General features: G+C 46.2%; 39 protein-coding genes and 1 pseudogene (1 of these 40 running past the window's edge). 29 read left to right on the forward strand and 11 right to left on the reverse strand.

Annotated elements, in window-relative coordinates; translation table 11 throughout:
* The 4 genes from QUA07_RS16060 to QUA07_RS16075 all read left to right on the forward strand — a co-directional run.
* Positions 1-1270: the 3' portion of a serine/threonine-protein kinase gene (locus tag QUA07_RS16060; RefSeq protein WP_333326730.1), read on the forward strand. Its footprint begins 305 nt before the window's first position; only the last 1270 of its 1575 coding nucleotides appear in the window; its start codon lies off the left edge, out of view; the stop codon is at positions 1268-1270.
* A gap of 245 nt (positions 1271-1515) precedes the next feature.
* Positions 1516-2028 (forward strand): inorganic diphosphatase, encoded by a 513-nt coding sequence (locus QUA07_RS16065; protein ID WP_006634582.1) that lies wholly within the window; start codon positions 1516-1518, stop codon positions 2026-2028.
* Between the two features lie 514 nt (positions 2029-2542).
* A complete protein-coding gene (locus tag QUA07_RS16070) occupies positions 2543-3451 on the forward strand; it encodes an MBL fold metallo-hydrolase (protein WP_333082256.1) in 909 nt (302 codons plus the stop codon).
* 20 nt (positions 3452-3471) lie between these two features.
* The gene (locus QUA07_RS16075) at positions 3472-4038 is read left to right on the forward strand and encodes a diheme cytochrome C (protein ID WP_333326732.1); all 567 of its coding nucleotides are present in this window, start codon (positions 3472-3474) and stop codon (positions 4036-4038) included.
* On the opposite strand, the gene QUA07_RS16080 is transcribed toward QUA07_RS16075, so the two are convergent.
* Positions 4010-4171: a hypothetical protein gene (locus QUA07_RS16080; protein ID WP_333326734.1), complete on the reverse strand. Its 162-nt coding sequence runs from the start codon at positions 4169-4171 to the stop codon at positions 4010-4012. The two genes, QUA07_RS16075 and QUA07_RS16080, sit on opposite strands and share 29 nt — an antisense overlap.
* A 396-nt stretch (positions 4172-4567) precedes the next feature.
* On the opposite strand from QUA07_RS16080, the gene QUA07_RS16085 reads away from it, so the two are divergent.
* The gene (locus QUA07_RS16085; protein ID WP_445305895.1) at positions 4568-5125 is read left to right on the forward strand and encodes an HPP family protein; all 558 of its coding nucleotides are present in this window, start codon (positions 4568-4570) and stop codon (positions 5123-5125) included.
* Between the two features lie 144 nt (positions 5126-5269).
* On the opposite strand, the gene QUA07_RS16090 is transcribed toward QUA07_RS16085, so the two are convergent.
* From QUA07_RS16090 to QUA07_RS16100, 3 genes are all read right to left on the reverse strand, one after another.
* Positions 5270-6406 (reverse strand): phosphodiester glycosidase family protein, encoded by a 1137-nt coding sequence (locus tag QUA07_RS16090; RefSeq protein ID WP_333326738.1) that lies wholly within the window; start codon positions 6404-6406, stop codon positions 5270-5272.
* Positions 6407-6543: 137 nt separating this feature from the next.
* A complete protein-coding gene (gene ppc, locus QUA07_RS16095; protein WP_333326740.1) occupies positions 6544-9669 on the reverse strand; it encodes a phosphoenolpyruvate carboxylase in 3126 nt (1041 codons plus the stop codon).
* 420 nt (positions 9670-10089) lie between these two features.
* The gene (locus QUA07_RS16100; RefSeq protein ID WP_333082250.1) at positions 10090-10332 is read right to left on the reverse strand and encodes a hypothetical protein; all 243 of its coding nucleotides are present in this window, start codon (positions 10330-10332) and stop codon (positions 10090-10092) included.
* 620 nt (positions 10333-10952) lie between these two features.
* On the opposite strand from QUA07_RS16100, the gene QUA07_RS16105 reads away from it, so the two are divergent.
* From QUA07_RS16105 to QUA07_RS16120, 4 genes are all read left to right on the forward strand, one after another.
* Positions 10953-14477 carry a hypothetical protein gene (locus QUA07_RS16105; protein WP_333326742.1) on the forward strand — a complete coding sequence of 1175 codons (3525 nt, stop codon included), beginning with the start codon at positions 10953-10955 and terminating at the stop codon, positions 14475-14477.
* A gap of 109 nt (positions 14478-14586) precedes the next feature.
* Positions 14587-17460, forward strand: coding sequence for a zinc-dependent metalloprotease (locus QUA07_RS16110; protein WP_445305896.1), 2874 nt, complete (start codon positions 14587-14589; stop codon positions 17458-17460).
* 167 nt (positions 17461-17627) lie between these two features.
* Positions 17628-18398: a CPBP family intramembrane glutamic endopeptidase gene (locus QUA07_RS16115; protein ID WP_333326747.1), complete on the forward strand. Its 771-nt coding sequence runs from the start codon at positions 17628-17630 to the stop codon at positions 18396-18398.
* A gap of 6 nt (positions 18399-18404) precedes the next feature.
* On the forward strand, positions 18405-18953 hold the full coding sequence (locus QUA07_RS16120) for a DUF1349 domain-containing protein (protein WP_333326749.1): 549 nt from the start codon (positions 18405-18407) through the stop codon (positions 18951-18953).
* A 151-nt stretch (positions 18954-19104) separates the two neighbouring features.
* On the opposite strand, the gene psaK is transcribed toward QUA07_RS16120, so the two are convergent.
* The 3 genes from psaK to QUA07_RS16135 all read right to left on the reverse strand — a co-directional run bounded on the left by psaK (position 19105) and on the right by QUA07_RS16135 (position 20422).
* Complete coding sequence (gene psaK, locus QUA07_RS16125) at positions 19105-19383, reverse strand: photosystem I reaction center subunit PsaK (protein ID WP_333326751.1); 279 nt, start codon at positions 19381-19383, stop codon at positions 19105-19107.
* Positions 19384-19681: 298 nt separating this feature from the next.
* Positions 19682-19894, reverse strand: coding sequence for a chlorophyll a/b-binding protein (locus tag QUA07_RS16130; RefSeq protein ID WP_333041855.1), 213 nt, complete (start codon positions 19892-19894; stop codon positions 19682-19684).
* A 402-nt stretch (positions 19895-20296) separates the two neighbouring features.
* Positions 20297-20422 carry a hypothetical protein gene (locus QUA07_RS16135; RefSeq protein ID WP_333326754.1) on the reverse strand — a complete coding sequence of 42 codons (126 nt, stop codon included), beginning with the start codon at positions 20420-20422 and terminating at the stop codon, positions 20297-20299.
* A gap of 49 nt (positions 20423-20471) precedes the next feature.
* On the opposite strand from QUA07_RS16135, the gene hflX reads away from it, so the two are divergent.
* From hflX to QUA07_RS16175, 8 genes are all read left to right on the forward strand, one after another.
* On the forward strand, positions 20472-22067 hold the full coding sequence (hflX, locus tag QUA07_RS16140) for a GTPase HflX (RefSeq protein ID WP_333326756.1): 1596 nt from the start codon (positions 20472-20474) through the stop codon (positions 22065-22067).
* Between the two features lie 464 nt (positions 22068-22531).
* Complete coding sequence (locus QUA07_RS16145) at positions 22532-22864, forward strand: PEP-CTERM sorting domain-containing protein (protein ID WP_333212379.1); 333 nt, start codon at positions 22532-22534, stop codon at positions 22862-22864.
* Between the two features lie 493 nt (positions 22865-23357).
* Positions 23358-23621, forward strand: a complete 264-nt coding sequence (gene grxC, locus QUA07_RS16150) for a glutaredoxin 3 (RefSeq protein WP_333326758.1) — start codon at positions 23358-23360, stop codon at positions 23619-23621.
* A gap of 67 nt (positions 23622-23688) precedes the next feature.
* The gene (gene gshB / locus QUA07_RS16155; RefSeq protein WP_333326760.1) at positions 23689-24648 is read left to right on the forward strand and encodes a glutathione synthase; all 960 of its coding nucleotides are present in this window, start codon (positions 23689-23691) and stop codon (positions 24646-24648) included.
* A 166-nt stretch (positions 24649-24814) separates the two neighbouring features.
* Positions 24815-25954: a Gfo/Idh/MocA family oxidoreductase gene (locus QUA07_RS16160; protein ID WP_333326762.1), complete on the forward strand. Its 1140-nt coding sequence runs from the start codon at positions 24815-24817 to the stop codon at positions 25952-25954.
* A gap of 108 nt (positions 25955-26062) precedes the next feature.
* Positions 26063-27877 (forward strand): CHAT domain-containing protein, encoded by a 1815-nt coding sequence (locus QUA07_RS16165; RefSeq protein WP_333326764.1) that lies wholly within the window; start codon positions 26063-26065, stop codon positions 27875-27877.
* A gap of 166 nt (positions 27878-28043) precedes the next feature.
* On the forward strand, positions 28044-28625 hold the full coding sequence (locus tag QUA07_RS16170; RefSeq protein WP_333082234.1) for a hypothetical protein: 582 nt from the start codon (positions 28044-28046) through the stop codon (positions 28623-28625).
* 789 nt (positions 28626-29414) lie between these two features.
* The gene (locus QUA07_RS16175) at positions 29415-31916 is read left to right on the forward strand and encodes a glycosyltransferase family 2 protein (RefSeq protein ID WP_333326767.1); all 2502 of its coding nucleotides are present in this window, start codon (positions 29415-29417) and stop codon (positions 31914-31916) included.
* A gap of 44 nt (positions 31917-31960) precedes the next feature.
* On the opposite strand, the pseudogene QUA07_RS16180 reads toward QUA07_RS16175, so the two are convergent.
* A pseudogene (locus QUA07_RS16180) lies at positions 31961-33084 on the reverse strand (IS630 family transposase).
* A 133-nt stretch (positions 33085-33217) separates the two neighbouring features.
* Between QUA07_RS16180 and QUA07_RS16185 the strand changes: the two are divergent.
* On the forward strand, positions 33218-33490 hold the full coding sequence (locus QUA07_RS16185; RefSeq protein ID WP_333326769.1) for a hypothetical protein: 273 nt from the start codon (positions 33218-33220) through the stop codon (positions 33488-33490).
* Positions 33491-33531: 41 nt separating this feature from the next.
* On the opposite strand, the gene QUA07_RS16190 is transcribed toward QUA07_RS16185, so the two are convergent.
* Positions 33532-33885: an IS630 transposase-related protein gene (locus tag QUA07_RS16190; protein ID WP_333326771.1), complete on the reverse strand. Its 354-nt coding sequence runs from the start codon at positions 33883-33885 to the stop codon at positions 33532-33534.
* 283 nt (positions 33886-34168) lie between these two features.
* On the opposite strand from QUA07_RS16190, the gene QUA07_RS16195 reads away from it, so the two are divergent.
* The 7 genes from QUA07_RS16195 (at position 34169) to QUA07_RS16225 (ending at position 48140) form a co-directional block, all read left to right on the forward strand.
* Positions 34169-38017: a glycosyltransferase gene (locus tag QUA07_RS16195; protein WP_333326773.1), complete on the forward strand. Its 3849-nt coding sequence runs from the start codon at positions 34169-34171 to the stop codon at positions 38015-38017.
* 295 nt (positions 38018-38312) lie between these two features.
* Entirely contained in the window at positions 38313-39062 is a 750-nt protein-coding gene (locus QUA07_RS16200; protein WP_333034840.1) for a peptidylprolyl isomerase, read from the forward strand.
* 132 nt (positions 39063-39194) lie between these two features.
* Entirely contained in the window at positions 39195-42212 is a 3018-nt protein-coding gene (locus QUA07_RS16205) for a peptidase domain-containing ABC transporter (protein WP_333326775.1), read from the forward strand.
* 52 nt (positions 42213-42264) lie between these two features.
* Entirely contained in the window at positions 42265-44271 is a 2007-nt protein-coding gene (locus tag QUA07_RS16210) for a chromosome partitioning protein ParA (RefSeq protein WP_333326777.1), read from the forward strand.
* A gap of 229 nt (positions 44272-44500) precedes the next feature.
* The gene (locus tag QUA07_RS16215) at positions 44501-46318 is read left to right on the forward strand and encodes a hypothetical protein (RefSeq protein ID WP_333326779.1); all 1818 of its coding nucleotides are present in this window, start codon (positions 44501-44503) and stop codon (positions 46316-46318) included.
* A 3-nt stretch (positions 46319-46321) separates the two neighbouring features.
* On the forward strand, positions 46322-47083 hold the full coding sequence (locus QUA07_RS16220; RefSeq protein ID WP_333326780.1) for a glycosyltransferase family 2 protein: 762 nt from the start codon (positions 46322-46324) through the stop codon (positions 47081-47083).
* Entirely contained in the window at positions 47076-48140 is a 1065-nt protein-coding gene (locus tag QUA07_RS16225) for an NAD-dependent epimerase/dehydratase family protein (protein ID WP_333326782.1), read from the forward strand. Before QUA07_RS16220 ends, QUA07_RS16225 begins: the two co-directional genes overlap by 8 nt.
* A 240-nt stretch (positions 48141-48380) precedes the next feature.
* Here the strand turns inward: QUA07_RS16225 and QUA07_RS16230 are convergent, their stop codons facing one another.
* Positions 48381-48980: a Uma2 family endonuclease gene (locus QUA07_RS16230; RefSeq protein ID WP_333326784.1), complete on the reverse strand. Its 600-nt coding sequence runs from the start codon at positions 48978-48980 to the stop codon at positions 48381-48383.
* A gap of 130 nt (positions 48981-49110) precedes the next feature.
* Positions 49111-49785 (reverse strand): methyltransferase domain-containing protein, encoded by a 675-nt coding sequence (locus QUA07_RS16235; protein WP_333326786.1) that lies wholly within the window; start codon positions 49783-49785, stop codon positions 49111-49113.
* Positions 49786-49834: 49 nt separating this feature from the next.
* Between QUA07_RS16235 and rfbC the strand changes: the two genes are divergently transcribed.
* The 4 genes from rfbC to QUA07_RS16255 all read left to right on the forward strand — a co-directional run bounded on the left by rfbC (position 49835) and on the right by QUA07_RS16255 (position 54276).
* Positions 49835-50380 carry a dTDP-4-dehydrorhamnose 3,5-epimerase gene (gene rfbC, locus QUA07_RS16240; protein ID WP_333326798.1) on the forward strand — a complete coding sequence of 182 codons (546 nt, stop codon included), beginning with the start codon at positions 49835-49837 and terminating at the stop codon, positions 50378-50380.
* A gap of 2 nt (positions 50381-50382) precedes the next feature.
* On the forward strand, positions 50383-51255 hold the full coding sequence (gene rfbD / locus QUA07_RS16245) for a dTDP-4-dehydrorhamnose reductase (protein ID WP_333326788.1): 873 nt from the start codon (positions 50383-50385) through the stop codon (positions 51253-51255).
* A gap of 153 nt (positions 51256-51408) precedes the next feature.
* Positions 51409-53217: a hypothetical protein gene (locus tag QUA07_RS16250; RefSeq protein WP_333326790.1), complete on the forward strand. Its 1809-nt coding sequence runs from the start codon at positions 51409-51411 to the stop codon at positions 53215-53217.
* 84 nt (positions 53218-53301) lie between these two features.
* Positions 53302-54276: a glycosyltransferase family 2 protein gene (locus tag QUA07_RS16255; RefSeq protein ID WP_333326792.1), complete on the forward strand. Its 975-nt coding sequence runs from the start codon at positions 53302-53304 to the stop codon at positions 54274-54276.
* Positions 54277-54487: the final 211 nt, after the last annotated feature.

The following is a 54487-nucleotide window of genomic DNA, read 5'->3' on the forward strand; positions in this document are numbered from 1 at the left end:
TTTGCGATCGGGGCGTACTTTTAGCGAAAGCGAAGTGAAAGAATTAGCTAAATCGCTGTTAGCAATTTTGAATTATTTGCACGAGCAAAATCCGCCTGTTATTCACCGCGATATTAAACCTAGCAATATTTTACTGCACAGCAGATCAGGTAACTCGGTTGGACAAGTTTATTTAGTTGATTTCGGTTCGGTGCAAAACCAAGCTGCAAAATTTGGCGGCACAATTACAGTAGTGGGAACTTACGGATATATGGCACCGGAACAATTTGGCGGGCGCTCGGTTCCGGCTTCTGACCTCTACGGTTTAGGTGCAACTTTAATTTATGTGGTAACGGGTTTGCATCCCACCGAACTGTCGCAGCAGGATTTGAAAATTCAATTTGCCGATCGGGTACCGCAGGTCAATCCTAATTTAATAGATTGGCTGGAGTGGATGACAGAACCGAGTTTGTCAAAACGGTTATCTTCGGCTGAGGAAGCATGGCGAACGCTCAAAAATCCCCCATCGAGCGAGAAAATTCACAAAGATTATATAACATTGCAGCCACCTGGTAGCGAGATTAAACTCACAAAAACTTCGGAGTTTGTAGAAATTGTAATTCCGTCGCAGGAAGTGAGTTTGGGTTTAAGTGCCCTGCTTGTGACCGCGGTAGCTGCGAATATTGTCCCCTTCGGCTGTCTTTTAGTTTATATTTTAAATGCAATCAACGACGGCAGTAAAATTACTAATTTACCGATAGATAGTCAAGTTATTATTATGATAGCCGGCGGTTACTTAGCTCTGGTAGTAATAATGTTAGCTAGGGTAGGAGTAAAGTTTCTGTTGGCACTGTTTCGCAGAGAACTTCGCCTCAGAATCGATCGCCAGCAAATCTCCTGTAGCAGCCATCTGCTGGGGTTGAGATGGAATCATGCCAAGCCATCTCCCAGGAAGGAGATTTGCCAGTTGGAAATTCAACAACGTGAATATAGAAACAGCGGTATTGGTGTAAAAGTTATAAAAGTTATAAAAGTTATGATTTTTGCTTTTTCAATCCCTAGAGAGTTATATCAAATGGCATCATTACTTATGCAGGATGGCCACTCGGAAGTGAAATTAGGGAAAGTCTATCAGATGATAGTTCAAGCAGGCAAGCAGAAATATCAGTTAGGAGAGAAGGAGGGACTAAGTGAATCAGAAATCAAGTGGTTAGCAACAGAACTAAGCCAGTGGTTGAGATTGAAAATTCAAAGAACTTTGACAGACGGTCAAAAGAAGAGATCGATGTGAAAATATCTCCCTCGCCCAAACAAAGCATTCCCCTCTCAAATTGTGGGATGGGCGTCCCGCCCGTCCCCTCTCTCTTGTGTGGGATGGGCGGGACGCCCGTCCAGTTTATTCTCCCAGCCGGCGACACACTCCCCCGCTTTCGGTCAATCTCATGCAGCATCGATCCCGATCGCCCGTAAAATGCTATCAAAGGGATTTGGCAAGTAGCACTCATCCCAATCATCTGTTAACTTGGAGATATTGTTGTGGACTTATCGCTAATTCCGGCACAGCCGAAACCAGGACTGCTCAACGTCCTCATCGAAATTACCGCCGGTAGCAAAAACAAGTACGAATTTGATAAAGACTTGCAAGCCTTTGCTCTCGATCGGGTGCTTTCTTCCTCAGTCCAATATCCGTGCGACTACGGCTTCATACCCAACACCTTAGCCGATGATGGCGACCCCCTCGACGGCATGGTGATGATGGATGAGCCCACATTTCCAGGGTGCATAATCGCAGCTCGTCCGATCGGAATGCTGGAAATGATCGACGGAGGCGACAGGGACGAAAAACTTTTGTGCGTTCCCGACAAAGACCCCCGCTACGCTCACTATAAGTCCCTCAAAGACGTAGCCCCCCACCGCTTGGACGAAATAGCCGAATTTTTTAGAACCTACAAAAATTTGGAGAAAAAAGTCACGGAAATTCTGGGTTGGCAAGATGTCGATCAAGTCATGCCCTTAGTGGAAAAGTGCATCGCAGCCGATCGCAAATAAGCCCCTAGCCCGCACTCCTCGACTGCAACCCGACTAAAAACTCAGGGGGCCGAACTTAAGGCGCTGCTGCACGTCTAGGGATGTAGTCGAGGAACGGGTAGCTAGAAGGTCAAATCCGTCGTCAATGCTGAGTCACCGGAACAGCATTCCTAAAAACCCCGCCCCGGCCCCAATCTTGAAAAAAATACTACTCCTAGAGTAAGATTAAGCGCAAATTATACCCCTGGGGAATGCGTTCTACGTTTGAGGAAGTTTTACCCGAACAACTCTGGTTCGGCGCTATCTTAATCTCAGAACAAAGAACACGACGGGCAGCCCGCATTATGCAAAAAATAATCTCTCAAGCGTGACATCTCCTACACGAATCGGTAAGGTTGAGAATTCTAACAGCCCAAGTATTAGGTACTCGAATGGTTTCCCGATCAAGGGCTTTATTATAGTACAGATTGCTAAAAAGTAAAAACTAAAAACTAAGATTTCAACTCCCAAGTTCCAGCCCCCAAAGCTAAAAAAAATGCCAGATTCCGCACCCTCTCTACCCAATCCACAGCCTTCCGATCACAAAGCCACTATGGAAAATAGTCCTTTGACCGAGTTTGTCGTTCAGTTTTGGGGCGTGCGGGGCAGCATCGCCACCCCCGGCACCAAAACACTGCGCTACGGAGGCAACACCTCCTGTGTAGAAATGCGCTTGGGCAAAAAACGTTTGATTTTTGACGGTGGTACGGGCCTGCGAGTTCTGGGCCTCAATCTGCTGCGGCAAATGCCGGTGGAAGCCCATATGTTTTTCAGCCACACTCACTGGGATCACATTCAAGGGTTTCCGTTCTTTACTCCCGCCTTTATCCCAGGAAACTGCTTTCACATTTACGGTGCGATCGCCCCCAACGGCACTACAATCAAACACCGTCTTGCCGACCAAATGGTGCACCCCAATTTTCCCGTCCCCATCCAGGTGATGCAGTCAGACCTCAAATTCAACGATTTGACCCCTGGGGATATTCTCGAACTCGACGATGTGAAAATCGAAACGGCACTGCTGAACCATCCCAATACCGCGATCGGATATCGAGTCACCTGGGAGGGACACACAGCCGTCTACTGCACCGATACAGAACACTTTCCCGATCGCCTTGACGACAACGTGTTACACCTAGCTCGCAACGCCGACGTGCTGATTTACGACGCCAACTACACCAACGAAGAGTATTACGACTTCAAAACCCCAAAAGTCGGCTGGGGACACTCGACTTGGCAAGCAGGAGTAGAAATAGCCAAAGCTGCTGGAGTCAAAAAAATCGTGATGTTTCACCATGATCCGGGTCACGACGACAATTTTCTCGATCGTACAGAAGCAGAGGTGCAGGCAGTTTTCGCCAATAGCTGCTTAGCCCGCGAAGGCATGAGCATACCAGTGATTTAACCAAAAATAAATTCAGAATTATGAAACACGAAAAACCCCGCAAACGTCGCAGAGTAGGCTTGCGGGGGCTTTACTCAACGTTGCTAGTATTGATAATTATCTGTTGTACCTGCGGCGGATGGGTTGCAGCTCAGACTGCCTATTCTGGCACTCCCGCGCGACTTGCTCAGGTGTCTTCGATCGAGGATACTGGTACGGTTGATCGCATCCCCGAACGCTACCAACTCGGACAGCAACTGTACCTAGAAAACTGCGCCACCTGTCACATCGCTTTACCGCCGCAAGTATTACCTACAGAAACTTGGCGCAGATTGCTGCAAGATCCCCAACATTACGGACAAACCATCAAACTGCTAGTAGACCCGCCCCGCATCCTAGTTTGGAACTACCTGCAAACTTTTTCTCGTCCCCAAGCAAAAGACGAAGAACTCGCCTACCGAGTCGCCAGTTCTCGCTATTTCAAAGCACTGCACCCCAAAGTAAAACTGCCACAACCCGCAAATATCAGCAGTTGCGTTACTTGTCACCCCGGCGCGTCTCAATACAATTTCCGCAAGCTTACCGCCGAGTGGGAAAACTCTCCGTAACGAAGATTAAGTTCGTAATTATATCCGAGTGCGAGCGAGACGATCGCACTAACAACAAAACGGCGATCGCATTCTCCACTAGAGACTTATCCAAAGTGTGGGTGCGATCTTTCAATTCATGCTTACTGGGCATCGCACCTTACCAATAACCTCTCGCTTTAGCCTCCTCAATAACTCTGACGGCTAACGGTGAAGTTGTGCGACTGCCCATAACGTCTGTTGCAAAACCGACCAAACTTGCTAGTCCGTTCCAACTGAGATGTTGCACCATTCTCAATAAGCTTTATATGAACAGGCTTTTCGGCCTGTTCCACAAGAAAATTCACTCTTTGTGGAACAGGCATCTTCCCTGTTCCTGAGAATGGTGCAAGATGTGGGTTCCAACCGAGTGGTTCGCTGCGGCTTGGGTGGCATAGAAGTAAAAAATCTGTGCCTTTAACTACTTTTTGAGCAATTGTTATGATATCTTAACTTTAGCAGAGGCTAGTTCAGACAATTTAAGAAGCCTGGTTATCAAGTAACCTGATTTATGATTGACCCTAAAAAAATTCAACTGAAATGGGAAAGTTATTGGTTTAAAACCCTTGGGAGATGGCAATCGTGTCCATTGGCCTGCCCAATAGACAGACCTCATCCTCGGCATATTTTTTGGAGTTGGATTGGCAGTTTTTTGGCAATCACTGCAACGTCCTATCTTGCTGTAAAAACTAATTCTCCTTTACTAATGGCTCCGTTTGGCGCTACAAGCGTTCTGATCTTTGGCGTCCCTGACAGCCCTTTGGCTCAACCCCGGAATGTCATTGGGGGCAATTTCTTCGCTGCTCTCACCAGTTTAATGATTCTGCATTTTCTCGGTTCTTCTCCCTGGGCGATGGGAATGGCTGTTTCTAGTGCGATCGGAATTATGCAGATTACCAGAACTCTACATCCGCCTTCGGGAGCAGTTGCCTTAGTCGTCATGATGACCCAACCAGACTGGAAATTTTTGCTAACACCTGCTTTTGAGGGCTCAATAATCTTGGTCTTGTGCGCCGTCATCTTTAATAATTTAGCGGCAGAAAGGACGTATCCCAACCACTGGTTATAGCATTGTCTCTAATTTTCTCATCTGCTCCCGAGGGAGCACTACCCAAAATCTGGATCCTCCCTCGATTCCGACTTCCTTCTTCCTTCTTTCTTCCATCCGTTACATCCCGATTCACTGCGAGTTGCCGAACTTCCTGCTGCTAGATCAATCAAAAAACACTGATTTGTCCGGCGTTGGTCGAGATCCCTTTTGAAAGCGTTCCCAGGACTCCTTTAACTGAGTCGGCGCTGGATATTCTTTATCGTAAACCACCAGGACATTCGTCAAATTCCGTCCCGGCGGCAATAAAATCTGCCCTTGATGAGCCAAACCTACCGAAGCACCACCGTCCAAATTCATCGCTTCAAAACAGCCGATCGCCTGCATAACTTTAGCTTCTGCTTCCAAAGACAAACTGTCAAGAAAAGTCACCAAAAATAACTTATCTCTCGAAGCCGGAAAGCCGATCGCCGTTCTCGAACCCACGCCCAAAACACCAGCATCTTTAAAACCTTCCGACAAAGGAGACAGCCAAACTTTCCCCGCTTTAACCAATCTCGGCCCGCAAGTCAGAGAAAACCAATGTTGACTCCAATCCGGCTTACCTTCAGTTCTAGCCGTCACCATTTCCAATTGATTTCCCGCTTTAATTCCCAAAGTCGTGCCGTAATTTTCCCATCGACTATATTTCAGATACTTACCGGCCGCCACCATATTTCCCAGCACAGATTTCTGCTCATCTTTACCAAAAAAAGTCCCGTTAGCAACAACAGCAGCCCGGTAACGCGACACCATATTTTCAAAAGGTTCGTCGCCCCGCGTTACTTTAGAAGTATTTGCAAAATCTGCATTATTAGCTAACCCAATTGTGATATAAATTTCTGGGTCTGCGAGGTCAATAGTTGTGAGATAAAAACTTGCGCCAGCTATATTTTGGCTGCTGACTTGTACAGGTTTTGCTTGCTTAGCAGAACGTTTGATAATTTGAGGTTGAGACGGTTGCGTAGGCGGAGAATTTTCGGGCGATTTTACAATAGGATTACTCGGCAGAGGTTGATGGGTTTTTGCCGATTTTACAATGGGATTGTTAGGGAGAGGTTGAGGAGTTTGATTTGATTGTATACTTGATAGAAAAGCGAGTGACTTTTGCCACAGTTGACCCACGAGAGTCAAGAAACTATCTCGGTTTTGGGCGATCGCAAAATAGTCAGCCGCAACCCGCGCCAAAGCGATGCCCGTTAAAAATAAAAAAGTGCGCCGCAGCATCGGGCGACAACCTTCAGACTGTTTGGGTTTAGACATAAAAAATCTCAGCTAGGATAGCGAACAGTTTCCTATGGCTGTGACTACAATGGGCGATCGCCTGAATTCTGAAACTACCAGTAGCAAGGTGCGCGCTTACGCACCTTGCTACTAATTCAAAACTCACAACTATTTGCCTAGCCGGTATTCCGCATCCCCGCAGCAATTCCATTAATCGTCAGCAAAGCTCCCCGCAACAATTCACCCTTGCTGTAACGCGAGTGAATCACCCCCGGAACCCCGCCACTACCATGCTGCCGCAAGCGTTTCAGCAACGAAACCTGCAACAAACCCAAAGGCACAATCGTCGCATTTCGCAACTGCACCGATCGCTGCAGGGATGGATCTTCGTCCAACAAACGTTGGTGTCCGGTAATCGTTAAAACCAAATCGCGAATCAAGTGAAATTCGGCAGCAATTTGATCAAATAAAGCCTTAAAACGCTCCTTATCAGCAGGCAAACCTAACTCCTGCACGTAGTGTTCTGCAATCTGCAAATCCACCTTAGATAAAGTCATTTCCACCTTAGAAATTACCATTCTAAAAAATGGCCATTTTAAGTAGAAATACTGCAAAAGTTTCATGTGTTCTTCCGGTTCCTCCAGCAAAAACTCTTGCAAAGCTGTGCCGACACCGTACCAAGAAGGCAGCAAAAAGCGGCTTTGAGTCCAGCTAAACACCCACGGAATTGCTCGCAAACCGCTGATGTCTTTTTTGCCACCCCGCCGGGCCGGACGAGAACTAATTTGCAACTGGCTGATTTCTTGAATCGGGGTAACTTGGTGGAAGAAATCAACTAAATCCGGCTGTTCGTAGATTAAATTGCGGTAGTGCGATCGCGATTTCGCCGACAACTCCTCCATAATCTCATTCCAAGGGTCGATGCCATCAAAACCAGTGTGCAGCAAACTAGCTTGAATTACCGCCGCCGCCACAGTTTCCAAATTGTAAAGCGCCAACTCCGGCAAAGAATATTTAGAAGCCAAAACCTCGCCTTGTTCGGTAATCTTAATTCGCCCGCTAATACTCTTTCCAGGCTGAGCCAAAATTGCCTTGTAAGCAGGCCCGCCGCCTCGCCCTACAGAACCGCCTCGGCCGTGAAAAATTCGCAACTCTACATTGTATTTTTCCGCAACCATTTGCAAAGCCTTTTGAGCTTTGTGGATTTCCCAATTGCTGCTGAGGAAACCCGAATCTTTATTGCTGTCGGAATATCCCAGCATCACCTCTTGCAATTTAAGAATTTCGATTGGGCATTTGAGATTTTCTGCGTTTTTTACCGCTAGTTCCTGCGCGTATCCTCCTGCTAGCAAAGCTCGATAAAGTGGCAAATCAAATATTTGCTGCATAACTTCCGGCGCTTTTTTCAAATCTTCCACAGTTTCAAACAGGGGAACTACTTGAATGCTGCTAATTCCTGTCGCCGGATCGTAAATTCCGGCTTCTTTTGCTAACAACAAAACCGCCAGTAAATCGCTGACATCGTGGCTCATGCTAATGACGTAAGTTTCGCAAATTTCAGGACCAAACTCCTGCTGCATTTGCCGCAATATTCGGAAGGTATTGATGGTCTCGCAAGTTTTGGGAGAAAAGGGCAATTCTGCTGGAATTAAAGGGCGGCGAGTTTGCAGTTCCGTTGCCAGCCAAATAATTCGATCGCATTCCGACATTTGATTGTAAGGCTTAGGCAAAATTTGCAAGTATTCAGCAATTTCGCTCAAAGCGTCGGAGTGTACGGTTGACTCTTGGCGGATATCTAGGTAAGCCAAATTAAATCCGTAAATTTCTACTTGGCACAGCAGATTTTCCAAGTCCCGACAGCTCAAACCTGTTTCCACTAAATTGCGCTCGATGAGCTGCAACTCGGTCAAAAACTCAGTACCAGATCTATAAAGCCCCGACATTCCGGGATGTTCTGACAAAGCTTCGCGTTCCCGCTGCAACTCGTCTCCTTTGTAGAGCCGCCAATTACGATCGCGCGTATTTTCCAGTCGCTGCTGCACGTAGGCCAGCTTCAACCGATAAGGTTCTTGCCGATAGCGGATTGCCCACTGCTCGTAAACATCCGGAAATTCCGATTTGTCGCGATCGAGAGATTCGAGCAATTCCGGCAGCACGTCGCTCCAGTGCAGCGACAAACTCAAAAGTTCGTTCAGCCGCTTCACGGCGTTGATGTACTTACACAGCACCAAATGGCGCTGATAGCAAGCGGTTTGCCAAGTAACTTTCGGAGTCACAGAAGGATTGCCGTCTCTGTCGGAACCTACCCAAGAACCGAATTTGCAAAAATTGTAACTCGGCGGTTTCAGGTAAGGATAAGAAGCGTGCAGCGCTTGCTTGAGTCGGTGGTAGAGTTCTGGAATTGCATCAAACAACACTTCATCAAAGTAGTGCAGAGTGTACTCCACCTCGTCAAGCACAGTTGGCTTGAACTGGTGCAGTTCGTCAGTGCGCCACCATAGGCGAATTTCTTCCATCAGTTGCTCTTGGAGAGCGGCTGCTTCCCAGCAAGACACCGGGTAGGGGCTGGGAGAGTCTGCCCCGATCACCTGAAATTTCTCGTCAACTTGGTCTAGCTGTTGGAGAATCTTCGCCATTCGTCGCTGTTTGGTGCGGATCGTGTGGCGGACAATTTCCGTCGGGTGAGCGGTGAATACTAAGCGGATGTCCAACTGATCGATCAAGCGCTGAATTTGCTGGCTGGGCACGTTCAAGCGCAGCAGCATCGGGAACAGTTGGTGAAAAGTGCCGGCATCTCGGGCGATCGTCTCGTTGCTGTCTGCCTTGCTCAAAGCCATTTGGGCTGGGACTGGGCCTTCCCGGTGGCGCGGGCGATCGGGGGCATCAGTTGCTTGTCCTGGCAGCTTAGAAAACATCCGCCCACCAGCATCGTTGCTGCTAGCGTAAGCTAGCTGTTGGTCTCGCTGTTCGTAGTGCTGTTCGACAATGTTGATCAACTGAAAATACAGTGCAAAAGCCCTAGCGGCGCGGATGGCGGCGTTGAGGTCGAGCTTTTCGATTAGCTGTACGACATTCGACTCGCGAAAGTGAGTGGCCTGTCCCTCGGCGGAATTGACCGATCGCATTTGTTGGAGCAAATCCACCAATTCCTGCCCGCACTCCTGTCGCAGCACCGATTCCCACAAGTCCTCTACAACTTTGAGGCGATTTCGCAGAAACAGGTCTGATTTTGAGTAAGCGGGAGAATGGGAAATAGATGTTGTATCAATAGCCTGTTCTGAAGACTGGAGGACTGAACTCATCGGGCTGTTCCTCAATAGCTGCGGGTGTCAAGAAAATTGTATGGTTTAGTTTCGCCTAAAACACTTTTGTTTGCAGTCAAATTTGAGACAACTTATTGCAACGTAGAAAGTAGAAGGCACTTATGTACAAAGTATAAGGAAAGATTAATTCTTAAACCACAGATTGTACCTATTGTCAAGCTTTTATATCAGTTGACTTGCGATTTTAGATTTTAGACGCTCGGCCTGAGACGTTCGGCGAGCGGTCAGTTAAGTCGCGCTAAGTCGAACAATTTGAGATTTACTCCCAAGATGAATCTGGGAAGTTGAAATCGGGTCGAAAATTTTTCTCTCTCCCCGACAAAAGTCGGGGACTGGTATCCGTTTTTGGGCGGGGTCAAAAAAATTAACTTCTAGCTGCAGCATCCTTCCTTGGGCTTTCTAATCCTGTGATTGAGGAAAGTTGAGTACGGGAAGGCGCGAACCCCGAAAGACTTCTTCGCTTTCAACGCCGATCGACGCAACAAACTCAGCAGCAGCTTTAGCCGCCACCAACCCGCCCAGCATGGGTAAAGCGACCAAGCTCAACAAAATATCTGAGGGAACTGGCAACTTTGGACTCTCAGGTGTTTGATTTTTGAGCAAGTCTTGGTTTTCCGACGGCATAAATTCCTCCTGTGTCAATCCATAATCCTCAGTTTACAAGCCAAATAATGATCTTGACCGCTGCTTTCTGACTAATAACTTCTGAGATCAAATCCGGTGACATCCGACGAAAGATATCCTGCAAGCGATCGTCCCCGCGTAGCCAAGTCTATAAATATCTTGTCGCGAGATATTAAGCTCGCACTCGGAAAAAACGCTTTGTATAAAATCGGGATACTCCCCGAATGGGATCGATCGTGCGACTCTCTCCGCGGAGCATGACGAAACCACAGCACTACAGTCGGAAAATAATAGACATTTCCAGAAAAGCCAGTCTTGAACAGGCATCCTGCCTGTTCCACAAGAATTATGAGAGAGGTCTAATTATTATTCGGATGCAAACGGAAACGATATGACTAATGACGAATAACTTGTTGATTGGCTTAATTTGGACCTATCTGTGCCAAAATGTCGAGGTATTATCAAAAAAATATTCCCCAACGGCTCGAAGCCGAGGGAATACAAGGCAAGACACTAAGTCCAGCATGGCTTAAACCAGACAAAACGGTTAGGCTCGGCAAATCAAATAATTGTCTGTAAAATCTGTAACTGTGCTATTTCTAGAAAACAAAACCAGCTTTGGCAAAATTTAGAGTTTCATGTTGAATGCGAACGGGAGCATATTGGCAGACAATCGATCGAGCGCGTCGCAGTGGGCCGGGGAAGCTTTAGGGCTTCCCGAAGTTCAAGTACAAGCGCGTTTGCGGGGAAATCACCTGCACATTTTGTGCGAAGCAGCGCAGTGCCCGTCTCAAGAATTGGTGACGGCGAGATTTACCAACGCCCTCGAACACACTGATTTAACGCAACTGCTGCCCGATCGACCTAAAATTTACCAGTTGTTTCTGTGCGGCCGCAAAATCGGTTCCCGACAAAATGACTGGACAGTCCGGCTCGATTGCAGCAGTCCCAAGCGACAGCAACAGCAACAGCCACAGCAACCGGAACCAAAAGTTGCCGAAGTGCCGCCGCCAGCGAGTTCCCCCGACGAATCGCCAGCAAGCCCTAAAAGAGGCGGATTTTTCGGCAAATTTAAGAATGACAACCAGAAACTCAAACAGACACCAAAACCGGTAGAAACAGCAGCCCACCCGCCGCAAGTACGGGAAGAACTAGATTTTGACGCCGAAAGTCTGCCCATCGCCTCCCGCATTCAATACCCAGAAGCTTTTGAAACTTCCCCCGTGACGATCGACACTTCCGCTGCTGCGAGGAGGGAAGTTGTCGGTTCCGCCGTTCCCCCGCAGCAGAAAACGAACCGTGGCGCGGTGGCTTTGATTCAATCCCCCCAAGCTGACTCAGGCGAGGGCGATCCTGATGGAACATTAACGGTTTCGCCGGAAACGTTGGCGCGCCGGGGCTATCCAGATGCGATCGCCAGCTATCTCAGCGAAATCCTCGGCCCGATGGGAGTTTCGGTGAAAGTCAGCATTCGCGAAAAAGAACTCAAAACCAGCCGAGAAACCCTGCCGGTGAATGGGCCGGAAAATATCCAGCCCAAAGAACGCCGACTGCTGGTGCTGTGCGAGTCAGCCTACAGCCCCGACCCCTCATTGCTGGCCGAACCCATCGCCGGCCGGCTGCGGAAACTGCAACTAGAGGATTTCCGGGAAGCAGTGATAGCCAGCCAAGTCAGCGGCGAAGCGAAGCCGGACTGGCTGCTGCGAGTGGATTTGACTTCGCCGGACAAAATTCTCAAGGAATGGGCCAGGTGGGGAGACGTACAGTCGATCGCCAAACTGCTAAATCAACACTTGGCTGCATCAAGAGTCGAAGTGCGGGCAACCCTCAAAGAAGCAACCCTCCACCTGTTTTGCAGCAAAACTACCAAAAAAGGACAAAAGCCTAAACGGCAAGAATACCCCGACAAGCAGCAAACCACCGACGCGATCGCCCCTTTGTTAGCCTCCTTTGCGCCCCAAGGCATCCGCGCAGCTACTATCTACGGCGTAGAACCAGCCCAGGACTCTCAGACCGCGCCGGAGTCCCCCGTGTGGATAGACTGGGTGGACTTGCCTGCCGCCCACCACCCCGACTTGGCTGCAAACGCTAGAACGCTGGCAGTCGAGGGCGACCAATTGGCTTTGACTTTTTTATTGAACAGGTTGCTCAACCCCAATCTCAGACGCAAGCTGGAAACAGGAGGGATTCGGGCTGTCGTGCTGCAAAAAGCCAACGTGCTCCACGTCATGACTGAAGCTCTGACTTGCCCTTCTCAGTCGAAGGTCGGCCCGCCGGTGGTCAAATTTTTGCGGCACTTACAAATTCCGGGAGTGGCAGGGGTGCGAGTCTACGGACGCCGCGCCGGCCAGAAACTGCCCCTGTGGCGCTACGCAATCGACCTCAGAACGGTTGTTGACGAGGAATCAGCGGCACCTGCACCGGTTCCCTCGCAAGTGGCTGTGTTGGAAAAGGAACCGGTGCCGGAGTTTGCGCCGGCGGAGGATGGGAGTTTTTCGGGTTTGGGCGACAATTTGGTGTTCGATGCTCCCACGCCCAACTCCTGGCGGCCCCGCTTCAAAATCAGACTCCCCGGATACAATCTGGGCGAGCAATTAGTTCAAGCTGCGGTGCAACCGCTTGTCGCTTCGGGTTTGTTTGTTCCCAACGATGGTTTGTCAACGAATGCTGCTGCGCCCGGTGGCGTGAGAGCCGATCGCGCGGCGCGAATGGCTTTGATTTGGGCGATCGCCGGCTGTCTGCTGGCTTTCAATACCGATTGGCTCCTCGGTCAATTTCTGCAATCTGCGACGGTCAGTCAAGCTCCTAGCGCTTCCGAAGTTTGCAGCGGCCCAAATTGTCAAAATTCATCCCCCAAGGCTGTGGAAGACGTTACAGCCCAACTTCCGAAGGCAACCCCGAAACCAGTTCCCGCTGCTGAGGAGGTGAATTTGCCTCAAACTCCGTTGCAGCCGTCGCCAGAAGCCAACCGGGAAGAAGCTTTTAATGGCTCTGGGTTTACGAAACCGGGCAATACTAGCGTTCCTGTAGCTGATGTTTCTGCTCCTCCGGTGTTCCCCACTTTGAGGAGCGAGCAGCTTGACGACCAAATAGCGCGCTATCAAGAGTATATCCACCTGCACAAAAAACCGCCGGATATTTTAATTGTCGGTAGTTCGAGGGCGCTGCGCGGTATCGACCCGGCGGTTTTGGAAACCGCTTTGGCAGCTTCGGGCTATCCGGGGCTGAGGGCTTACAATTTTGGGGTTAATGGAGCTACTCTCCAAGTTGTAGATTCGCTCATCCGCCGGATTTTGCCGCCGCAACAACTGCCGAAATTGCTGGTGTTGGCTGACGGGGCGAGGGCTCTCAACAGCGGGCGACCGGATTTGACTTTTAGTGCGATCGCTTCTTCGGAAGGTTACAGGCAATTGAGCCGGGGTAGTTTTCTGATCCGCACCAATCAATTAGAATCCGAAACATCGAAGGAAAGCGCCAACAATCCGGTGGCGACTGCGACTGAATTGGTGAACAATTTGGGAGAAGCTCAAGCTAATGTTCAGCAATTGGTGAGTCAAAAGTTGGTTGAGGGTTCTGCAACTTACAAAAAGCGCGATCGACTTAAAGGGTTTTTGCGATCGATCGTTAATCCCTCAGCCCCTGTTGCAACCGACAGCCCCCAAACCGCAGCCCTAGGTGAACAAACAAGGGAAAATAATGCCCAGCCAACTGCTGTGAGTAAACCAGTCAGCGAGTATCAACCAAATGGCTTTTTGCCGATCGATATACGCTTCAATCCCGAAACTTACTTTCAGAAGCACCCGAAAGTATCTGGTTATTACGACTCCGACTATCAAAATTTTAAATTGGTAGGCGAACAAGCTCTAGCACTCAAAAATCTGATCGAATTTACCAAAGTTCGCAACATCAATCTCGTGTTTGTGAATATGCCTCTGACTGAAGATTATTTAGACCCTGTGCGGACAGGTTACGAACAAGAATTCCGGCAATATATGCAAGAATTAGCAGCTCAAAGCGGACTAATTTTTCTAGATAAGAGTTTATTGTGGCCCCAGGCGCGGGAATCTTTTTCCGACCCCAGCCACCTCAACCGTTACGGTGCTGTTGCAGTTTCTAAACGGTTGGCTCAAGATCCCATGATTCCCTGGCCGGCGAAACAGTAGTTTTGACTTTAGAGTTGTGAGTTATTTTAGAAGTTAAATGAACCCAGCGTGTCGAGTGCTGCGCGACTATCTCAAAACTATTCTTTCCGGCGGCTAAATAGTAGTGAAAATGAAAAGATTGATATTTCCAGAAAATAGCAAAAATCAACAGATCAAAAGTCCAAGAAAAAATTGGCCTTTGATATTTTTTATATTATCTTTAGCATTTTTCTGTTTCAGTTTGTATAAAGGTTTCTTTTTACCTTTAGCTTTATCATCTGGGCCGCCCAGCAACGAACAAAGTAGCGAACAGCCAACTCTGGCCCCCTTTGAAGAGGTTGTCAAAGACGCGCAAAAGTTAGAGGGATTATTTACTCTTTACCGCAATCAAGCAACTGATAAAGTATATCTGGAAATTAAACCGCAACAACTAAACAAAAAGTTCCTGTGCTTTGTGACATTGGCTTCGGGTTTGGGGGAGTCGGGCATTTTGAGCGGAATGCCGATCGGCGATTTCTTGTTTCAACTGCGGCGCGTCCAAAATAACGTGCAGTTTGTGATCCCAAATATAAATTTTCGCACAAGTCCGGGCGACCCGCAAGCAGGTTCCGTAGCGCGGGGATTTAGCGACTCGATTCTCTATTCTTTGCCTCTCAAAAGCATTCATCCGCAAAGACAAACTCTGCTGATCGATTTAGGCGATTTGCTGATGAGCGAAAAACGCGATTTACCAGGGGTAAAAGCGATTTTGCCGATGCTTTTGGGTTCTTCTTACTCGATCGATGCAGACAAGTCTTCTTTTAAAGATGTTAAAGCGTTTCCGCTGAATGTGGAGATTGCTTCTGTCTATGGTTTTTCTAGCGATAATGACAGTGAAGTTAACTATTTACCTTCGGTTCCTGACAGTCGGGCTTTTAACCTCCGCATTCACTACAGCTTCTCGGAAGTGCCGCTAAATAACGGCTATCGGCCCCGACTTGCGGACGAGCGAGTAGGCTATTTTCTCACAGCATATAAGGACTTTTCTGACAAGAGCAGCCGGGAGCCTTTTGTGCGCTATATCAATCGCTGGCATTTGCAAAAGCAAATCCCGACGGCGCCGATGTCGCCTCCGGTACAGCCGATCGTCTTTTGGATTGAAAATAATGTGCCTCCCGAATACCGAAACGCAATTCGCGAGGGGGTTTTGGAGTGGAACAAAGCTTTTGAAAAGGCAGGTTTTACGGAGGCAATTCAGGTCAAACAAATGCCGGACAATGCTAAATGGGACCCGGCTGACGTTCGCTACAATACTATCCGCTGGTCGAGTTCTTTTGAGCCTCAGTTTGCCGGCATCGGGCCGTCTCGCACTAACCCGCTGACGGGGGAAATTTTGGATGCTGACATTCTGTTGGATGCTAATGTTGTCCGGGAAATCAAACAGGGTTATCGGGCTTTGGTGGAACAAAATAGATCGCTATCTAAGAGTTTTCAAGGCCGAAACGGTTCTAATACCAATCCCTGTCAGTTTGGGATGTATTCTCGCTATTTAAATGTGCTAGAAAATGGGGATTTAGGAAAAAGTGGCGGGGAAAATGATCGAGGTGGAATGGCTGATGATTTGCCGACTTTGGTAGAAAGATACCAAGAGCAAAAGCGCTCGCCTTTATCGCGGTTGATGTCGAGTTCGGATATGTGTTTTGGGTTGGAATCGAGCCGCCAATTTGCGATGGGGGCAATGTCGATGGATCTGTTGGACAATGCAACGCCTAGCACTGGGACGATTGACAATTATGTTAATGAATATATCCGGTTTTTGACTGCCCACGAAGTAGGTCACACTCTTGGTTTGAGGCACAATTTTCACGGGAGTACGATGCTGCAACCGGAGGATTTGAACAATACTCAGGTAACTCGCACGCAAGGTTTGGTGGCGTCGGTGATGGATTATGTGCCGATTAATTTGGCACCGCAGGGAACTGTGCAGGGCGACTATTTTTCAACGATTGTAGGGCCTTACGACGATTGGGCGATCGAGTACGGTTACAAGGTGATTGGCGGCCCAAACCCGAACAGCGACTTACCAGCGCTGCAACAAATTGCCAGCCGCGCTGCGGAACAGCAATTAGCTTACGCGCCGGATGAAGATTCTTTTGATACTCTCGATCCCGCTGCAAATACTTTCGATCTCAGCGCTAATATGCTGAGGTATTCGCAATGGCAATTGGATAATGCTAGGGCGATGTGGAAGCGTTTAGAAAAGCGCACTCCGGCTGGGGAAGACGGTTATAACGAACTGCGGGTGATGTTTGATTCGGTGTTCGGGTATTATGTTCAGCAGGTGATGAATGCTACTTTGTACGTCGGCGGGCAGTCGTTTAACCGGATTCGCCCCGGTGATGCTAATGCGAAGTTGCCGTTTGTGCCGATCGAGCTTTCTCAGCAGCGAGAAGCATTAGCAACATTAGAAAAGTACGTTTTTGCCCCGGATGCGTTTAGTTTTGCGCCGGAATTGCTGAATAAATTGGCGCCTTCCCGCTGGGAACACTGGGGAAGTCCGGCTTTGGTGTTTCCTCTAGATTACCCGATCGGCGATCGAATTACTTTTTTGCAGCGGTTTGTGTTGCGGGTTTTGCTATCTCCGATGCGTTTGGCGAGACTGCGGGATGCGGAGTTGAAATCATCACCGGAAACTGCTTTGAGGTTGCCGGAAGTGTTGGATACTGTGCAAAAGGATATCTGGCAAGAGGTTTTGCAGTCGGAAAAGAAGATACAAATTTCCACTTTTCGGCGTTCTTTGCAGCGGGAACATTTAGCAATTTTGATCGGAATGGTGCTGCGAAAAACCAGTGTTCCAGAGGATGCGCGGAGTCTGGCTTGGTACGAGTTGCGGCAGTTGCGGGAGGGTTTGAGCAAGAGTATTCGGAATTTGGATCGGAATGCTGATGCTTATACGCGGGCTCATTTGGAGGAAACGCGCGATCGAATTTCTAAGGTTTTGAATTCGCAAATTCAGTCGAATTAAGTCAATAAAGCTTTCATGGCGGGTTCTTCCGCCCACCCCACAAAAAACTTTATGTGTTGTGGGGTGGGCCGGAGAACCCCTTCTTGTGATAAAAAACCCGGTTTCTGTGGTGGGAGTGCATAATTTCTGATTTATTAATTAGATGATTATTGATAAAATCAAAAATTATGACTACAGATAGTTCCAAAAAACATCACCTGCGATTGGCGCTATTTTGGGCCTTACTGGGCACTCTGGCAGCGTTGGCATTATTTCCTTATGCGCTGTCTCTGAATCCAGCAGTCGCGCAACTGCCTACACCGTTACCTGTTATGGCTATTGCGTCCGCCCTTCAAACTGGACTTCTTTTGATTCTCCTGAATTGGATTGGACTACGCCTAGGCAACTCAATGGGACTCGATACCCCCCTCATTCGTGCCCTGGTGTATCGACAGCCTGTTCCAACTCTTTCTAAATCTGCCCTTAACACGGCGCTAATTGTAGGCTGCATCGGTGGCATTGTCCTGATAGGATTGAGTTTAGCTTTCCAACCTTGGATGCCACCAACGGCAACTCCAACAACGCTCGAAATTGACCTCTGGAAACGCCTCTTAGCTTCTTTTTACGGAGGCATTACCGAAGAACTGTTGCTGAGGCTATTCGCTATGACATTGATGGCGTGGCTACTTTGGAAGATTTTTGAGCGAGACAAACTCCAACCCTCTACATGGATTTTTTGGCTGGCAATTGTGGCGGCAGCGATTCTGTTTGGTGTGGGTCATTTGCCGGCCGCTGCCAATCTCTGGGGGCTAACCCCGATCGTCATTCTCCGCACCATTACACTCAATGCCCTCTTAGGGATTCCCTTTGGTTTTCTTTACTGGCGTTGGGGATTAGAATACGCTATGTTATCTCATTTTTTGGCTGATTTGGTACTGCACGGAATTGGAGGAAGTTAGCAGGAGATGGAAACAATGCAATGGTACAACGAACCTTTACAATGGCATGAGGATAACGATGTTATCCACATTACCGCCGGCGCAAAGACTGACTTTTGGCGGCACACTCATTACGGATTCATTCGCGATAACGGCAACTTTTACTACAGTCAAGTGTCAGGCGACTTTACAGCCGAAGTCAAAATTACTGGTTGCTATAGATCGCTCTACGATCAAGCAGGATTGATGATTCGAGAGAGCGAAAATATCTGGCTCAAGTGCGGCATTGAGTTTGTTGAGGGAGTGCAAAACGTGAGTGCGGTTGTGACACGAGACTATTCCGATTGGTCTGTTATGCCGCTTGAAGTGCCGCCTGTTTCCCTGTGGCTGCGGGTAAAGCGCCGAGCTGAAACGGTGGAAGTGCAATACTCGTTGAATGGGTCAGACTATTCAATGATGCGACTGGCCTATTTAACTGAGTCACCAATCGTTCAAGTTGGGTTAATGTGTGCGGCTCCCCAAGGTGAAGGCTTTGCAGTCGAATTTGAAGGCTTTAAGCATAGTAAGCTGATCTAATGTGGATGGTAAAAAAAACGATTTCTGCGCCACTCCATATATAAAATTAAAATTAGGGGTGAGTGCTTTTCACTTACCCCTGCCATTTTTTGTCCGCTTTTTAACAAACCAATTGTAGCAAGAATTCGCCACAAAAGGAGTTCAATTGCTACTAGATAGCCTTGCCGATACTCAGCCCCAAAATCGCGAATACTCCCAGCAAATGACCGGCGCTCATGCAAGCCAGAAATGCCGGTACGCTAACATTGTTGAACAAAGACGGGAATGGCAAAGGCATTTTCGGCCCGACGTGGGGGTACCAAATTCGGCGGCTGAGAACTAGCAATGCTAAGATATTGCAAACAAACATCACCAGAGGCTTTTGCCAATTTCCGGATGCTGTGTCAGTCACAGTCGATGCTACTACTGCCAGTAAATTTGAGTTAATCATCGTTGATGCTCCTATTTTTCATAAATTATCAGAAATGCTTGATGAGATTTCTTGCCAAAAATACAGCAGGAGCGATCGCCTTTACGCAATAAATATCTGTTGCTATTAATATTCACCGCGCCAGCGACAGCGCCCCCACCCGTAATTATCTAATCACAGCAAGAAGTCTTTTAATGCCATTCAAAAGTAACGAAAGATACAAAGGGACAAAACCATACTCGCTGCCATTTGTAACTTTTAGCCTGTCTGGCAGTGGCGGCATTTCCTCACGCTGCCAGACAGGAAATACCGCTACTCATTACTGAGCAATGTAGGTAGGCAGAAAGTGGAGAATGTCGCGCAGAACGCTATATCCAGCAGCATCCCAGAGCAAATAAGCTAAGAAACCGATCATCGCTAAGCGACCGTTCCAAAGTTCTGCTTGCGGGTTGAAGCCAAACAAAAAGGCATTCCGATCTTTGCCGTTGTAAGCATTCGCTGTAGGAGGCAAGTTGGTAGGACGAGTTTCCATGTTTTTACATTCCTTAACAATGTTCGCTTCTCATGGTAGCGACCTAATTTCTGCTTTGCTATCTGTCTCTAGGCCCAAGATACAGACAAGTCTAAAGGAGGATTTAGAAACAAAAAATAAAGTGTTAAGTTTTGTTACGCGAGGTTTTTAAGCGATCGCCTGTATCTGTAGATACTAAATACAACTGCAAGTTGATATGCCCGCTGTGAAAGGCTCGATCGCCCCGTAGCGACAAACAACGGCGCTGGTGACTCGACAATACTGAATCCGCGAGCTCCTAGACGCAAGAAAATTTAGTAAATTTCAACTCAAAAGCCGAACACATCGCGCGGGAGTTAATTAAAATAGGAGATAAACAGAGCGATCGGGAGAAACAGTTATCGAAACCATCTACGGCAATCTTCAAGGTTTAAAGTCCAGCCAGCTCAAGCAACTCGAAAAGCTGTACCACCAGCGACTACCGGGCGATCGAATCACCACGGCAGAATTCGCCCAGCGCGTCGCCGCCATCAGCACGGAAATAGACAAACCAATCTGCACCTACATCAACCGCCGCGGACAAGTCATTCGCGTCGGCGTGGGTTCACCCCGGCAAACGCAGATTGCGCCCCTAGAATTGCCCCGCTACGGGGGAGGTCGCCTCAGCGGCATTCGCTGCATCGCCACCCACCTAAAGCCAGAAACCCCAAGCGAAGCAGCCCTCACAGCAATGGCAATTCAGCGCCTGGACGCCCTGGTTTGGCTGACACTGACTGGCGGAGGATTTCAGCGTCGCGGCGGCGGTGCGACTGGTTACATCCAAGAAACTTATCTCGCTCACCTGATACCCCAGGGAGATCAGCCAAATTTTGAGTTCTCTGTTTTGAGTGCTCAGTTAGAACCAGATGCAACTGATGAAATAGAAGAGCCTTCAATTCAAAAGTCGCTAATCAAAACTCCACACTTTCCCTGGAAAATATCAGAACCGCTGAATTTGGATGAGCTCGCCGACCAAGACTTTCTGGATTTGGTGGAAGGACTCGAAGCAGAGTTTGAAGCAGAGTTTGTCGCTAAGCAGGTCGATGCAGACCAAGACAAAGTGCTGTTGGTAGGTGTCATGACTCAGCACATGACTCAGTTGGAGTTTGAGGACGGCCTGGCAGAAATCACGCGGTTGGTTGAAAGCGCTGGGGGTCAGGTGCTGCAAACAGTGCGCCAAAAACGATCGCGCCCCCATCCGCAAACAGTCGTCGGCGAAGGCAAAGTTCAGGAAATTTCCCTCACCGCTCAGACGATTAGCGCTAACCTCGTGGTATTCGATCGCGACCTGGCACCCGCACAAATACGGAACTTGGAAACTCAGATAGGTCTCCGTGTAGTCGATCGAACAGAGGTAATTCTCGACATCTTTGCCCAAAGAGCTCGATCGAGCGAGGGTAAATTGCAAGTCGAACTCGCTCAGCTAGAGTACGCCCTGCCCCGGCTCAGAGGTCGCGGTCAGGCAATGTCGAGACAGGGTGGCGGCATCGGTACTAGAGGCCCTGGGGAAACCAAGCTAGAAACCGAACGGCGGACGATCGCCAAACGCATTTCTCGATTGCAGCAAGAAGTAAATCAACTGCTGGCGCACCGCTTCCGGCTGCGGCAGAACCGCCATCATCACGATGTACCCTCAGTGGCGATCGTCGGCTACACCAACGCAGGTAAATCGACTCTGCTCAACCTGCTCACAAATTCCGAGGTCTATGCCGCCGACCAGTTATTTGCCACCCTCGACCCCACAACTCGACGGTTGACCATTCCCGGCACTGTCACCAGAGAACCGCTGTCGATCGTCCTTACAGATACAGTGGGCTTTATTCGCGAACTGCCCCCCGCCTTGATCGACGCTTTCCGGGCTACCCTCGAAGAAGTCACTGATGCCGATGCTTTGCTGCATCTCGTCGATCTCTCCCATCCCGCGTGGCAGAGCCAAATTCGATCTGTCATGAATATTTTGACCGATATGCCCGTAACGCCAGGGCCAGCCCTTGTAGTTTTTAACAAAATCGATGCCGTAGATGGAGATACTCTCGCTCTCGCCCGAGAAGAATTTCCTCAAGCAGTATTTATTTCGGCCGCCAAAGGTCTTGGGATGGAAACTCTCCGCGACAGACTTGCTCAGCTCATTCAATACGTCCTCTACCCTCGGTAAATACTTAAATATTCCTTTTGAATAGTTGACATCGGGGAATATACGTACATATACTGAGGACAGATCTAGTCGAACTATGAGATTATAAAAGAGTAGTCAGATTGTGCATTGCAAAGTACAATACAGCATCTCTATTTTGCGCTCGGTTAAATAAATAATTGCCCGAGACCGCGGTCAAGGTAAAAAGACTCTTTGTTAATGGCTGTAAGGGCTGTTGCTTCAGAGGTTGCAAAAAGAGGTTGCTTCACTCTGGCCCAACCACGGTACGGAATGTCAAGGTGAAAGAGAATAATATTATTAAAGTGTTTGGGCACTCATCTCAAGCGCTATACTATCTTTTACAGGCGTCCGCGAGAGAATACATCCATTTATTGTAAGAACTCTAAAATCCTTGCCCGTCGTACAGCGCTAATCTCTAGGACTATTTCTATTTTTCGATTTTACCACTGTTTAACTAAATAGTTATGTGTACGCCACTGGCAAAACTAGCAATTGGACTCTCTGCCACAATGGCAACAGCGTTTTACTATCTAGCTGCCGCCCCTCCGGCAGCAGCAGTAGATGTCTGCGGTCCGGGAAATTATTCTACTGCCTGTGCCTCCAGCCAGACATCAACAGCAACGACATCCGACCCGCAATTGGCGACCGAGGGGAGTTTGTCCCAAATATACATCACACCTTCGAGAAGCTCAACTTCTATTCCTGAACCGGGTACTGCGATCGCAGTCCTACTGACAGGTGCAGGAATGATCTGTTCGTGCAGAAAGCGAAACAAGCAGGTTGGTCCGCAGCGCTAGGCAGGCTGATGACCAACCTGTTTGCCTTTACCATGTCTCCGTTTTTTTAAGCATGGGTATTTGTTTACTTAAATTTATATAAAAAATAAAAAATTGTATAAAAAATAACTTGACACCTCGCTTCGGTTGTGCGCTGCAAATAGAGCCGGATGTTGAAGGAAGAAAGCGATAGCGACTTCAGTCAGGGTAAAAAAAAGGAAGAAGGCAAATGCAATTGCTGGCAAGGGTTTCAGCAATGAATAACCTCCGGTACAAAAGATAAGGTTGCTATATGTTGCTATATATAAAAATTAAAATATAAAAATTAAAATAAGATTGGTTAAGATCAATCCTTCGGACAGTTTTTTATAGGCAACCGTAGAATAAGGGTTTCAAGGTTCCAAGGCAAGTTGGCTACCAAGGAAAAATCGAGGGTTTCAGCCGAGGAACTAAAAACAGTCCGCACTATGGTTAAGATTACAATTAAAAAATATTGTTATTGTTTGAGCGTCCCATGACCCCTAAAGTAGAAATTTACACTTGGAGAACCTGCCCGTTTTGCATTCGTGCCAAAGCACTGCTGAAACGAAAAGGGGTTGATTTTACAGAGTACGCGATCGACGGAGATGAAGCAGCACGGGATCAAATGAGCGATCGAGCCAACGGAGGCCGCACCCTGCCCCAGATATTCATTAACGACCAACACATAGGCGGCTGCGACGACATCCACAAACTGGATGCTCTAGGCCAGCTAGACCCGCTGCTAGCGGCAAAATGAGGCATTCCCTGTCGAATTTTGCGTTAGCCCAAATTTGCCTGCGACCAATTCTTAATTTTAATTGACAATGAAATTTGCATTCATCATCGATCCCCTCGCGCGACTAATTCCAGGACACGATACCAGCGTAGCGCTGATGGAGGCAGCTCAAGAGTTGGGTCACGAAGTCTGGGCGGCTCAAGCCAACGAACTAAGCGTCATCGGCGGCAAAACCTGGGCAATGCTCAGTCGGGTAGCCCTCACCCCAGTAAAAGTGGTAGATGGACGCTGGGAGGCTGCTGAGGCTTGGTACCAGGTAGAACATCCTACTTTGCAGCCTCTGGAAGCAATGGATGCAGTATTTATGCGGACAGATCCCCCAGTCAACATTCCTTACCTCTACGCTACTTACCTTCTAGATGGCATCGATCCCGCTAAAACTTTGGTAGTTAACAGTCCCAAAGGATTGCGGGCGGCGAATGAAAAGATGTATGCTTTGCAATTTGAGGGAGCGATCCCCGAAACAATTGTTTCTCAAAACAAACAGGTAATTCGGCAATTTGTTGAGAAAAAAGGAGCAGCAGTTCTTAAACCCTTGGGCGGTAAAGCGGGCGAGGGGATTTTGTTCTTGGAAGCGGACGATCGCAATCTTAACTCCCTGGTCGAAATTAGCACTCAACAAGGGCAAATTCCAGTGATGGTTCAGACTTATCTGCCGGAAGCAAAAGAGGGAGATAAACGGATTATATTGTTGAACGGCAAGCCCATCGGTGCTATCAACCGCATTCCCACCGGCAATGAATTTCGCGGCAACATGGCCGTCGGCGGCCGAGTCGCAAAAACAGAAATTACCGATCGCGAACTGCAAATTTGCGCTCAGTTAGAACCCGTGCTGCAACGAGACGGACTGTACTTTGTCGGCATTGATATTATTGGCGGTTATCTCACAGAAGTTAATGTCACCAGCCCTACAGGGATCAGAGAAATTGACTTGTTTGATGGCGTTAGTTTGGGCAAACAAGTAATTGAATGGGTGGTTAGTCAGTAGTCATTAGTCATTAGTCAGTAGTCATTAGTTATTAGTTATTGGTCATTAGTTATTGGTTGCAGCTAACAACTAACAACTAACAACTAACAACTGCCAACTGCCAACTGCCAACTAACAACTGCCAACAGTGAACAGTCAACAGTTAACAATTCCCAATTATTAAATTATGTCAAAAATAGGCGTAGCAGTAGTCGGTACAGGTTTCGGTCAAAAAGTTCACCTTCCCGGATTCCAGGCCCATCACCGGACAGAGGTTGTGGCTGTTTATCACCGGAATTTAGACAAAGCAAAGGATCTCGCCTCTACCCACAATATCCCCTACGCTTGCGACTCGATCGCCGATATAGTAGCCATCCCAGAAGTGGCGGGCGTCAGCATTTCCACGCCGCCATTTTTGCATTTTGAAATGGCAAAAACCGTTTTGGAAGCAGGCAAGCATTTATTATTAGAAAAACCCACAGCCCTGACAGCAAATGAAGCCAGGGAACTTTACCGATTGGCAAACAACGAATCTCCAACCGATTTTAAAAATGGTGGTTCGAGAGCAATTGCCACAATGGACTTTGAGTTTCGCTTCATCCCCGCATGGCAAATGCTAGCAGAATTATTGGCTGCAGAATATGTGGGAGAAAAGCGTTTAATTAAGATTGATTGGCTGGTGTCGAGCCGCGCTGATGCGAGTCGCCCCTGGAATTGGTACGCGCAAAAAGAGCTAGGCGGCGGAGTTTTGGGCGCGACGGGTTCTCACGTTTTTGATTATATTAGCTGGCTGTTCGGCCCGCCCCAGAGGCTTTCTGGGCAATTGATTACAGGAATTTCGGCGCGGCCAGATCCGAATGATTCAGGAAAATTAAAATTAGTTGATGCCGATGATTCTTGCACGTTGATGTTGGAATTAGCCGGGGGAACTCCTTGTCAAGTTTGTTTGAGTTCTGTTACTTATCAAGGGCGGGGACACTGGGTGGAAATATACGGAAGTAAGGGTACGTTGGTGTTAGGAAGCGACAACCAGCAAGATTACGTCCACGGATTTCGCTTGTGGGGTTCCCAAGGTGGAGAACCTTTAGCTGAAATCAAAATTCCTCAAAGATTGGAGTTTCCTCAAGTATATCCAGACGGGAGAATTGCACCGTTTATTCGAGTAGTAGATAGGTGGGTAGAAGCAATAGATGCCGGTAAATCTTTGATACCGTCCCTCAGAGAAGGGGTTTACTCACAGTTGTTGATGGATTTGACCCAGGAGTCGAATGCTACGGGAACTTGGGTAGATTTACCTAATATAGATAAATTTTTGGGCACTAAGTAAAAGTAAAAACTGCCAAAGCAATCTCACGCACTCGATCGCACCCCAAACCCGATAAACTACAAATAGAGAAACTCAATCCAACCCTATATCCAGAGTCGGTAGTTGTGAATGGCGCGCCCTGAAAGTCCTTGCCTCAGTATAGCGATCGCTCGCCTGAGAACCGCTGGGGCAAACCATTTTGCCACTTGGGTTCTACAAGCTCCCTATCCCAGCGGGTACGTTCACCACGACTGTATGTGGCCCGATACCCTATCCCAATCATGGAAAGCTTGGCAGGAAATGTTTTCGCCCTCCGGGACAATTCACGAATTGCCCCTAAATCCTGATGGCAGTTTCGTCTCGGCGGAAAACAACCAGAATATACTGGCAGAAACTGAACAACGAACACCGACGCCCTCTGTACCGCTTCACCTCGGTCAACAGGGGTGGGGCGACAAGGGGGATCAGCATCCGCCTCGGCCACCGGCAAGTTACAGCAGCCGCCTGATGCAGCATTTGGGGATTAATCTTTGGCAGTGGCTGTTTGAAGGGCCGATGCAGGGTAGCCTCCAGGAAAGTAAAGGTATCGCGATCGGGCAAAATCTACCTCTGCGAGTGCGCGTAGACTTGCGCGAACCGTATTTAATTGCTTTACCTTGGGAAATTATGCAGCCTCAAGCCGGTCAACCGGCAATTTCTCTGTCGCAGCAACTGCTGTTCAGCCGAACTACCAGCAATGTTGAACCTTTGCCACCCCTGCAGCCTGCGGAGTCGCTCAACATTTTGCTAGTTTTGGGACAAGCAGAACCCGGCGGCGGTGCTAATTCTCAATTTTCCAAGAGTAATAACGGTCATTTGCAGTTGGGAGAAGAAGCACTCGCCCTAGCTGGCGTTCTGGAAAGTGCTTTTCAAACCGACGACAGCGACAAATATTTTGACATCAGCGTTCCGACTCGCGTCGATACTCTGATCGAACCTACTCCGGCGGAACTCATTTCTCGGCTGGAAACGCAAGCTTACAACATTCTGTTTTACGCAGGCCACGGGATACCGGGCCCCGACGGCGGTTTGCTGTTTTTGGGGCCGGAAACGGCGATTAATGGCACTGAACTGGCTCAGGTTTTAGTTCGGTGCCGCGTGACTCTGGCGGTGTTTAATGCCTGCTGGGGAGCTCAGCCGGCGGTGGAGAGGCTGCACTCAACTAACGGTCAGCAACAGGCGATCGCCCGCAGCAGTTTGGCTGAGGTACTGATTCATCACGGGGTGCCTGCGGTGTTGGGGATGCGGGACTCGATCGCCGATCGCGAGGCCCTGAGTTTTATTCAAACTTTTGCTCAAGCTTTGGCCGGGCGGATGTCGATCGATCGGGCAGTCGCCGTCGCCAGACAGCAGTTATTGACCCTCTACAAGTTCAATCAACCGGCTTGGACGCTGCCTGTGCTTTATATGCACCCTGAGTTTGACGGTCAGCTAACTGAGCCGGTAGATGACCTCAAAACAGAATTGCCTTTAAATTCTTCTACTTGGTTGGGACGGTTGCCGTCTTGTGCTTATTTGCGGGGGCGCGATCGACCAAATGCCAAATCCACCGAATCGATTAATCAGGTTTGGCCGATTCGCGCAGGTATGGTTCGAGTCGGACGCTGGGAAGAAAATGACGTAGTGATTCGAGAACAGTGGGTTTCTCAAAAACACGCCGAGATTTTCTGCCGGAACACTATCGGAGATAGCCGGGAAGAACCTAGCTACTTCCTGCGCGATTTTTCTCGCTACGGGACTCTAGTTTTGGGATCTGAGGGATGGCAGAGAGTTCACCACCAAGAATTTCTGCTACGCAGCGGGAATCAGCTAAAATTTGGCAGTTCTCAAGGTCAGATTTTTGAGTTCACTATTGAGGTTCCTAAAACTTCGGGGTACAGTGAGACTGATTGCGGAACGAATTAAGGTGCGGGTGTAGCTAATGAAGGCAAGCGGCTACTGGCACAGCAAAGTTCTGGGCGTTGAGTGTCCAGTCTGAATTTAAAAGAGTTACTCACCACTGATGGCTCGCAACTAGCTCTTGGCACAGTCCCCCTTCTGTCTTTTCCTTTTCCCACCTAGGTATTACATCATGGCTACCCAATCTACTGATTCTGAATATTTTCGCGACTCACAAACTCAAGCCCAGATGGAACTTCTCGCCACAATTGTTCAGACTGATGTTGCTTATCCCTGGAATCCTGCACAGCTTGAATCCGAATCTTATTTAGCTGCCCTAGAGCAGGAATTTGCGCTATCTGATTCCTTCAGCGACAGCGATATTGCCCTGAAGTCGCAAGTTTTATTCTCGCAATTAGAACAAGTTTGGCTGACGACTGCTCTGCAAAAGTCTTTGCGCGAGAAATTTGCTCGCGTTCCTCAAGATTTTCTGGCCAGCATCGCTCAAAGCGTGCAAAACGCCACTGTTAAGTATCAATCTTTAGCTGACCAAATGGTAGAGTGCGTCTTAGATATTTTGCCTCAGTGGGCTGAGGAAGATTTGCAGGTGTTGGCACGTCCTTTGGCTTATGCCATGCGAGATGTCGATTCGGAAGGGGGGGAATTAGTCATGGCTACTACAAGACCCTGGGCTCAATTGTCGGAAATAGAACAAGCCAGAGTTAGTTTGGCTGTCGCCCGCTATGCAATCTCGCAATTAGAAATGGCTGATTAGTTTTTGGATGGCTAAATTTTTGTGCTGCGATCGCGGTAATTTTTTTAAATTAATATAAAATTAATCTACCTTTAGTTAGATGTCACATTCATCTAATTGCTAAATTTTATGGATTGCTATAGTTTGATATAGCAATCCTATTTGATTTGTAGACAAGATATAGCCTTGCTCAGTAACATGAGATCCACGCTTGATAAGCGGGCATAGGCCTCCGTGGGCATAGGCCTCCGTGGGCATAGGGCATACCTCACCAAGATTGAGAACTTCTGTAATTTTTTTTGAACTATAGCAAGCGTGCCCGACGTTTATGACCCAGATGTGGCAGTATTTTCAATCAGCTTTTTATGGGCGGCGTCGCAGAAACGGCCCACAAGAATTATTTTTTATTATGGAATAGGCCCGAAAGCCTGTTGCCGACATTGCTGAAATCCTTGCCGAAGATTGCTTCTGATATCTTTTCCGGTTGAGTGGGAATGATAAAGTCAAGGTCAATAATTCCACATTCCCCCACTCCCCACTCCCCATCATTCCAGTGTTACCGGAATTCATATGACTTCTCTCCTGGGTAACTCAAACCTTCTTCCTTCTTCCTTCTGCTATATTTTGCCAGGTTTGGACTCGCTAAGCAGTTTGGCAACAGCAAGCAAGATGAATTATCATACAATGGTCAGAATGTTAAAAAATGTAAATATACTAATGGGGGTGTGTCGGAATTTTCCACAGAATTAAAAAGTGGACAGCAGCAAACCCTTACTGTTGCATGCACGATCGGGACTTTAAAATTATTTTATGACAACTTCAAGATTTGATCTTCAAGACTTGAAACGCCGCTTTGGGCGGATTTCGCGGGTGCCGATGGCAACGCTAGTCGTGTTGGGGGTGGTTGCTTTCGCAGGTGCGATCGCCGCAGCCTGGTTTGGCCGTGAAGGTACAGTCAGCGGTATTTTTGCCACAATCAACACTTGGCAGCAAAACCCGCCTGTGTGGCTGCAAGTGCCTGCTACGAGCAAGATGTATTTGTTAGTGCCGACTATCGTGCTTGTCTCCGTTGCTTTAGCTGCAATTAAAATTTCGCCTCAACCGCAGAAATGGTCGCGCGCTGTGGTAGTTGCAATTGTTCTGGCTTTAACCATTCGCTACGTTTTATGGCGATCGCTCGCTACTCTAAATTTAACCGATCCCCTCAACGGTATCTTTAGTTTGGGGCTGTTTTTCCTAGAAATGTTACTGGTTTTCAACACCAGTATTCAACTGTATTTAATGCTGAGAATGAAAGACCGGCGTCGAGAAGCCGATCGCATGGCAGTTGCAGTTGAAGCTGGAAACTTCACCCCGCCAGTAGATATTTTCATCCCAACCTACAATGAACCGGCTTTCATTTTACGGCGCAGTGTAATCGGCTGTCAAGCATTAGATTATCCCAACAAAAAAGTATATTTGCTTGACGATACTAAGCGGCATGAAATCAAGTTGCTGGCAAAAGAACTGGGATGCGAGTATATAACCAGACCAGATAATATTCACGCCAAAGCTGGAAACATTAATCATGCCACAGCCCTTACAAATGGAGAACTAATTGTAGTTTTCGATGCGGATTTTATTCCCACTAAAAACTTTTTAACTCGCACAGTTGGATTTTTTCAAAATCCCGAAATCGCCCTCGTTCAAACACCGCAAAGCTTTTACAATCACGACCCCATCTCTCGTAATTTAGGTTTAGAAAATGTGCTGGCGCCGGAAGAAGAAATCTTTTATCGGCAAATTGAAATCATCAAAGACAGCGCCGACAGCGTGGTTTGTTGCGGTACATCTTTTGTTGTGAGGCGGACTGCTTTAGAAGCAGCGGGAGGATTGGTCACAGATTCAATCTGCGAAGATTATTTTACCGGAATTCGGCTGTCAGCAACCGGATATCAATTAGTTTATTTAGATGAAAAATTGAGTGCTGGTTTGGCGGCTGAAAATATAGAAGCTCATCTAAATCAAAGGCTACGCTGGGCGCGAGGCACTCTTCAGGCATTTTTTATTGATTCCAATCCTTTAACAATTCGCGGTCTCAGATTCGTACAAAGGCTGTCTCATTTAGAAGGATTGCTGCACTGGTTTACCAGTTTAACCAAGGTTTTATATCTGTTGATACCTGTAGCTTATTCATTTTTCGGCATAATTCCTTTGCGGGCAAGTGCGCGGGAATTACTGTACTTTTTCCTGCCTTACTATTTGGTGCAACTTACTGTGTTTTCTTGGCTGAACCGCAGATCTGGATCGGCTTTGCTTTCCGATGTTTATTCGTTCGTCCAGTGTATTCCTTTAGCGGTGACGGTGGTGAGTTCCATGCTGAATCCCTTTGGGAAAGGGTTTCAGGTGACGCCAAAAGGAATGGCGAGCGATCGCTTTCGTTTTAACTGGAATTTGGGATGGCCTTTGATTGTATTGTTCGCAGCTACAGCAGTCAGTTTGTGGCACAATTTAAACATTAATTTAGTTAAAAATCTTGACACCGTACAGTCAATATCCGAAAGTGCACAGTTGTCAAAAGGAATGAGTTTGGGGTGGATTTGGAGCGGTTACAACCTGCTGATGATCGGGATTGCATTGCTGATTTTGGTGGATATTCCTAAGCCGGACATTTACGAATGGTTCAATTTACGCAGGGTTGTACAATTGAATATTGGCGGTAAAAGTTTTTGGGGTATAACCACTGTAATTTCGGAAAGTGGCGCGGAAGTTGCTTTGACGCAGTGGCCAAGTTTTGCGGTGAAAAATAAAGGCAGTAAAGAAAGTTTTACAGCACCAGAGATTTCGCAAAAATATGCCTTTGAGACAAGTTTATCCCAGGGGAAAATGAAACCACTCTCTCCCAGTGCGGCAGTCAAACCAAGGAGCTCGGTAGCGCCGTCTGTTGTTGAGTTGGGCACAGAGCGTCGTTTAGCCAAAGGTTTAATTGATTGTGATTCTGCGACTCTGGAAATCATGGAAGAGAACTGTTTTATTCCTGTGGCTAAGATTGAGTTGGTGAGCGATAAATCTCAGTTGGAGTCAAGTTTTCGGGATGGAAAAGAGTGCAGTTTTGTGGAATTTCCAACTGTGCGAATTGCGTTCGATCGCCTGAACATTAGCCAGCACCGCTGTTTGATCGAAATGCTGTACTGTCGGCCGGGCCAGTGGCAGCGCCAGGAAACTCCCGGAGAATGGCGAGCGCTGTGGCTATTGTTGAGAATTGCTTTGAAACCGAGAGCTGTTTTTGAGAGGAATAGGTCAGTTAGACCGATCGCAGTTTCGCAACTTTAGCCATATCTCGCTGTTATAGCGATCGCAAATCATTCGTAAATTAATTAAGGGTTCGATCGAGCAGCAGTTCCATTGAGTGTTGGTTCAAAAATACCAAATTTGTGTAACTTGAGAAAGTCAAAGCTTTGTGACTGTATGGTAAAATTGAAAAACCATTTAACCAAGGCATTCATAACTGAGCCGATTCCCAAATTTTCTCACCCAAGTCTTGGCATGAAGCCAAATATCTTCGACTGGATTCTGCTGCCTTGCATTAGGAGCAAACAGGACACAAGTTAAAGGCCATTCATCCCGCTCTTTACCTTGATTAATTTCTTCTAGGTAAGCTTTCATTTCTTTATATTTGTGATAGCTGGCTCCATCCCCAATAATCAAATGTCTGGCTTCGGGATTTAAAGATTGTAAGTCTTTTAAGTAAGCCACTGTATTCTCAGAATTTGCCGTTGCATATTCTCGCAGAACAAACTGTTTTGTTAAATAATTTACTGCGTCATAATAAGTTTGTTTTTCTATCTGATTCACGCCTTGGTATTTCTATTCTCTCGTTGCGCCTTCCCCAAAGATAACCACAGACATCTTCCCACAATAGATGACACTCATCAATCAAATACACCACAAGCTTTCTCGCTTCTATAGCTGAGCGGTGTTCTTCCAGAATTTCACAGATTTCTTGGTGCTTTTTTTTGACGAGGTATTCATCACGTTTTGGATTCTTTTTTTGAAATTTTTTCCAGCTAATTCCCGCTGAATTAAAAAGTTGGTAGTAGCTAGTTTTTGATTGAAATTCAATCTGATATCGCTCGGCTATATAATTTGACAATTCGGATAAATCCCACTGGTTTTTATTGGTTAACCATTGGATGACTTCCGCTCGTTATTCAGGCTTAAGTTGTCCCCGCGAACCCTGATGATTTAAGCGCAACCCTTCAATTCCCTGCAACGCATAATTGATTTTCCACTTACTGATAAATGGAGATGATACTCCCAATATCTTTTGAAGAGTTTCGCGGGGAACCCCTTCAATTAACATGCGGATAGAAGCAGCTTTTTTAAGTTCTCTTGGGTCGGGATTGCTGGCAATAAAATTTTCGAGTTACAATAAAGCTTGGACTTCATGCTCCACTTTTTGTGCCGATTTCTTTTGAGACCTCTCAACTCCTACTGAGATTTACGTCCTCATTATTATACATGATTTGTGATTTACAATTCATTTGCGATCGCTATATATCCTGATTAAAACATCACAGTATGAATATTGGGGTAACATAAAGTTAGTTATTTTTCTCTAAATTACCCAATCCATGAAACTCAACTCATCTTTGTTTTATAAAGCGGTTTTGGTGGCAAATTTGCTCCTAGCATCTGTCACCAGTGTGAGTGTCGGTGTTCAAGCCGAAACCAAAAACCATCCTGAGAATTATCGCTCTAAATGCAGTTTTTACGGACAGAATCAACGACAAGCACAAACAATAGGCTGTTCAGTCAAGCAGAATCCCAACAAAATTACAATAGTATCATCTAAAAACACGCTCATTGTGTGGGTCGATATGCTTGACTTTTTCCCAATACTCTAACCTTAACTTCATGACTCTTTCTATTCCGGCTTGGCTACTTCTCACTGTTTTTTTTTACGATTTAATCCCAACTTTTGTAAGGCGTTACACATGGCTGTTCTACCCACCCAATTTCCCGTCTTCTGGGCAAATAACTCACACAATTCTAGTAAGGTTGCATCGGGATGTGCTGCCACTATTTCTCTCAAAGAAGCTGTGGAATTATTCAAATGACTGTATCTCGGTTTCCCCCTGGGTTTCGGCTGTAAATTCCCCTCTATTTTTTGTTGCTTGACCAGTTTTTGAACTAAACTTTTACTGACGGAAAATATCGCTGCTGTTTTTCTGATCGACAGCTTCTGCTCGATATGGGCTGCTACTATTTTTGTTCGCAAATCTACTGAATATGCTTTCATTGGTGTATTTTTTTAATCTATTCTTATTGTACCTCATAACACCCGGAAGTGCTGTATATGGATTTCCTTTGGGAAAGAATGTTCGTGCCACAGTTGCTGTCATTTCTGGAATTGACGAGCAGTCGCGGGGGTGAAGAGTCATAATAAATTATTTAATAGGCTGCGTGATTACACAATCATTCTGCCTATTCAGGACGGCGATGCCTGAGGGGTTTCACCCCTCAGACATTCGCCAACAGTCTCAAAAAATCAACACTACACTGTGCTAAATTCATTAGAAACTATGAACCCTAGTCTAGGAATAAACATCGCCGGCTACATTAACGGCGAATTTGGTATAGGAGAAGGTGTCAGAGCTAATATCAGAGCTGCAGAAGCCGCGGGGATTCCCTTCGCCATAAACAATTTTACCCGCAGTCCTCACCGCAAACAAGACACCACATATCAAAACTTTAGCCAAGACAATCCCCATCCCCTAAACTTAATTCAAGTCAACGCCGATCAAGTTGCAGCCTTTATCAAACATACAGGTTCCACCTATTTTGAAAACAAATACAATATCGGCTTTTGGGCCTGGGAACTTCCCGCATTTCCCCCAGAATGGCAGCCAGCATTTAATCACTTTCACGAAATATGGACTTACAGCAACTATTGCGCCGAGGCAATTTCTGCACTTGCGCCAATTCCTGTCATCAAAATCATGCCAAGTATTGATCTTCCCGCACCTTCCCTGAACAGAGAAGCACTGAATTTACCGAAAAATAAATTTATTTTCTTGTTTGTATTCGACTTTTCCAGCCGCATTGAGCGCAAAAATACTTTAGCGACAATTCAAGCATTTAAACAAGCTTTTGGCGAAGATGACCGCCTCTTGTTGATTATCAAATCTTCTAATTCAAACAAACATTTAGAGGAGCAAAATTTATTAAAATCTGCCATAGCTAATTCTTCAAATATCAAACATCTAGACGGGTATTTGTCCAAAAATAAACTTAACGGTTTGCTGTATAATTGCGACTGTTATGTATCCCTGCACCGCTGCGAAGGATTTGGATTAACAATGGCTGAAGCCATGTTTTACGGGAAACCCGTAATTGCCACCGGCTATTCATCAAATACAGAATTTATGAATGTCGGCAATAGCTATTTAGTCAAGTATAAGTTAATCCCAATTGAGCAAGATTGCGGGCCTTACAAAAAAGGCAATGTTTGGGCCGAAGCAGATGTCGAACACGCTGCAGATTTAATGCGGTACGTCTTTAACAATTACCGGGAAGCTCAACAAATGGGAGCGGTGGCGGCAGAAGAAATTAAGACTTTACTCAACCCGCAAGTTACAGGTAATAAAATTAGCAAACGTCTCGAATATATTGCCGAGATTACCGATAACTTTCAAAGCATACCTCTGTCAGGAACAGCCAAAGCGAAGTCGGCAAAAATTAGGGCTAACTTGCCACCATCACAGCAACAAAGTCAATTAAAAGGAGAACTGCCAAAGGAGCAGCCGAAGGTTAGCATTTGCATTCCGACATACAACGGAGAAGCATTTATTGGGGAAGCAATTCAAAGTGCTTTGGCCCAAACATACCCTAACATAGAACTGATTATATCCGATGACGGCTCCACAGACCGCACAATTGCGATCGCCCAATCATTCCAATTACAAACTTCAGTCGATTTCCGCATCGTACTGCACCGCAACTACGGTTTATCACAAAACTGGAACTTTTGCATATCTCAAGCAAAAGGTCAATACATTAAGTTTTTGTTTCAAGACGACTTGCTCGCGCCAGAATGTATTGAAAAAATGGTCGCAATCGCCCAACAAAACCCAGAAATAGGTATGGTTTTTTCCCCGCGCGGCATCACCATAGCTGACGATGAATCTAACCCGATTTTGCGCCTAGCTTCCCAATCAATTAAAGATTTGCATAAAAGTTGGTCGAATTTAAAATCTATTCAGCCCGGAAAAGAATTACTGGCTGATACTAACTGCTTGAGCAACCCCATAAATAAAATTGGCGAACCGAGTACCGTCTTAATTGCCGCGCGAGTTTTTGCAGAAATAGGATTATTTGATTCGGGATTATCTCAGTATGTAGACTTAGATATGTGGTGGCGAATCATGGGAAACTATCACATCGGATTTGTAGACGTAAAACTGTCGTCGCTGCGGATTCATCCCGAACAACAAACTTGGAAAAACTTCGCTGCTGGGGAAAATCATAAGGATGTAGTCAGATTTTACAAAAAACTACTAAATAGTCCTGATTACAGTTTCCTGGAGCAACAAATCAAACAGACAATCCGCCAAAAGTTGGCATTGAGAACCCAGCCGAGTTTATCGGAATTGTCACCACTGCTTGATCAATACAATAAATTTCCCTCAAAACAGCCTCTTCTCGCGCTGCGCCCATACCGCCAACAGCTAGCTGAATATTGGCTGAATTTGCCAGCGGAAAAATTAGAAACTGCTTACTCGAAAGATATGGGTAAAGCTCATAAATTGCTACTAGATAGCGCCCTCAAAAATGAAAGTTTAACTGAGTCAGAACAAAGTTTTGTTCAGCAGTTATCCTCGAAACTTGCTGAAGGAGGAGAAATTGCCGAGAAGATGCAATATCTCCTCGCAGCGATGCTGTACCGCGACGCTTATCAGTTGCCACTTGAATATAACAATGCAGCGATTCCCCAGTGGTTTTTTGACGATTTTCTGAAATTTATATTTCAGTCTCCCGGTTATTTTAAACAAAACTGGGAAGTAGAAAGGTACTCTGAATATTTCCAGCAGTTAATCAAGTACGTCGCTGCTAATATCGCTAGTTTTCCCGATTCAGAAGTTTGGCGTTATTTGGGGGATTTTATTGCGAAAAATGTTAGATTCCAACCTTTGTATTTTAGCGAGGTCAATCTACTCCATATATTGAGTCAGCGAGCTGATATTCTGGAATTTCATTTGAAAAATATCGGCTGTCAAATAGAATGGAATTTTCCTCATAGAGAACCTGAAAGAACTAAAATACGAGTTGGCTTTTTGCTTGATAAAATTAGTGATGAATCCGAGACTCGTGCTGCCATTTCGAGTTTTGAATATTTAGACAGAAGCAAATTTGAAATAATCGTGTACTATTTCCAGGTACAAGACGAGCGACTGGGGAAATATTGCGAAAATTGCGCCGACAAACTGGTGCAACTGTCAGAAGATTTGCCCAATCAAGTTCGAGAAATGCGATCGCACGATTTAGATATTCTGCTAATCTGCACCAATACTAGCGACACTTCTCAACCAAGTGCCCTCCTGTGCCTGCACCGACTAGCGCGGGTGCAAATAGCTACCGGTGCATCAACCCCCGCAACCACCGGCACCCGAAATATCGATTATTTCATTGCTGGAGATTTGACATTGCGCGCAGGTGCAGCAGCAGAGTATCGCGAAAAATTAATTAGTTTAGAAGGGTCGGGAGTTTGTTTAAGCTATACTGTAGGATCAGCACCTGGCAGAGTTGAACCGACTCGCAGGAGTTGGGGAGCTACAGACGAATCTGTAGTGTTCATGTCCGGCGCTCCAGCTTTGACAATTATCCCAGAATTGAGAGAAACTTGGGCAAAAATTATTGCTGCCGTACCGAATTCTATTTTAGTTTTGTATCCCTTTAGTTCCCGCAATGGAAACTATCCGACGGTGCCTTTTTACAACCAAATTCGATCGCTCTTTGCCGAATTTGGGATTGACAAAAAGCGCTTAGTTGTGATTAAGGCGCTGCCATCTCGCGCCGATTGCATAAAATGTCTGGAATTGGCTGATATATATTTAGACTCATATCCATACAGCAGTGCCCGCTCCTTAGCAGAACCTCTGTTGGTGGGGTTGCCTGTAGTGGTAAGAAAAGGGCAAACAACTCGATCGCGACAATCAGCCGCCGTGCTCGAAGAACTGCTACTTCCGGAACTGGTAGCAAACAGCGAGAACTCTTATTTAGAGCTGAGCACAGCACTGGGTACAAACCCAGAACTGCGTCGGCACTACCGCGAGCGAATCCAGCAAAAAATGGCGGCAAACCCCAAATATCTCGACAGTCGCGCTTGCTCGACCCAACTCGAAACACTCTTTGAAAGACTATTCCGAGAGTGAAGGAAGAAGGAAGTTCAGCAACTAAGCAGTGTACGGGATTTAACGGATGGATGTTGAGGGAAGAAGGAAGATGGCAGAAGTAAAGATTTTCCCACTCTCCCACTCTCGCATCCCGCTACCATTGTGAGACCCGCGGGGAACCCCTCGCTAGGCAGAGCGTCAAGAAATAGACAGCAATAGCGCTAGCCCACTGACGGTCTGCTATCATCGGGGAATCGAGGGGTTAGTGGTTGTCGCTCTTTTCCTGCCACAGCTAAATTAAAAGGGGAAGCGCAAGTCAGTTGGAGATAAAAAAATGACAGGACTTTTTCAAATAGGCGATAAATTATTGCAAGCTCAGGATATGCCATCGCTCCTGAAGCGGTATCAGTTGATGCCGCAATTCTTGCGCGGTGTAATAGTAGACCAAGCGATCGCATCCTTTAGTTGCAGCGACGAAGAACGCCAATCCGCCGTCGAGAACTTTCTGGCACAACACCAACTGACAGCCCCCGAAGCCAAAGAAGCTTGGCTGCGCGGCCAAAATATGACGGAAGAAGAACTTCAAGAGATGGCCGTTAGGCCCTTGCTGATCGAAAAATTTAAGCAAGCCACTTGGAGACCTAAAGTAGATAATTATTTTTTAACCCGCAAAGCCAGCCTAGACCACGTAGTCTATTCCCTGGTACGCACCAAAAATCCAGCATTAGCAAACGAACTTTACTTTCGCATCCTCGAAGGGGAACAAACCTTTGCTGAAGTGGCCCGCGACTATTCCGAAGGGCCGGAATCCAAGTCAGGCGGCTTGTTGGGCCCAGTACCCCTGAGCCAGCCCCACCCGGCAATCAGCAAACTTTTGTCCGTCAGCCAGCCAAATCAACTCTGGACGCCGCGTCCTCTGGCAGAATGGATGGTAATTATTCGACTAGAAAAGTTCATGCCGGCCCAGCTCGATGAATCGATGCGGCTGCACTTGATTAACGAACTCTTTGAAAGCTGGCTCGCCGAACAGATATCGCAAATAGGCCCGCTACAGCCCCTCTCCTCCGTGTCTTCAATATCATGACAATCCAGCAATTGGGTCAGGGGCCCCCGGATTTATCCGTGGAGACTTGAAAAAGCGTAGCATCCTGACAAAAACCCCCTGGATTCATCTGTGGATTCAATCTAAAATCTAAAATCTAAAATCTAAAATTGGATGACTTCTTCCGCTGTTTCCCTCTCCCAAATTCAGGATTTCCTAGCTCAAACACCTCCCTTTGACCGACTGTCAGAGACGGCTCTGACAGCCTTGGTGGCTAAATGCCAACTCCTTGGCTACCGGACGGGGCAACCCCTGTTTGAACGGGAAAAAATGCCGACTCAGGTGGCAATTATCTATCAAGGCCAGGCGCGGCTGCTGGGCTTTGACCAGCGCTCGCAGCGCCACGTAAGTTTGCGCTTGGTGCAGTCGAAGGAAATTCTCGGCTGGGCTGGGTTGCTCAGGGGGGTTCCCTGCGAAACAGCGATCGCCTCTACAGATGTGATCGCGATCGTCCTACCTGCCGAAGATTTCCTGAGCGTACTGGAAAAACAGCCGACTTTTGGAGAAGCCTTTCGCGAACACTGTTCGTTGAGCGAAGTATTTGAACTGTTGAGCCTGGAGTTGCAGCGCCAAGCCGACGGCACTTCTAATCTCAAGGAACTCACCCTGCAAGCTTGGCAAGATGCGACAGTTGTCAACGTACCAAACGGCAACAAAAAAACTCAAGACATCGCCAAAGAGCTAGATGCCGATCGAATTTGGCTCGTCAGCAGTGGCGTCTTGGGCGACTTTCCCACCGGCAGCCGCTTCTCTGTGGAGGAAAACGCAGCCAAATCCTTAAAAGTAGAAGGTCGCCTCGGCGCCCGCTTGGTCGGCTTCCGGGAACCCTCAGCATCACCACCAGAGCTAGAAGATCCCCCTATTGGCGGGACAGACACAGGAACAGGAGGCTCAGGGAAAAAGCCACCCATCATTTTTGAGGATGTACCCCCCGCCCCACCTACTCCCCCAGAACCCGCAAGGGACCAACCAAAGGATGCGGGGAGATATCCAGTTTTCCGCGCCAAAGGGCAGATTGACGCTCCGCTAGCTTGCTTCCAGATGTTGAGCAAGTATTTCGGCCTGAAATTTCGTCGAGATATCATCCGCAAAGTTCTAGAAAATCAGTTAAAAACCGCTGGTTCTATCAGTATGCAAGCCTGCGGGGCGATCGCCCAAAGCATCGGCCTCACGCCCCAATTGGCGCAAGTGCCAGCAGAAGCCATCAACCGCATCAAAGCCCCCGTAATGATTAAATGGCAAGATAGCTTTGCCATTATTTACAGCATCACCGAGCAAGAATTGGTGATGGCCACGCCCGAACAGGGGCTGATGCGGAAGCGGATACCTCAGTTTAAAGAAATCTGGGGCGAACAGGGAGAAGTCCTGCTCCTGCAAGCTCCGCAAGTCGAACAAAAAGAGCAGTTCAGCTTCTGGTGGTTTGTGCCGGCGCTGATGGAACACAAGACAGTGTTTTTTGAGGTGTTGCTCGCTTCGTTTTTTGTACAGTTATTTGGTCTTGCCAACCCATTAATCAGCCAAATAATTATTGATAAGGTCTTAGGTCAGCGTAGCATTGACACCTTGGATATTTTGGGTGCATTTCTGTTAGGTGTTGCTCTGTTTGAAGGACTGCTCAACGGTTTGCGTACCTTTTTGTTTATAGATACCTCAAACCGCATCGATGTCAAATTGAGTGCGGAGGTGATCGACCACTTGCTCCGGCTGCCCCAAAATTACTTTGACAACCGGCGCGTCGGAGATTTGGTCTACAAATTCAGCATGATGGGCCAGATTCGGGAATTCATGACGAGTACAGCTCTGACAGTGGTTCTTGATGCGGTATTTTCGGTGGTTTACGTCGCCGTTATGCTCTCCTACAGTGTGCAGCTAACGTTTGTATCTTTGGCAGTGGTACCGATACTGGGGCTGATGATTATTCTAATCAATCCGCTGGTGCTGCGCCTGATCAAACAAAGAAATATGCGTTTTGCTGACTCTCAATCTTATCTAGTAGAAGTAGTCAGCGGGATTCAAACTGTTAAGGCTCAAAATATTGAATTGAAATCCCGATGGGAGTGGTCGAGCCGCTACGCAAAATACATTACAGCCAGTTTTAAAACCATTATCACGGGGACTACGGCCGGTACGATTAGCGGCTTTTTAAACCAGGTGGGTAACTTAGCTCAGTTGTGGGTGGGAGCTTATTTGGTACTGGGAAATGAGATTACTTTGGGTCAGTTGATTGCTTTCCGAATTATTTCCGGGAACGTGACTGGTTCGCTGCTGCGTTTTGTGAGCGTCTGGCAAAGTTTCCAAGAAGTCTCAATGTCGATCGATATGCTTAAGGATGTGGTCGATACGCCGACGGAAACCAGCGATGAAGACCGGAGCAATATCCCGCTGCCGGCAATTCAAGGGCAGGTTACCTATGAGGAGGTTTCCTTCCGATTCCTAGAAAGCGGGGCACTGCAATTAGCTAATGTTAATTTGGAATTTCCTGCTGGCAGTTTTGTGGGAATCGTGGGGGGAAGCGGTTCCGGTAAAAGTACGGCGATGAAGCTGTTGCAGCGTCTTTATCCGCCGTTGTCGGGCCGGATTTTTATTGACGGATACGACATTTCTAAGGTGGAACTGTACTCGCTCCGCAGCCAACTTGGGGTGGTGTTGCAAGATACTTTGCTGTTTAACTGTACTGTGCAGGAAAATATTGCTCTGAGTAATCCCGATGCGAGTACGGATGAGATTGTGCGAGCTGCAAAATTAGCGGTAGCTCACGATTTTATTATGGGCTTACCTGCTGGCTACAATACGGTGGTGGGAGAGCGGGGTTCGTCGCTTTCTGGGGGTCAAAGGCAGCGTTTGGCGATCGCCCGGACGATTTTGCAAAACCCGAAACTGCTGATTTTGGACGAAGCTACAAGCGCTCTCGACTACCATTCCGAACGCCAAGTTTGCAATAACTTAGCAGAAGCTTTTGCCGGCCGCACGGTGTTTTTCATTACTCACCGCCTGACTACCATCCAAAACGCCGATGTAATTATTATGATGGATCAAGGTTCTGTAGTCGAGCGGGGAACTCATAAAGAATTAATGGCTCTTAAAGGGCGTTACTACTGCCTCTTCCAACAACAAGAGTCATCGAATACCTGATCTCTAACAACTCACAACTGATCACTAACGCTTAACAACTGAGAACTAACAAATGGCTATGAAATCGTTAATACTTTCTGAGCAACCAGTCATTCTCGAAAAACCAGCGATTTGGTCGCACTTGTTTTTGTGGATGATCATGCTGATGACCACTTCTGCTGTAGTTTGGGCTTATTTTGCTAGCGTAGAGCAAGCTGTCCCTGCTGTCGGCCAATTGGAACTCAAAGATGGTGCTAGAGACATCCAAGCACCTGCTACGGGCGCTGTGGTGAGACTTCACGTTGAAAATGGCGATCGCGTGGAAAAAAACCAGCCTCTGCTCACTTTCAACCCCATAGCACCCAGTGCCGATTTAACATCGATACAGAAAACTAAAGAAGCTCTGGAAAAGGAAAATAAATTTTACGAAGATGTTGTCAACGGCAAAATTCAAGGCGCTGTTCCTTCTAACCTAGAATCAACAATCAAGGACAGACAGAGCCTCACGGCACAAAATCAAGTGCTGCAAGCTTTGATTGACGAACTGTACCTCAATCGGGGAGCTAGCGGAAATTTTGATGCTGCTCAGCAAGGACTTTATGTTAATTATCGATCGGAATTTCTGTCTCGCGTCGCTGCTGCTCAAGGCCAAGTTCAGGAGTTAGAAAAACAACTGAAGCAAGCTCAGGATGCTGAGAAAGCCGCCGGCGATCAAATGACAGTGGCACAGCAACAATTGGGTTTTGCCCAAAACCAATTAAATTATGCCCAGCAGCAGTTAAGTTCTTCGCAAGAGCAAGTAAAATCCGCCCTGGCTCAGAGAGATTTGGCCCAAGAACAGTTAGCGAAATCCCAACAAGTATTGAAGTCGAATCAAAACATTCTAGGCAGACTCGCCCCCCTGGTAGAGGAAGGAGCCATCGCTGAACTGCAAAAAGAACGTCAAGAGCAAGATGTTTTCAGAGGCCAAAGCGACGTTCTCAAACAGCAAGATCAAATCAAGCAGCGCGAAGGTGAAATCAACTCTCGCAAAGGCGAAATTAACACACGCCTCGGTGAAATCAATACGCGCCGAGGCGAAATTAACGCGCGTCAAGGTGACATCCAAAAAATTAGTGCTGACATACAGCGCCAGCAAGGAGAGCAAGCGCGCATTCAGGAGTCTATCGCCCGCGCCCAAGAACAGTTAAAAAACACCAAGGATTCTTGGGCAAAAGAACTTTACAGCAAAATTGCTGAAAACGAGAAACAAATTGCCAGCAGCGATTCTCAGCTAAGCCGCTTCAAAGTGGAAAACCTGAAAAAGTTGTCCGAGGTGAACGCTCAGCTAGAAAAGGCTCAACAAAACCGCGACACTCAAGTGATGAAGGCTCCGGTATCGGGGGTAATCTTTGATTTGAAGCCTTCTACGAAGGAGAAAGCTAAGTTGGATATGGCGAAAGATCCGATATGCCAATCCATTATTAATACGGTGCTGAAACCGGGCGAACCGCGCCCAGCACGCTGCGAAGAAGCTTATTACGAAGCGCAGCAAACTGAAAAGCTGCTCAAAGTTTTGGATGACGACAACGGTCTGGAAGCAGTTGTTTACCTGGAAAACAGCAATGTGGCTCTGGTATTGGATGCTTTGAGACAGAAGCGGGCAAAATTGGAGCAGTATCACGGCAAGCAATTAGACGGAGAAAAGATTGACTGCGAAATAGGTAAAAGTTGCGTTTGTCCAGAGAAGGAAGTTAACAGAGAGAAACTGGGTTTGACGAAATACCAATGCGTGCCTGTGGAAGTGAATGTAGAAGCTTTCCCAGCGATGGAGTTTGGTACTGCTGAGGGTGAAGTGATAGAGATTAGCAGCGATGCTGAGCCTCCTACTGAACTGCGGAAATACTATGCTTTCAAAACCAAAATTAAGCTCAAAAATCAGAAGTTTGTTTTGAACAAGGACAAGGCAAATGAAGTGGAGGTTAACTTGCAGTCGGGAATGTCCGTGAGTTCTAATATCAATATTGGCAAGCGGACTGTTTTGCAGATGTTTATCAACCGATTTACTGGGAAAATGGATACGTTCAAGACTATTAAGTAGCGAAGAGTTGACTGTTGACGGTTTACTGTTGACGGTTTATTGTCAGTCGAAAAGCTGATGATATCATGTCCGTTCGAGCGACCGCGATTTTTGTCGGGGCGGGTTCAGCAACAATACCTGCGAATAATTGGCAATCTCAAAAACCCGCCCCGACCGGGATGTTATGGTTAATCGCTCGGACATGATATGACGAGAGTTTACAATTCCGATGCTACCGGATTGGATATTAATGAAAAAAATCATATTATTTACTTTATATCTAATTCCTGTCCTCTTATTAATCGGATTTGTAGCGAATTATAGCGTTAATGTTCCCGTTGATGACGAGTGGAGGTTAGCTAGCCTTTTTGAAAAAATAGCTGCGGGAAATGTAACTTTTAACGATTTTTGGGCTTTGCACAGCAACCACCGCATACTTTTCCCTAAAATAATTATTGCGATGCTGGCTTTTGCTTCCCGATGGAATATTAATTATCAGTTGTGTCTCAGCATAGGTTTGGCTGCGATAACTTTTATTGCTATGTACAAGTTATCCTCGATGCAAGTTAAGAATGTCGCGGATGATTTGTGGCATTTAGCTAATATTTTAACTTGTATTTTGCTTTTCTCGCTAGTTCAGCACGAAAACTGGCTTTGGGGATTTCAATTGGCTTGGTTTTTTGTAAATTTATGTTTTGTAGCTGCGGTTTATGCGCTGGTTTCACATCACAAATTATTGCCTAATATTAGAATCTCTATTGCTGCTGTATTCTGCTTTTTTGCGAGTTTTTCGCTCGCTCAAGGCTTGCTGTCTTGGTTGGCGGCGATTCCGGCTGTGCTGGCTTTGGAGGGAAATGCAGCGCAGAAACGAAAAAGACTTATTGTCTGGATGCTGCTCTTTGTGGCAACTTGTGCTGTTTACTCAATAGATTATCATCCGAGTCGGAAAACAAGTATTATTTCATTGTTGAAAAAGCCGTTTGTGGTGATTGATTACTTTTTAAGTTTGCTGGGTTCGCCAATTGTGCGATCGCCTGGAATTTCAGCATTCGTTGGATTGCTAATATTTGCAACTTTTATATTTTTTGTCGTTTATTTTGGCCAAAAGATTGTATCAAGTTCGGTAGCTTCATCTGTGAGTGCCAACTCAGAAAAGCAACCTCAAGTCCCCGCGATTCCTTCGTCCATCGCAATCACAGATAGGAAGGATATTGCTGAGAATTATCAGGCTTTACCTTGGCTGTCAATAGGTTTTTTTTCGGTTTTATCTGCTCTGTTTATTACCGCTGGAAGGGCTGAATTTGGGGCAATCCAGGCGATCGAATCGTCGAGATATACGACTAATTCGATTTTGCTGTTAATTGCTGTGGTTCAGCTATGGCAATTGTTTGTCCGAGGTAATTATCAAGAAAGAAAAGCAACGTTAAAGAGTAATTATAAATTTATTTATCGGGTAGTAGCAGGGCTGTTAATTGCTACACTTATTTTTAACTCTCAACAGGCGATCGCCAAAACTCGATCGGCAATTATTTACAAACAAGGCGCTCAAGATTGTTTGCAGTTAATTAACTATCTGGAACCCTCTGATTTTTTCAATAATTCACCGGAAAGCTGTGTGAGGGTGCTGAGCAAAAAAACTTGGCTGGTGAGAGAAGGCGCTGCAATTATCGACAAAATAGGTTGGCTCAAGTTCGCGAAAAATGTAGAGTTTATTTCTAATACGGAGAAAGTTTACGGTTATTTAGACAAACCTCAAACTAGCGATAAATCCTTGACTGTTAAGCAAAATGATGCTGTCAAGGCTGCGGGCTGGGCGGTTTGGCCAGAAAAATTGCAACAGCCGAATATTGTACTGCTATCTGTCGGGGACAAAAAATCTTTTTTTGCTAACGCTTATGTAAATTTGGACAGTCCCGACATTGCTGAGAGTTTAAAATCTGAGTTATACAATAATGCAAGGTGGGCTGTTGATTTGTCGGATAATAATTTGCCGATCGCCCAAACCGAAATTAAAGCTTGGGTGTATAATCCTCTTGACAACCAGTTTGTCCAGTTGCGCGGAGGATGAGGAGTGAAAATTTCTGTGATTATACCAGCTCACAATGAGGAGGGCTGTTTGTACGGTACTGTGCGGGCGATCGCCCAGACGCTCGATTTAGAAGGCATTCCGCACGAAATTTTGATTGTGAATGACAATAGTGTCGATCGAACTCTTGATATTTGCCAGGAGTTGTCAGAGACTTTTCCCACAGTTAGATACATCAACAATCAACCTCCCAACGGTTTCGGATTTGCTGTGCGCCGGGGATTGGCGGAATTTGACGGAGATGCTGCAGCAATTGTGATGGCGGATGCTTCCGACGATCCCATAGATTTGGTAGCAGGATACCGCAAGCTGCAAGAAGGATATGATTGCGTTTTTGGTTCCCGCTTTATCAAAGGTGGCTTTGTGGTGGATTATCCACTTCACAAGTTAGCAATTAACCGCTTAGCAAACTGGTTTGTCAAAAGTATTTTCGGTTTGCGGTACAGCGATGTCACCAATGCTTTTAAAATTTACCGCAGAGAAGTAATTGAAGGCGTACAACCGATTTTGAGTCATCATTTTAATTTGACAGTGGAACTGCCTTTAAAAGCAATTGTTCGGGGTTTTTCCTATACGGTAATTCCTCTGAGATGGTACAATCGGACTGCTGGTATTTCTAAGCTAAAAATCAAAGAGATGGGCAGTCGATATTTGTTTATTGTCTTGTATGTATGGCTGGAAAAACATCTGTCTCGCGGCGACTACCACCGGACTAGAAAGATAGCAAAATTAAAAGTGAATGCCTGAGAGAATTTTAATTGTTGGTGGTGCCGGCTTCATCGGCAGTTGTTTGGCAATTGGCCTGAAGAAACTGCACCCGGAATGGCAAATCATTTGTTTAGATAACCTGCGTCGCCGGGGTTCGGAATTGAATCTGCCTCGGCTTAAAAGTTGCGGGATTCAGTTTGTTTACGGGGATATTCGCACAGCGGCAGATTTAGATCCAGTTGCACTCAATGCTGACTGCATTATAGATTGTGCTGCGGAGCCTTCTGTGCTGGCTGGTTTTAGTTCACCTCAGTACGTTTTGCAGACGAATTTACTGGGTACTGTAAATGTTTTGGAGTTGGCGAGACAAACGGGTGCGAGTTTGCTGTTTTTGTCTACCAGTCGGGTTTATCCGATCGCCAGTGTCAAATCTGTTAATCTGTTAGAGTTGCCGAATAGATTTGCGATCGCCCCTGAGCAAACTTTACCCGGTATATCGGAGTTAGGCATATCAGAAGACTTCCCATTAAAAGGACACCGTTCACTTTACGGAGCAACTAAATTAGCTTCGGAATTGCTGATTGAGGAATATAGGGAAGCATACAATGTGCCAGCAATAATTAACCGCTGCGGGTTAATTACCGGGGCTTGGCAAATGGGTAAAGTCGATCAGGGAGTTTGCGGTTTGTGGGTGGCTGCTCACTATTTTCAAAAGTCGCTGAATTACATCGGGTTTGGGGGCAGCGGGAAGCAAGTTAGGGATTTACTGCACGTTGAAGATTTGTTGAGGTTAGTTAATTATCAACTAGAACATTTTGCTGAATTTGACGGTGAAGTTTTTAATGTTGGTGGCGGTTTGAGCAATAGTCTTTCTTTGGTTGAGACAACTGATTTGTGTCAAAAGATTACCGGGAAATCGATTTCAATTAATCCTGTGTTGGAGGAACGCGTGGGGGATATCCCGATTTTTATTACTGATTCTTCTAGGGTGATGGAGAAGACAGGATGGCGACCTGTTATTGGGCCGGAAGCTGCTTTGCAGGATATTTATGATTGGATTGCTGCTAATGAGGTGGTTTTAAGTTCGATTTTGTAGGGTTTTTTAACCGCAGATGTCGGGGTATCTGTTGTGCAATTTGGTAATAAAACCATTTATTATGCGGTAGGGAAACAGCTTTTGGAGTGTCCGGTATTAGGACACGGCAGTGCCATTTCCCTACATAAATTTATACATAACCCTATTTTTTAAATCGGACGAGAGCGAATTATATCTCAATTATTGCCCGATTAAAACATCAGGAATTACCGCTCGCAGATATTAAACGCGGTTCAGCATTCATCCCCAAACTTCTGTCAAATCTAAGACAAACCCAGGCAAAACATCTTCACCGGACAAACTAATAGGATTTTCCAAGACTTCTACATCTTGACTTGGCCTGTAAATCTCCACCTTTTTGTTTTTCCGATCTATCAACCAACCCAAACGAGCACCATTGTTCATATACTCTTTCATCTTGGCTCGCAGCGGTTCCATGTTGTCAGTTTTAGAACGGAGTTCTACCACAAAATCAGGACACAAGGGAATAAAACTTTCTTTTTGTTTTGGGGTAAGCTCATCCCACCTTTCTAGACGCACCCAAGCAGCATCGGGAGAGCGATCGGCTCCATTGGGTAAGTGAAAACCAGTAGAAGAGTTAAACGCTTTACCTAGTTTAGTTTGACGGTTCCACAACCAAAGCTGTCCTTCTATATCGAGATTTCTGTATCCTGTTTCGCCTCCGGTTGGTGGATTCACGATTAACTCTCCTTGTGCTGTTCTTTCTAATTGTAATTCTCGGTTGGCGATCGCCAATTCAACGAATTGCTCGCGAGTAACGGTGAGTGTTAGTGTCGGCGGAATATTCACAGCAATGGCGCGGGATGTTTGTGTCATCATTTTTTTCCTAAAATTGATGCTTTTTTAGCAAATTGATCCTGATTTTGCCCAGCCCAAACTACAGGAATACTTGCAATTTTTATTATAACAATTGAAAGGCTCTAGGGGCGGCGATCGCTTTACCCAATCGTTAATTATTTGGTTTCGATGCTTTGACAAACATTTGCCCTCCCAAAAACCGCCACAACAAAGGCAATTTCAAGTAAAGTTTTAACAGCAAAGGCGAGGCAGGTCTGCCTTTAGTCGAAAACGGTAAAAATCTCGGTATAATTAGGTCGATTTCAAAGCCGACGGTTTGTAAAAGTTCTTGCAGCGATAAGTGGGTAATTGGTAATTGATGGTCGATAAAGTCGTAATACTCTTTGAAAGAATATTTAAAATTTGGTTGGACAACTAAGAGAGAACCCCCTGGCTTAAGTGCCTCAAAGCAAAATGAAATAATTTGGAGGAGTTCTTCTTTATTACGGAGATGTTCAAAAAAGTTAGAGATAAATATCCGGTCAAATTGTTTCCTAAAAGCAGGTTGGTTCTCAAAACTTAAAACATCAATGTTCAGCACTTTTACATCAGGATTGGCAAATAAATTGGAATCGGGGTTGAGATCAATTAAATATTTTTTTTTAGCCCGAATTTGATTTATAAACTCGCAGTAACCGCCGCCAATATCTAAAACGGTTGATTCGGGAGGAACATAATCTTGTAAAAATTCGTCAATTAAAACTTTCCAGAGTGCCACCTTGGCTTGCAGTTGTCGGGAATCAAATCGATTGGCGTACAAGTTTTTGAGATATGCGTCGGCTTTCATAGTAAAATAGCAGAGACTGAGTATGAGTTTATCACTTTCACAGCTAACTATGAATGTTATATCTACCGAAATACCGGAAGTTCTGATAATTGAGCCGAAAATTTTCGGAGACGCTCGCGGTTTCTTTTTTGAGAGTTTCAATCACAAAGCTTTTGTGGAACAAACAGGCGTTACTGCAGAATTTGTTCAAGACAATCATTCCAAATCTTCTAAAAATGTGCTGCGGGGTTTGCACTACCAAATTCAGCAGCCTCAAGGCAAATTGCTGCGGGTAGTTGCGGGAGAAATATTTGATGTAGCGGTGGATATTAGAAAAAGTTCGCCGACTTTTGGGCAGTGGGTTGGCTGTTTAGTGAGTGCAGAAAATAAACGGCAATTTTGGGTGCCGGCGGGATTTGCTCACGGTTTTTTAGTGGTTTCCGAGACGGCTGAAGTTTTGTACAAAACTACAGATTATTACGCACCGGCACACGAGCGGTGTATCCTATGGAATGACCCGGATTTGGCGATCGACTGGCCGCTAGATGGTGCCCAACCAATCTTATCAGCTAAAGACCAAGCGGGACAAACGTTGAAAAGAACTCAAGTGTTTTGATCATGAAAATTTTACTCGCAGGCGGCAGCGGACAGCTAGCTCAAGAATTGCAGCCGATTTTATTATTTTTGGGAGAGGTTATTGCGCTTGATCGCACTCGCCTCGACTTATCCCAACCCGAAAGCATCCGTCAAGCAATGGCTGAAATTCAACCGGATTTAGTCATCAATTCGGGTGCTTACACTGCGGTAGACAAAGCCGAAAGTGAACCAGAATTAGCATATGCAGTCAACGCTATTGCCCCAGGAATTTTTGCAGAAGAATGCGAAAAACTGGGAGCAAGTTTGATGCACTTTTCTACTGATTATGTATTTGACGGCAGCCAGGGTTCTGCTTATTTGGAAACAGATTCTACGAACCCGCTGGGAACTTACGGCAAGTCGAAATTAGTAGGCGAGGCAGCTATTCGGAAAGCGGGAAACCGACATATTATTATTAGAACCGCATGGGTTTACGGTAATGGTGGCAAAGGTAATTTTGTCAAAACCATGCTGAGGTTGGGAAAGGAAAGGGAAGAAATTCGAGTCGTAGCCGATCAGATCGGAAGTCCTACTTGGACTGGGGATTTAGGTGCGGCGACTTCACAAATTATTCCTCTCCTAGGGCCAGAAACTTTTGGAACATACCAGTACACTAACAGCGGTGTTTGTAGTTGGTACGATTTTGCGATCGCAATTTTTGAGGAAGCAGCACAACTCGGCTTACCCCTAAAAGTTCAGCGCGTAATTCCTATCACCACCGCCGAATATCCGACACCCGCAAAACGTCCGGCTTTTTCGGTTCTCTCTACGGTAAAAATATCAGCACTTCTGGGTACGTATCCTCCCCACTGGCGGCAAGGGCTCAGACAAATGCTGGCAAGAGAAGTGAAATAAAAATTCGAGTAAATCTGTAAAGTAGCCAGAAACCGGGTTTTTTAACCAAAATACTTGGTTCTAACCCTCAATCAAGTAAAAAACCCGGTTTCTTTAATCCCAGCGCGTACAACTTAGCCCAAATCGATTAAAAATATCGCCATCTCCCCATCCATGAAAATCAAGCAACAATATATTTTAATTGCCGCATCAGTTCTCGGCATTCTAATACCAGCGTCATATATTTTGTACTTGATATCGCAAGCGGGAGACTTGTCCAATTTTGATTATTGGTGGATGACATGGAATTTTTATTCAGTAGACGGTTTCTCTACAAATCCTTTTAATTGGATATTTCGGGCGAACGAGCATTTTGTCTTGATTCCGGCAATTATTTATGGCTTGAATATAGTTTTCACCCAAGGTTCAAATACTGGTTTATGTTTAGTTGCCTGGTTCTTGGCTTGGATTCAGTGCCACGTATTAATTGCTCTGCTGCCGTTAAAATTGAGGCGTTTTCCGCTGCAATTTATCTCGCTACTCCTTTGCATTTCTATTTTTAATTTTACTCCGGCCGCAGCTCACAATTGGATGAGGGGATTCAGCGGAGTTCACTGGATAATTGCTAATTTATTTGTGATTTGTTCGATATTTTGTTTGCAATCCTATGCGACGCTTTTGTCAAGTAAGAAGGAGGCGGAGCCTCTGGATATTCATTCCCAGGCAGAGCCTGGTAACGAGTTTGTAGGGGCGGTGCCCCCGTGCCGGCCCTCGCATTTACAAAATAAGTGGGTAATTGGCAGCATTGTTTTTGGCGTTTTAGGCTGTATTAGTTACAGCACTCCTTTAGCTTTGTGGCCGATATTGTGTGCTGCTGCTGTTGTGCTGCGGTTTCCTCGGCGAATAACTTATTTGTATTTCATTGCTTCGATTGCAGTGATTGGCATTTATTTTTTAACTTATAAAACTCCATCTCATCACCCTTCTTTAACTAAAATTAACCCGCTCAAAACTCTCGAATATATTCCCACTTATCTCGGCGGAATTTTTAGCGAAAATATTATTGTTGCTTCTATTCTTGGTATAATTGGTTTGATGGCAGCGACGGGTTTTGTGGCTTATTGGCTATTTATAAAAAAGGTCGATCGCGCGGCCTGGCTGCCTTGGCTATCAATCCAACTTTACACGCTGCAAACGGCGTTAATGGCCGCGGTTAGTCGATCGGGATTTGGCGTCGAACAAGCCACAGCTTCCCGCTACGCCACACTCCCAGCCTTGTTTTGGATGAGCACAATTGTGCTGACAGTATTGTGGGTGCGCGAGTGGCAGCCAACACCAAGAATTCAAGCGCGTTGGCTGACACCGCTGTTTGCAGTCGCCACAGTCGCCATTATTTTAATGTACGGGGTGGGAGGCGAAACTGCAATGGCGATCGCCCGCAGAGCAACCTATCAACCGTTAGTAGCATTATCACTGCAATTAGGCATCACCGACGTAACGCTAATTAAAGACCGAGTAGGCAACAAACCAGCCGCTTTTGTCGGGTTAATCGACGCCTTAAAAACTAACAACTTAGTGCCATTTAACCGAGACCTCACAAAACACAATTTCTGTGCAGCATTAGACACAAAAATAGACCCAAATTTACTGTCAGCACCCAAAGACGGAGTACCCGGATATTTTGATACCGTAACTAAACTCGCGCCCGCCGCCTCCAGAGTAATTGGCTGGGTAGGAGACCCCGAAAACAATGTAAAATGTATTGCCATTCTCAACCAAGAAAATGTCGTTCGAGGTTTCGCGATGTCAGGATTTCCCCGCCCAGATTTAGTTAACTTGTTTGGCCCTTCCTACGAATTCGCAGCTTGGAGAGGATACATTCAAACATCACCAACAGATAAATTATTGACAGCCTATGCCTCCTTTAAAAACCGCAAAGGTTGGGTAGCCTTGCGAAACTCCCAAGTTATCAATAAAAACTAAAAAACCTCTCTTTCTCCTCCTCTGCGCCCTCTGCGGTTAATAAAAAAAATCTCATTGACAACAAAAATAAAATAGAATATCTCTATGCCAAAACACCTCAGCTTCGTCATCCCAGTTCACAACGAAGAAGCCACCCTCAAATTACTGTTTAAAAAAATCCAACTTGTCATGTTCCAAACAGGAATTGACAGTTACGAAGTCATCTTCATAGATGACGGTAGCCGCGATTATTCCTGGCAAGAAATCACAGATTTAGCCAGCCAACATCCCAAACTAATTAAAGCGATTAAAATGCGCCGCAACTTTGGCAAATCCGCCGCACTTTCAGCAGGATTTCGCAATGCCGCAGGGACAATTATCTTTACTCTCGATGCTGACCTTCAGGATGACCCCGCTGAAATTCCCAAATTTTTACATCATTTAGAATCGGGATTTGATTTAGTTTCTGGTTGGCGAAAACAGCGGAACGACCCGCTTTCTAAAACTTTACCTTCCAAGCTGTTTAATGCCGTGGCGTGTTTGCTGACTGGGGTGCAAATGCACGATATGAATTGCGGTTTTAAAGCTTATCGTAGGGAAGTTTTGCAGTCGATTAAATTGTACGGGGAATTGCACCGCTACATTCCGGCTTTAGCCAACAATTTAGGGTTTAGAATTGGGGAAGTAGTTGTCGAACATCATCCGCGAAAGCACGGAAAATCAAATTACGGCTGGGAACGTTATGCGCGGGGTTTTATTGATTTGTTGACGGTGTTAGCCACGACGCAGTATTTACACAAACCGGGCCATTTGTTTGGGGGGTTGGGCTTGTGTTTTGGCTTGGTGGGAACTGTTTCGCTGAGTTATTTGATAGTTATTTGGTTTCTGAATTTGGCGGGGATGAATTTTGGGCCGATCGGCAATCGACCTTTGTTATTTTTTGGGATTTTGTGTACAATTCTGTCAGTGCAGTTGATTTCTTTGGGGATTTTAGCTGAGTTGATGGCGCGGAATGTGGATGCTGATTATGTGGATAAGCAAATTAGCGAAATTATTGATGATTCGGGTTTTGATATTTAACCGCAGATTAAGGCTGATTAACGCTGATTAACGCAGATAAATCGGCGATGGAATTGCTTACAGACAAGCAAACTCTGTCTAGGCTGACTAAGATAAAATTATAATTGGGATTTAACAAGTTTTACCAATTACCTCTTATAGTAATTTCAAATAAATGTGAGACAAATGCAAGATGATGTAAAATTAAGAAAAATTGTTAACTCGGAGCCGA

Origin of the sequence: Microcoleus sp. T3_A4, assembly GCF_036700465.1 — a bacterium.
GTDB lineage: Bacteria > Cyanobacteriota > Cyanobacteriia > Cyanobacteriales > Microcoleaceae > Microcoleus.

Coding starts and splice junctions, on each gene's coding strand:
- QUA07_RS16175 (WP_333326767.1), top strand. CDS start 29,415: ATGACAACTTCAAGATTTGATCTTCAAGACTTGAAACGCCGCTTTGGG.
- QUA07_RS16255 (WP_333326792.1), top strand. CDS start 53,302: ATGCCAAAACACCTCAGCTTCGTCATCCCAGTTCACAACGAAGAAGCC.
- QUA07_RS16195 (WP_333326773.1), top strand. CDS start 34,169: ATGAACCCTAGTCTAGGAATAAACATCGCCGGCTACATTAACGGCGAA.
- QUA07_RS16075 (WP_333326732.1), top strand. CDS start 3,472: ATGAAACACGAAAAACCCCGCAAACGTCGCAGAGTAGGCTTGCGGGGG.
- ppc (WP_333326740.1), bottom strand. CDS start 9,669: ATGAGTTCAGTCCTCCAGTCTTCAGAACAGGCTATTGATACAACATCT.
- QUA07_RS16190 (WP_333326771.1), bottom strand. CDS start 33,885: ATGAAAGCATATTCAGTAGATTTGCGAACAAAAATAGTAGCAGCCCAT.
- QUA07_RS16070 (WP_333082256.1), top strand. CDS start 2,543: ATGCCAGATTCCGCACCCTCTCTACCCAATCCACAGCCTTCCGATCAC.
- QUA07_RS16085 (WP_445305895.1), top strand. CDS start 4,568: ATGATTGACCCTAAAAAAATTCAACTGAAATGGGAAAGTTATTGGTTT.
- rfbD (WP_333326788.1), top strand. CDS start 50,383: ATGAAAATTTTACTCGCAGGCGGCAGCGGACAGCTAGCTCAAGAATTG.
- QUA07_RS16090 (WP_333326738.1), bottom strand. CDS start 6,406: ATGTCTAAACCCAAACAGTCTGAAGGTTGTCGCCCGATGCTGCGGCGC.
- QUA07_RS16205 (WP_333326775.1), top strand. CDS start 39,195: ATGACTTCTTCCGCTGTTTCCCTCTCCCAAATTCAGGATTTCCTAGCT.
- gshB (WP_333326760.1), top strand. CDS start 23,689: ATGAAATTTGCATTCATCATCGATCCCCTCGCGCGACTAATTCCAGGA.
- QUA07_RS16080 (WP_333326734.1), bottom strand. CDS start 4,171: ATGCCCAGTAAGCATGAATTGAAAGATCGCACCCACACTTTGGATAAG.
- QUA07_RS16115 (WP_333326747.1), top strand. CDS start 17,628: ATGACTACAGATAGTTCCAAAAAACATCACCTGCGATTGGCGCTATTT.
- QUA07_RS16215 (WP_333326779.1), top strand. CDS start 44,501: ATGAAAAAAATCATATTATTTACTTTATATCTAATTCCTGTCCTCTTA.
- QUA07_RS16210 (WP_333326777.1), top strand. CDS start 42,265: ATGGCTATGAAATCGTTAATACTTTCTGAGCAACCAGTCATTCTCGAA.
- grxC (WP_333326758.1), top strand. CDS start 23,358: ATGACCCCTAAAGTAGAAATTTACACTTGGAGAACCTGCCCGTTTTGC.
- QUA07_RS16225 (WP_333326782.1), top strand. CDS start 47,076: ATGCCTGAGAGAATTTTAATTGTTGGTGGTGCCGGCTTCATCGGCAGT.
- QUA07_RS16165 (WP_333326764.1), top strand. CDS start 26,063: ATGGCGCGCCCTGAAAGTCCTTGCCTCAGTATAGCGATCGCTCGCCTG.
- QUA07_RS16185 (WP_333326769.1), top strand. CDS start 33,218: ATGAAACTCAACTCATCTTTGTTTTATAAAGCGGTTTTGGTGGCAAAT.
- QUA07_RS16200 (WP_333034840.1), top strand. CDS start 38,313: ATGACAGGACTTTTTCAAATAGGCGATAAATTATTGCAAGCTCAGGAT.
- QUA07_RS16145 (WP_333212379.1), top strand. CDS start 22,532: ATGTGTACGCCACTGGCAAAACTAGCAATTGGACTCTCTGCCACAATG.
- QUA07_RS16170 (WP_333082234.1), top strand. CDS start 28,044: ATGGCTACCCAATCTACTGATTCTGAATATTTTCGCGACTCACAAACT.
- QUA07_RS16235 (WP_333326786.1), bottom strand. CDS start 49,785: ATGAAAGCCGACGCATATCTCAAAAACTTGTACGCCAATCGATTTGAT.
- psaK (WP_333326751.1), bottom strand. CDS start 19,383: ATGATTAACTCAAATTTACTGGCAGTAGTAGCATCGACTGTGACTGAC.
- QUA07_RS16120 (WP_333326749.1), top strand. CDS start 18,405: ATGGAAACAATGCAATGGTACAACGAACCTTTACAATGGCATGAGGAT.
- QUA07_RS16230 (WP_333326784.1), bottom strand. CDS start 48,980: ATGATGACACAAACATCCCGCGCCATTGCTGTGAATATTCCGCCGACA.
- QUA07_RS16105 (WP_333326742.1), top strand. CDS start 10,953: ATGTTGAATGCGAACGGGAGCATATTGGCAGACAATCGATCGAGCGCG.
- QUA07_RS16130 (WP_333041855.1), bottom strand. CDS start 19,894: ATGGAAACTCGTCCTACCAACTTGCCTCCTACAGCGAATGCTTACAAC.
- QUA07_RS16160 (WP_333326762.1), top strand. CDS start 24,815: ATGTCAAAAATAGGCGTAGCAGTAGTCGGTACAGGTTTCGGTCAAAAA.
- rfbC (WP_333326798.1), top strand. CDS start 49,835: ATGAATGTTATATCTACCGAAATACCGGAAGTTCTGATAATTGAGCCG.
- QUA07_RS16110 (WP_445305896.1), top strand. CDS start 14,587: ATGAAAAGATTGATATTTCCAGAAAATAGCAAAAATCAACAGATCAAA.
- QUA07_RS16250 (WP_333326790.1), top strand. CDS start 51,409: ATGAAAATCAAGCAACAATATATTTTAATTGCCGCATCAGTTCTCGGC.